Annotated in this window: 54 protein-coding genes, 1 other RNA gene, 1 pseudogene, 1 riboswitch and 1 other annotated feature (1 of these 58 running past the window's edge); of the genes and pseudogenes, 46 read left to right on the top strand and 10 right to left on the bottom strand. The window is 29.6% G+C overall.

All coding sequences use genetic code 11. The annotated features are described in order from the left end of the window. Positions 1-200: 200 nt before the first annotated feature. From dnaA to EYR00_RS00035, 7 genes are all read left to right on the top strand, one after another. A complete protein-coding gene (gene dnaA / locus EYR00_RS00005) occupies positions 201-1,547 on the top strand; it encodes a chromosomal replication initiator protein DnaA (protein ID WP_003535522.1) in 1,347 nt (448 codons plus the stop codon). Between the two features lie 155 nt (positions 1,548-1,702). Next, positions 1,703-2,812, top strand: coding sequence for a DNA polymerase III subunit beta (dnaN, locus tag EYR00_RS00010; protein ID WP_003535521.1), 1,110 nt, complete (start codon positions 1,703-1,705; stop codon positions 2,810-2,812). Positions 2,813-3,021: 209 nt separating this feature from the next. Continuing rightward, positions 3,022-3,228 (top strand): S4 domain-containing protein YaaA, encoded by a 207-nt coding sequence (yaaA, locus tag EYR00_RS00015; RefSeq protein WP_003535520.1) that lies wholly within the window; start codon positions 3,022-3,024, stop codon positions 3,226-3,228. Beyond that, the gene (recF, locus tag EYR00_RS00020; protein ID WP_003535519.1) at positions 3,228-4,325 is read left to right on the top strand and encodes a DNA replication/repair protein RecF; all 1,098 of its coding nucleotides are present in this window, start codon (positions 3,228-3,230) and stop codon (positions 4,323-4,325) included. Before yaaA ends, recF begins: the two co-directional genes overlap by 1 nt. Beyond that, entirely contained in the window at positions 4,325-6,250 is a 1,926-nt protein-coding gene (gene gyrB, locus EYR00_RS00025; RefSeq protein ID WP_003535518.1) for a DNA topoisomerase (ATP-hydrolyzing) subunit B, read from the top strand. The genes recF and gyrB overlap by 1 nt, the downstream gene beginning before the upstream one ends. Before the next feature lie 17 nt (positions 6,251-6,267). After that, complete coding sequence (gene gyrA, locus EYR00_RS00030) at positions 6,268-8,727, top strand: DNA gyrase subunit A (protein WP_003535517.1); 2,460 nt, start codon at positions 6,268-6,270, stop codon at positions 8,725-8,727. Positions 8,728-8,780: 53 nt separating this feature from the next. Beyond that, positions 8,781-9,290, top strand: a complete 510-nt coding sequence (locus EYR00_RS00035) for a GNAT family N-acetyltransferase (protein ID WP_003535516.1) — start codon at positions 8,781-8,783, stop codon at positions 9,288-9,290. 25 nt (positions 9,291-9,315) lie between these two features. On the opposite strand, the gene EYR00_RS00040 is transcribed toward EYR00_RS00035, so the two are convergent. Genes EYR00_RS00040 through EYR00_RS00055 form a run of 4 tightly spaced genes read right to left on the bottom strand, consistent with a single transcriptional unit; the run spans position 9,316 to position 10,666 of the window. Beyond that, the gene (locus tag EYR00_RS00040) at positions 9,316-9,750 is read right to left on the bottom strand and encodes an HAD hydrolase family protein (protein WP_335755770.1); all 435 of its coding nucleotides are present in this window, start codon (positions 9,748-9,750) and stop codon (positions 9,316-9,318) included. Continuing rightward, on the bottom strand, positions 9,741-9,959 hold the full coding sequence (locus tag EYR00_RS00045) for an HAD family hydrolase (protein WP_003535514.1): 219 nt from the start codon (positions 9,957-9,959) through the stop codon (positions 9,741-9,743). Before EYR00_RS00045 ends, EYR00_RS00040 begins: the two co-directional genes overlap by 10 nt. Next, complete coding sequence (locus EYR00_RS00050) at positions 9,956-10,279, bottom strand: hypothetical protein (RefSeq protein WP_117792143.1); 324 nt, start codon at positions 10,277-10,279, stop codon at positions 9,956-9,958. Before EYR00_RS00050 ends, EYR00_RS00045 begins: the two co-directional genes overlap by 4 nt. A gap of 42 nt (positions 10,280-10,321) precedes the next feature. Then, entirely contained in the window at positions 10,322-10,666 is a 345-nt protein-coding gene (locus EYR00_RS00055; protein WP_003535509.1) for a class I SAM-dependent methyltransferase, read from the bottom strand. Positions 10,667-10,802: 136 nt separating this feature from the next. After that, positions 10,803-10,970: riboswitch (Lysine riboswitch) on the top strand. Between the two features lie 51 nt (positions 10,971-11,021). Between EYR00_RS00055 and EYR00_RS00060 the strand changes: the two genes are divergently transcribed. From EYR00_RS00060 to EYR00_RS00090, 7 genes are all read left to right on the top strand, one after another. Continuing rightward, positions 11,022-12,527, top strand: coding sequence for a Na+/H+ antiporter NhaC family protein (locus tag EYR00_RS00060; protein WP_008792541.1), 1,506 nt, complete (start codon positions 11,022-11,024; stop codon positions 12,525-12,527). Positions 12,528-12,624: 97 nt separating this feature from the next. After that, positions 12,625-15,531: an EAL domain-containing protein gene (locus EYR00_RS00065; RefSeq protein WP_008792540.1), complete on the top strand. Its 2,907-nt coding sequence runs from the start codon at positions 12,625-12,627 to the stop codon at positions 15,529-15,531. Between the two features lie 131 nt (positions 15,532-15,662). Beyond that, positions 15,663-16,250 (top strand): TetR/AcrR family transcriptional regulator, encoded by a 588-nt coding sequence (locus EYR00_RS00070; protein ID WP_008792539.1) that lies wholly within the window; start codon positions 15,663-15,665, stop codon positions 16,248-16,250. Positions 16,251-16,315: 65 nt separating this feature from the next. Next, complete coding sequence (locus EYR00_RS00075) at positions 16,316-17,011, top strand: ABC transporter ATP-binding protein (protein WP_009009591.1); 696 nt, start codon at positions 16,316-16,318, stop codon at positions 17,009-17,011. Further along, entirely contained in the window at positions 17,012-19,255 is a 2,244-nt protein-coding gene (locus tag EYR00_RS00080; protein ID WP_003535499.1) for an ABC transporter permease, read from the top strand. It begins immediately after the preceding gene. 85 nt (positions 19,256-19,340) lie between these two features. Further along, on the top strand, positions 19,341-20,621 hold the full coding sequence (gene serS / locus EYR00_RS00085) for a serine--tRNA ligase (RefSeq protein ID WP_003535496.1): 1,281 nt from the start codon (positions 19,341-19,343) through the stop codon (positions 20,619-20,621). A 16-nt stretch (positions 20,622-20,637) separates the two neighbouring features. Next, positions 20,638-21,465 carry a Cof-type HAD-IIB family hydrolase gene (locus tag EYR00_RS00090; protein ID WP_003535488.1) on the top strand — a complete coding sequence of 276 codons (828 nt, stop codon included), beginning with the start codon at positions 20,638-20,640 and terminating at the stop codon, positions 21,463-21,465. Between the two features lies 1 nt (position 21,466). On the opposite strand, the gene EYR00_RS00095 is transcribed toward EYR00_RS00090, so the two are convergent. The 3 genes from EYR00_RS00095 to EYR00_RS15680 form a co-directional block, all read right to left on the bottom strand. Further along, positions 21,467-22,039, bottom strand: a complete 573-nt coding sequence (locus tag EYR00_RS00095) for a substrate-binding domain-containing protein (protein WP_226828658.1) — start codon at positions 22,037-22,039, stop codon at positions 21,467-21,469. An 80-nt stretch (positions 22,040-22,119) separates the two neighbouring features. After that, the gene (locus EYR00_RS16005; RefSeq protein WP_366250535.1) at positions 22,120-22,245 is read right to left on the bottom strand and encodes a LysR family transcriptional regulator; all 126 of its coding nucleotides are present in this window, start codon (positions 22,243-22,245) and stop codon (positions 22,120-22,122) included. Then, a complete protein-coding gene (locus EYR00_RS15680; protein WP_003535485.1) occupies positions 22,190-22,312 on the bottom strand; it encodes a LysR family transcriptional regulator in 123 nt (40 codons plus the stop codon). Before EYR00_RS15680 ends, EYR00_RS16005 begins: the two co-directional genes overlap by 56 nt. Before the next feature lie 203 nt (positions 22,313-22,515). On the opposite strand from EYR00_RS15680, the pseudogene EYR00_RS00105 reads away from it, so the two are divergent. From EYR00_RS00105 to EYR00_RS00165, 13 genes and pseudogenes are all read left to right on the top strand, one after another. Beyond that, positions 22,516-23,052 (top strand): annotated as a pseudogene (locus EYR00_RS00105) (DUF6198 family protein); the annotation flags it as partial. A 113-nt stretch (positions 23,053-23,165) separates the two neighbouring features. Then, positions 23,166-23,597: a LytTR family DNA-binding domain-containing protein gene (locus EYR00_RS00110; protein WP_003535483.1), complete on the top strand. Its 432-nt coding sequence runs from the start codon at positions 23,166-23,168 to the stop codon at positions 23,595-23,597. 8 nt (positions 23,598-23,605) lie between these two features. Further along, positions 23,606-24,025, top strand: coding sequence for a DUF3021 family protein (locus EYR00_RS00115; protein WP_003535482.1), 420 nt, complete (start codon positions 23,606-23,608; stop codon positions 24,023-24,025). Between the two features lie 90 nt (positions 24,026-24,115). After that, complete coding sequence (locus EYR00_RS00120; RefSeq protein ID WP_003535481.1) at positions 24,116-25,054, top strand: ABC transporter ATP-binding protein; 939 nt, start codon at positions 24,116-24,118, stop codon at positions 25,052-25,054. Further along, positions 25,054-26,184 carry an ABC transporter permease gene (locus EYR00_RS00125; protein ID WP_003535480.1) on the top strand — a complete coding sequence of 377 codons (1,131 nt, stop codon included), beginning with the start codon at positions 25,054-25,056 and terminating at the stop codon, positions 26,182-26,184. Before EYR00_RS00120 ends, EYR00_RS00125 begins: the two co-directional genes overlap by 1 nt. After that, positions 26,171-27,319, top strand: coding sequence for an ABC transporter permease (locus tag EYR00_RS00130; protein ID WP_003535477.1), 1,149 nt, complete (start codon positions 26,171-26,173; stop codon positions 27,317-27,319). Before EYR00_RS00125 ends, EYR00_RS00130 begins: the two co-directional genes overlap by 14 nt. Before the next feature lie 34 nt (positions 27,320-27,353). Continuing rightward, positions 27,354-27,857: a GNAT family N-acetyltransferase gene (locus EYR00_RS00135; protein ID WP_003535476.1), complete on the top strand. Its 504-nt coding sequence runs from the start codon at positions 27,354-27,356 to the stop codon at positions 27,855-27,857. Positions 27,858-28,074: 217 nt separating this feature from the next. Continuing rightward, entirely contained in the window at positions 28,075-28,569 is a 495-nt protein-coding gene (gene tnpA / locus EYR00_RS00140) for an IS200/IS605 family transposase (RefSeq protein WP_003535475.1), read from the top strand. A gap of 854 nt (positions 28,570-29,423) precedes the next feature. Continuing rightward, an RNA gene (ffs, locus tag EYR00_RS00145) (signal recognition particle sRNA small type) lies at positions 29,424-29,509 on the top strand. Between the two features lie 17 nt (positions 29,510-29,526). Beyond that, positions 29,527-29,985, top strand: a complete 459-nt coding sequence (locus EYR00_RS00150) for a nucleoside deaminase (RefSeq protein WP_009009600.1) — start codon at positions 29,527-29,529, stop codon at positions 29,983-29,985. Between the two features lie 61 nt (positions 29,986-30,046). Then, a complete protein-coding gene (gene dnaX, locus EYR00_RS00155; protein ID WP_003535471.1) occupies positions 30,047-31,969 on the top strand; it encodes a DNA polymerase III subunit gamma/tau in 1,923 nt (640 codons plus the stop codon). Positions 31,970-31,981: 12 nt separating this feature from the next. Further along, positions 31,982-32,575, top strand: a complete 594-nt coding sequence (recR, locus tag EYR00_RS00160) for a recombination mediator RecR (protein WP_003535470.1) — start codon at positions 31,982-31,984, stop codon at positions 32,573-32,575. 32 nt (positions 32,576-32,607) lie between these two features. Then, on the top strand, positions 32,608-32,769 hold the full coding sequence (locus tag EYR00_RS00165) for a hypothetical protein (RefSeq protein ID WP_003535469.1): 162 nt from the start codon (positions 32,608-32,610) through the stop codon (positions 32,767-32,769). A gap of 21 nt (positions 32,770-32,790) precedes the next feature. Here the strand turns inward: EYR00_RS00165 and EYR00_RS00170 are convergent, their stop codons facing one another. Then, positions 32,791-33,207 carry an Hsp20/alpha crystallin family protein gene (locus EYR00_RS00170; RefSeq protein ID WP_003535468.1) on the bottom strand — a complete coding sequence of 139 codons (417 nt, stop codon included), beginning with the start codon at positions 33,205-33,207 and terminating at the stop codon, positions 32,791-32,793. A gap of 204 nt (positions 33,208-33,411) precedes the next feature. Between EYR00_RS00170 and tmk the strand changes: the two genes are divergently transcribed. The 10 genes from tmk to EYR00_RS00215 all read left to right on the top strand — a co-directional run bounded on the left by tmk (position 33,412) and on the right by EYR00_RS00215 (position 43,538). Next, complete coding sequence (gene tmk, locus EYR00_RS00175) at positions 33,412-34,032, top strand: dTMP kinase (protein ID WP_003535467.1); 621 nt, start codon at positions 33,412-33,414, stop codon at positions 34,030-34,032. Then, positions 34,029-34,970 carry a hypothetical protein gene (locus EYR00_RS00180; protein ID WP_003535466.1) on the top strand — a complete coding sequence of 314 codons (942 nt, stop codon included), beginning with the start codon at positions 34,029-34,031 and terminating at the stop codon, positions 34,968-34,970. Before tmk ends, EYR00_RS00180 begins: the two co-directional genes overlap by 4 nt. 12 nt (positions 34,971-34,982) lie before the next feature. Continuing rightward, entirely contained in the window at positions 34,983-35,795 is an 813-nt protein-coding gene (gene ricT / locus EYR00_RS00185) for a PSP1 domain-containing protein (RefSeq protein WP_003535465.1), read from the top strand. Then, on the top strand, positions 35,795-36,532 hold the full coding sequence (locus EYR00_RS00190; protein WP_003535464.1) for a tRNA1(Val) (adenine(37)-N6)-methyltransferase: 738 nt from the start codon (positions 35,795-35,797) through the stop codon (positions 36,530-36,532). The genes ricT and EYR00_RS00190 overlap by 1 nt, the downstream gene beginning before the upstream one ends. Beyond that, on the top strand, positions 36,525-37,379 hold the full coding sequence (gene rsmI / locus EYR00_RS00195) for a 16S rRNA (cytidine(1402)-2'-O)-methyltransferase (protein WP_003535454.1): 855 nt from the start codon (positions 36,525-36,527) through the stop codon (positions 37,377-37,379). Before EYR00_RS00190 ends, rsmI begins: the two co-directional genes overlap by 8 nt. A 137-nt stretch (positions 37,380-37,516) precedes the next feature. Further along, the gene (locus EYR00_RS00200) at positions 37,517-38,833 is read left to right on the top strand and encodes a polysaccharide deacetylase family protein (RefSeq protein ID WP_003535453.1); all 1,317 of its coding nucleotides are present in this window, start codon (positions 37,517-37,519) and stop codon (positions 38,831-38,833) included. 91 nt (positions 38,834-38,924) lie between these two features. Beyond that, the gene (locus tag EYR00_RS00205; RefSeq protein WP_003535452.1) at positions 38,925-39,575 is read left to right on the top strand and encodes a GTP pyrophosphokinase; all 651 of its coding nucleotides are present in this window, start codon (positions 38,925-38,927) and stop codon (positions 39,573-39,575) included. An 867-nt stretch (positions 39,576-40,442) separates the two neighbouring features. Next, positions 40,443-40,577 carry a hypothetical protein gene (locus EYR00_RS15685; RefSeq protein WP_003535451.1) on the top strand — a complete coding sequence of 45 codons (135 nt, stop codon included), beginning with the start codon at positions 40,443-40,445 and terminating at the stop codon, positions 40,575-40,577. A gap of 89 nt (positions 40,578-40,666) precedes the next feature. Further along, positions 40,667-40,865, top strand: a binding site (T-box leader). A gap of 40 nt (positions 40,866-40,905) precedes the next feature. After that, the gene (metG, locus tag EYR00_RS00210) at positions 40,906-42,837 is read left to right on the top strand and encodes a methionine--tRNA ligase (protein WP_003535449.1); all 1,932 of its coding nucleotides are present in this window, start codon (positions 40,906-40,908) and stop codon (positions 42,835-42,837) included. Continuing rightward, positions 42,837-43,538 carry a GntR family transcriptional regulator gene (locus EYR00_RS00215; protein WP_003535448.1) on the top strand — a complete coding sequence of 234 codons (702 nt, stop codon included), beginning with the start codon at positions 42,837-42,839 and terminating at the stop codon, positions 43,536-43,538. Before metG ends, EYR00_RS00215 begins: the two co-directional genes overlap by 1 nt. A 341-nt stretch (positions 43,539-43,879) precedes the next feature. Here EYR00_RS00215 and EYR00_RS00220 read toward each other — a convergent pair whose 3' ends face one another. Then, on the bottom strand, positions 43,880-46,096 hold the full coding sequence (locus tag EYR00_RS00220; protein ID WP_003535442.1) for a GGDEF domain-containing protein: 2,217 nt from the start codon (positions 46,094-46,096) through the stop codon (positions 43,880-43,882). A gap of 189 nt (positions 46,097-46,285) precedes the next feature. Between EYR00_RS00220 and EYR00_RS00225 the strand changes: the two genes are divergently transcribed. The 7 genes from EYR00_RS00225 to EYR00_RS00255 all read left to right on the top strand — a co-directional run bounded on the left by EYR00_RS00225 (position 46,286) and on the right by EYR00_RS00255 (position 53,681). After that, positions 46,286-47,737, top strand: coding sequence for a GntR family transcriptional regulator (locus EYR00_RS00225; protein WP_003535440.1), 1,452 nt, complete (start codon positions 46,286-46,288; stop codon positions 47,735-47,737). A 91-nt stretch (positions 47,738-47,828) separates the two neighbouring features. After that, positions 47,829-48,839, top strand: coding sequence for a uroporphyrinogen decarboxylase family protein (locus tag EYR00_RS00230; protein ID WP_226910356.1), 1,011 nt, complete (start codon positions 47,829-47,831; stop codon positions 48,837-48,839). Next, positions 48,823-50,250, top strand: coding sequence for an ASKHA domain-containing protein (locus EYR00_RS00235; RefSeq protein WP_227158406.1), 1,428 nt, complete (start codon positions 48,823-48,825; stop codon positions 50,248-50,250). The genes EYR00_RS00230 and EYR00_RS00235 overlap by 17 nt, the downstream gene beginning before the upstream one ends. Next, positions 50,247-50,888, top strand: a complete 642-nt coding sequence (locus EYR00_RS00240; RefSeq protein ID WP_003535433.1) for a DUF1638 domain-containing protein — start codon at positions 50,247-50,249, stop codon at positions 50,886-50,888. The genes EYR00_RS00235 and EYR00_RS00240 overlap by 4 nt, the downstream gene beginning before the upstream one ends. Positions 50,889-50,890: 2 nt before the next feature. Further along, entirely contained in the window at positions 50,891-51,523 is a 633-nt protein-coding gene (locus EYR00_RS00245; RefSeq protein ID WP_003535432.1) for a corrinoid protein, read from the top strand. After that, positions 51,517-52,614 (top strand): SNF7 family protein, encoded by a 1,098-nt coding sequence (locus tag EYR00_RS00250; protein ID WP_003535431.1) that lies wholly within the window; start codon positions 51,517-51,519, stop codon positions 52,612-52,614. Before EYR00_RS00245 ends, EYR00_RS00250 begins: the two co-directional genes overlap by 7 nt. 89 nt (positions 52,615-52,703) lie before the next feature. After that, the gene (locus EYR00_RS00255; RefSeq protein ID WP_003535429.1) at positions 52,704-53,681 is read left to right on the top strand and encodes a D-cysteine desulfhydrase family protein; all 978 of its coding nucleotides are present in this window, start codon (positions 52,704-52,706) and stop codon (positions 53,679-53,681) included. Between the two features lie 87 nt (positions 53,682-53,768). Here EYR00_RS00255 and EYR00_RS00260 read toward each other — a convergent pair whose 3' ends face one another. After that, a complete protein-coding gene (locus tag EYR00_RS00260; RefSeq protein WP_003535428.1) occupies positions 53,769-54,359 on the bottom strand; it encodes an ECF transporter S component in 591 nt (196 codons plus the stop codon). Positions 54,360-54,525: 166 nt separating this feature from the next. Here EYR00_RS00260 and EYR00_RS00265 point away from each other — a divergent pair, with 166 nt between their 5' ends. Then, complete coding sequence (locus EYR00_RS00265; RefSeq protein ID WP_003535427.1) at positions 54,526-57,132, top strand: sensor domain-containing diguanylate cyclase; 2,607 nt, start codon at positions 54,526-54,528, stop codon at positions 57,130-57,132. 42 nt (positions 57,133-57,174) lie between these two features. Further along, on the top strand, positions 57,175-57,671 hold the 5' end (the start) of the coding sequence (locus tag EYR00_RS00270) for an amidohydrolase (RefSeq protein ID WP_003535426.1). 1,063 nt of this gene lie beyond the right edge of the window; only the first 497 of its 1,560 coding nucleotides appear in the window; its start codon is at positions 57,175-57,177; its stop codon lies beyond the right edge, outside the window.

Consider the following 57,671-nt stretch of genomic DNA (forward strand, 5'->3'; position numbering starts at 1 on the left):
GATAACTAGATAGCCACATTTTTCACATTCACATAAATCTTTATGCACAAGTAAAGTTGTGAATATTGTGAATTTCTAATAAAAACCTACGGAAATGTAACAATTATTGTGAATAACTTTGTGAACACTCTTTTTTAACTGTTTTTATCCTTTAAATTTACATTTTATTAACTTATAATGAGGTTTGCGGAGGTTAAAAAATGAGCGATAATAGTAAGATTTGGCAATTATGCCTCGACACTTTAGAAAAACAAAATTTGCCAGAAGAACGTAAAATCGATAAAGTAATCATGGAATCTGTTTTTCGAAGTGCAAAAATAGCATCCATTAACAATAACAAAGTTATTATTACAACCCCATTTTCATTTAATGTTGAAACAATTAAAAATAACCAAAAAGACATTGAAGATATTCTTTCTGGGATGTTAGCTTCATCAATTAATCTTGAAATCGTTGGTGAAGAAGACTTTAAAAAATCTGTTGCCGTTAAACAAGAAACGCCATTTAGAGATAATCTGAATCGTACCTTGACATTTGATAACTTTGTTGTAGGAAGTTCTAATCGCATGGCACAAAATGCAGCTCTATTAGTATCTACTAATCCGGGTTCTAATTTTAATCCACTGTTTATTTATAGTAATCCTGGATTAGGTAAGACCCATCTATTAAATGCAATTGGAAATTATGCAAAAGAAGTAAATCCAGCGCTTAGAATTCGTTATATTACAAGTAAAGATTTTGTTGATGAAGTTATTGGGGCAATGAAAGGCCGTGATGGTGATGAAATCTATGATAAGTATAAAAATCTCGATATTTTATTAATTGATGATATTCAATTTTTATTCAATAAAGAAAAAAGCAGCGAGATATTTTTCCACATTTTTAATGAATTAATTAATAATAATAAACAAATTGTTATTACAAGTGATAAGATGCCTGAAGAATTACAAGGAATTGAATCACGTTTAATCAGCCGTTTCAATTCAGGATTAAGTTTCGGAATTGATCCGCCAGAATTTGAAACAGCTCGCGCTATCTTAGAAAAAAAGATAGAAAATCTTGATAATCCTTCTTTAATTATTCAAGATGATGTTGTTGATTTTATGGCTAATCATTATTGTAAAGATATTCGTAGTCTTGAAGGGGCTTTAAAACGTCTTTTCTTCTGTAGCATTATGAATCATACTAATAATATTGATATGGCTTTTGCATTAGAATCTTTTAAAGATGATAAAATTGTTCAAAATCCAAAGAGTTCCCTAACTAAAGAAAGTATTTTAAAAACAACTGCAGAATTCTATTATCTGACAATCAGTCAGCTAATTTCAAAAAACAAGACACGTAAATTAACAACCCCAAGAGAAATGTGTATGTATTTAATGCGGGAATTATTAGATATTACTTTTGCTGAAATTGGGGCTACTTTTAGCAATCGAGATCATTCAACAGTAATGAAAGCATGTGCTCGCGTAGAAACTAAAATCAAGAAAGATCCTGACTACAAATTAGCAATAAATAAGTTAAAAGACAAATTAGGTATCGTTTAGACACAAAACTACCACAAATTGCACACATAGTTATACACATAAAAAACACTGATTATATCAGCTTATTTAATGCTTATGCACAATATTCACACTATAATAATATTAATAGCATTATTTTAAATAATTATATATAATTAGTCACAAGGAGGAAATTTATGAATTTTAAAATAAAACGACTTAAATTATTAAATGCTCTTGCTAAAGCAACTAAAGCAGTTTCAATTCGAAGTCCCTTACCAGTATTGACTGGAATTAAGTTTGATTTACAAGACGATTGTTTAATTCTAACTGGTAGTGATTCTGACATTACAATTCAAACTAAAATTGAAAAAGATGAAGATTTAACGATTTATCAAACTGGTGGGGTAGTTTTAAATTCTCGTTACATCTTAGATATTGTTCGTAAGATTGATAGTGATGAAATTAAAATTGAGATTTTAGATGGTGCTTTAACTAGAATTTCGGGAGCAACTTCTAAATTTGACTTAAATGGTACTGATGTTTTAGATTATCCACGAATTGATTTATCAAAAACTGGAACAAAAGTATTATTAAATGCACTATCTTTAAAAGATATTATTTCACAGACCAAATTTGCTGCTAGTGATAAAGAGCACAAACCAATTTTAACAGGAATCAACTTTAAAGCAGGAAATCGTCAATTAGAATGTACAGCAACGGATAGCTATCGTCTAGCTAAGAAAATTGTATCTTTAGATGAAGACGTTACTTTCAATATTACAATTCCTCAAAAATCTTTAGATGAAATTTCAAAAATTATTGAACGTGATGAAATGATTGAAATGTATGTTTCTGATCGTAAAGTCCTTTATGTGTTTGATAATAATATTATTCAAACACGATTAATTGATGGAACTTTCCCAGATACTAATCGTTTAATTCCTGATGCTTTTGATTATGAACTAGATTTAGATGCTCATTATCTATTAAATGCTATTGATCGTGTTTCATTACTAACAAATGAACAAAATAATATTATTAAATTAGATATGTCTGATGAAAAAGTCGTCCTATCATCATATATGCAAGAAATCGGTTCTGTAGAAGAAATTTTAGATAAATCTTTTTATAAAGGAACACCAATAAGTATCTCATTTAGTTCAAAATATGCAACTGATGCAATTAGAGCTTTTAATGAACCAAAAATTAAAATTTTATTTACTGGAGAAATGAAACCTTTTATTATTAAAGATTTTGAAAAAGATGATGTAATTCAATTAGTTTTACCAGTAAGAACTTTCTAAGCTACATTATGTAGCTTTTTTTTTCGTGAAAGTATTTTTTTACTAGTTGTTTTATTTATATGTGGATAAATTTTAAATATGAGCGAATTTTAATAAAAAATAAGATTTTATTCATTTTTATAAAAAATGCGTTAAAATGCTTATTTTTTTGATTTTAACAACAATTTATGTTATAATAACTCTAGATTTTATAAAAAAAGAGGATAGTCATGAAAAAAATTCAAATAAGAGATGAATATATTACCCTAGGACAGTTTTTAAAGTATGCAGGATGTGTTTCTAGTGGAATCGAAGCTAAGATGGTTATTAAAGATGAATTAGTGATGGTTAATGGTGAAGTGGAAACAAGAAGAGGCAAGAAACTTCGAACTGGTGACCAGATAGAATTTAATGGAGAGTCTTTTGTTATTGATTAATGAAAGTTAATTCATTATGTCTAGACAATTTTCGTAATTATAATCATTTTTTTATTGAGTTTGATCGTGATATCAATATTTTAATTGGCAGTAATGGACAAGGTAAAACTAATCTGATCGAAGCGATTTATTTATTGTCAGTAGGAAAATCTTTTAAAACTCATATAAATAAGCAGATGATTATGTTTGATTGCGAATTTGCGAAAGTAAAAGGTGAAGTCACTTCCAATAATAAGCTCCGTAGTTTAGAAATGATTCTTGGGAGTGATTTTAAACGTGCGAAAATAGATGACCAGGATATTTATAAAATTAGTGAATATGTTGGTCTTTTAAATGTCGTAGTTTTTGTTCCTGATGATCTTTATTTAATTAAGGGCAGTCCAAATAATCGCCGACGTTTTATTGATTTAGAATTATCAAAAATCTCACCTATCTATGTTTTTAATTTAAGTAAATACAATAATTTACTTAAGGAGAGAAATAAGTATTTAAAAATTTTAAATCAAAAGAATCGTGATGGTGATGAATATTTAGAAGTACTTGACGAACAGATGGCACGATTGCAAGTAGAGTTGATTAAAAAAAGAATTGATTTTATTAAGAATTTAAATCAAAAAGTAACTTCTATTTATAATTTAATTGCTAAAAATGATAATGAGAAAATTAGCTTACGATACAGTTGTTTCCTTAAACAAGAGTTAACGTATGAAAATATTTTAGCATTATATAAAAAAAATCATCAGCGAGATATTCGATATATGCAAAGTCATTTAGGAATTCATAAAGATGATTTGAAAATCTTTATGAATGGCAATGCTGCAGATTTATTTGCTTCACAGGGGCAACAAAGAACGATTGTATTAAGTCTAAAGATTGCGTTGATTGAATTGATTAAAGATGAAATAGGAGAATATCCTGTTTTACTATTAGACGATGTTTTATCTGAGTTAGATGAAGCGCGTAAAAATATGTTATTAGATATTTTGAATCAGAAAATTCAAACTTTTATTACAACAACTTCAATTGATGGAATTAATCATCAAATTGTTGAAAAGGCAAAAAAAATCTATATTAAGGGTGGCAAGGAGGCTACATAATGTCAGAAGAAAAAGTAGAACATAGTTATGATGAATCCGATATTCAAGTCTTAGAAGGACTTGAAGCGGTTCGTAAAAGACCAGGAATGTATATTGGGACAACTTCAATTAGGGGATTACATCATTTAGTTTGGGAAATTGTTGATAACTCGATTGACGAGGCATTAGCTGGATATGCTAGTCATATTCGCGTAATTTTAAAGGATGATGATGTTGTTCAAGTAATTGATGACGGTCGAGGAATGCCAACCGGTACTCATGCTAAGACTGGAATCTCAACAGTTGAAACAATTTTTACAGTATTACATGCTGGTGGAAAATTTGGTGGTGGCGGATACAAAGTATCTGGTGGACTTCATGGGGTTGGAGCCTCAGTTGTAAATGCGCTTTCAGAATGGTTAGAAGTAAATGTTCATCGTGATGGACATGAATATTATCAGCGTTTTGAAAATGGTGGGAAACCAGCAGGTGAATTAAAGATTATTGGTGACTCTGATATAACAGGAACAATTGTTACTTTTAAGGCTGATAAAATAATTTTTAAAGAGGGTACTGTTTATGATTATGATACACTCAGACAAAGAATTAGAGAGTTAGCATTTTTAAATAAGGGATTACGTTTATCGTTAGAAGATCAACGTAACGGTGTGGATCGAAAACATGAATATTATTATGAGGGCGGAATTAAAGAATATGTTGCCTATATTAATAAAAATAAAACACCGATTCATGAAGAAATAATCTATGTTGAAGATATGCAGCAAGAAATTACAATTGAAGTAGGAATGCAATATAATGATGGTTATCAATCAAATATTTATTCCTTCTGTAATAATATCAATACTCATGAAGGGGGAACTCATGAAGAAGGTTTCCGTTTAGCTTTAACACGAGTTATTAATAATTATGCTAAAAGTAAAGGACTGCTAAAGAAAGATGAAGAAGCTTTATCTGGTGACGATGTTCGTGAAGGTTTAACAGCGATTATTTCGGTTAAACATCCTGATCCCCAATATGAAGGACAAACTAAAACAAAATTAGGTAACGCTGAAGTTCGAAAAATTGCCAGCAATATTATTAGCGCATCATTAGATAAATTTTTATTAGAAAATCCTGATACAGCTAAGATTATTGTTGATAAAGCTATTGTTGCAGCAAGAGCAAGAATGGCAGCTAAAAAAGCTCGAGAAATGACAAGAAGAAAAAATGTTCTTGAAGTTTCAAACTTGCCAGGTAAATTAGCTGACTGTTCAAGTAAAGATGCTAGTGAATGTGAAATCTTTATTGTCGAAGGGGATTCCGCTGGGGGGAGTGCCAAAATGGGACGTGACCGTCGAATTCAGGCAATTCTACCATTACGTGGAAAAATTTTAAACGTTGAAAAATCGAGATTAGAAAAAATCCTTGGAAATGCTGAAATTCGTTCTATGATTACAGCGTTTGGTACAGGAATCGGAGAAGAGTTTAATCTAGATAAATTAAGATATCATAAAATTGTAATTATGACCGATGCCGATGTTGATGGTGGGCACATCAGAATCTTAATGTTAACATTCTTGTATCGTTATTTAAGACCGTTAGTTGAAGGTGGCTTTGTTTATGCGGCTCAACCACCACTTTATTTATTGAAACATGGTAAAGATGAATATTATTGTTATAGTGATGAAGAACTAGATGATTTGAAAACTAAGATTGGTGAAGGTGCTAAATATAGTATTCAACGTTATAAAGGTCTTGGAGAAATGAATGCAGAACAACTTTGGGAAACAACGATGGATCCTGAAAAACGAATTTTAAATCAAATTGATTTAGACGAAGCAATGGAAGCGGATATGATTTTTGATATGTTAATGGGTGAAAAAGTTGAACCAAGACGTGAATTTATTCAAGAAAACGCTAAATACGTTACTGATTTAGATATTTAAGATAAAGGAGATAAATAATGGAAGAACGGGGAATTAGAAAAGTAAAACTAACATCTGAAATGAAAAACTCTTTTATGCAGTATGCGATGTCAGTTATCGTATCAAGAGCTTTACCTGATGTTCGAGATGGGTTAAAACCAGTTCAAAGAAGAATTATTTACGGGATGAGTGATTTGGGATGTACTCCAGGTACACCATATAAGAAATCTGCCCGTATTGTCGGAGAAGTTATGGGGAAATATCATCCTCATGGTGACTCTTCAATATATGAAGCTTTAGTTAGAATGGCTCAAGATTTCTCATATCGTTATATGTTAGTTGATGGTCATGGGAATTTTGGCTCAATCGATGGTGATGGAGCAGCAGCACAACGTTATACTGAGGCAAGAATGTCAAAAATATCTAGTGAGCTGGTTCGTGATTTAAAGGAAGATACAATTGATTTTATTCCAAACTATGATGGTGAAGAACAGGAACCGGCGGTTTTACCGGCTCGTATTCCCAACTTACTAATTAATGGTTCAACGGGGATTGCAGTTGGGATGGCTACTAATATTCCACCTCATAACTTAGTAGAAGTGATTGAAGCAATTTTAGCAGTTGCAAAAGATCCGGATATCACAATCATGGAATTAATGGAAAATTATATTCAAGGTCCTGATTTTCCAACTGGTGGTTATATTTTAGGTAAAACAGCAATTAAAAAAGCCTATGAGACAGGAAATGGTCTAATTGTCATGCGAGCAAAAACGGAAATTGAAGAAAAAGGAAGTAAAAAAGTTATTGTTGTTACTGAAATTCCTTATATGGTCAATAAAGCTCGGATGATTGAAAAAATGTCACAGTTAGTTCGGGAAAAGAAAATTGAAGGAATTACAGAAATACGTGATGAATCAAATCGCGATGGTATTCGAGTTGTAATTGAATTACGTCGGGATATTCAACCAGAAGTAATTTTGAATCAATTATATAAATTAACATCATTGCAGACAACCTTCGGGGCTAACTGCATTGCCTTGGTCAATAATGAACCAAAAACATTAAATCTAAAGGAAATGATTACTTTATACCTTGATCATCAAGAAGAAGTAATTAAACGACGTACTAAATTCAGATTAACTAAAGCTGAAGACCGAGCTCATATTTTAGAAGGATTAAAAAGAGCTCTTGATCAAATTGATGCTATTATTGATTTAATTAGATCAAGTCGTACTACTGAAATCATTCAAACTAGATTGATGGAAGAATTTAATATGTCTGATAAACAAGCTAAAGCAATTCGAGAAATGCAATTACAACGTCTAGCTGGTTTGGAAAGACAAAAAATTGAAGATGATTTAAATAAATTATTAGAAATTATTGCTGATTTAAAAGATATCCTAGAAAATAGAGAACGTTTATTATCGATCATTCATGATGAATTAGAAGAAATTAAAGATAAATATGGTGATAAACGCCGTACGGAAATTATTCAAGGAACATTTGATTTAGAAGACGAAGATTTAATTCCAGTAGAAGACGTTATTATTTCTTTAACTAATAATGGATATGTTAAGAGAATGCCAGTAGATACATACAAAACACAAAACCGTGGTGGACGAGGAATCAAGGGAATGGCAACTAATAGCGATGATATTGTAAGTTCGTTAATTAATATGTCGACTCATGATGATCTATTATTCTTTACAAATTTTGGTAAAGTATATCGTTTAAAAGGATATAATATTCCAGAGTTTGGACGTTCGGCTAAAGGTTTACCTGTTGTAAATTTATTAAATCTTGATAAAGAAGAACAAGTTAAATCGATGATTAGTATTAATCGTAAGCAAATTGAAGAAAATAATGATTATTATTTATTCTTTGTAACTGCTAGCGGTTTAGTAAAACGAGTTCACATCAATGAATTTGAACGAATTCGTCAATCTGGAAAGATTGCGATAAGCTTAAGAGATGATGATCAATTAGTTTCGGTTAAATTAACAGGTGGTAATGATCAAATCTTAATCGCCGCCTCTAACGGTAAATTAGTTCGTTTTGAAGAAACTAATGTTCGGCCAATGGGACGAAGTGCTAGTGGGGTTAAAGGAATCAATGTTGATGGTAGCGAAGTTATCGGAATGACAACTGATAAAGAAGGTAAATATATCATGGTTGTGACAGAACGTGGTTATGGTAAGATGTCGCCATTAGAAGAGTATCGTTTGTCAAATCGTGGTGGTAAAGGGGTTAAAACTATTAATGCAACAGAGCGAAATGGTCAAATCGTTGCATTGCGTGCTGTTAATGGCGATGAAGATTTATTAATCATTACTGACGATGGAATCATGATTCGTTTACCAATGGAACAAGTTAAAACAGCCGGTCGAGCTACACAAGGAGTACGTTTAATTAAAGTAAATGCAGAAAACAAGGTATCTTCAGTAGAGGTAGTTGAAAAAGCTGCTGAAACAGAAGAAGATAAATCTGAAGAAGAATAGAATTAAAAGTATCGCTTAGCGATACTTTTAATTCTTTGAAAAAGGAAAATAAAATGATTATAAGACCAGAAGAAAAACAAGATTTTAATGAAATATATACTGTAGTAAAAGCCGCTTTTGCAACAGCTGAACATAGTGATGGAAATGAACAAGATTTAGTTATAGCTTTAAGGACTGGTAATAATTATATTCAAAAATTATCATTAGTTGCTAAAATTGATAATCAGCTCGTTGGTTATATTATGTTTACAACAGCAAAAGTTGGAAATGATACAGTATTAGTTTTAGCACCATTAGCTATTTTACCAGCATTTCAAAAACAAGGGATTGGTAGTACTTTAATTAACAAAGGCCATCAAATTGCTAAAGAATTAGGATATGAATATTGTTTAGTTTTAGGTAGTGAGCACTATTATCCACGATTTGGATATTTACCAGCTGAACAGTTTGGAATCAAAGTGCCTAAGGGAATTCCTTCAATTAATTTTATGGCAAAAAAACTGATATTTAGAGCTGGTAAAATTAGTGGCGAAGTTAAATATGCAAAAGAATTTGGAATATAAAATAACTCTCACTTAATTGTGAGAGTTAATTTTGATTAATAAAAGCTAATATTTGTTCTATTATATCAAAATGATACTGTGCACTATTTTTAATAACTGTTTCAACATGATTAAAAGTAAAACTGTTATCAGTACATTGCAGCATACAAATATCATTTTCACCATCTCCAATTGTATAAAGTTGCTCAGCTTTTAATTGATAGAAAAGTTTTAATAATTCAGATGCTTTAGAAATATCTTTAGCTAAAATATCAGTATAGCGGGAATTATGAAAGACATTAATATTTTCAATTTGGTCAAATGTATACTGCTTTCTTTGGGCAATAGAATCAAATTCTAAGGCAAACGAAATAATTTCATTTCTTATATTTTCTAAATCTTCTAGGTTATTGATTACAATACTCTGGGACATCGTATTTGCGGTTATTATTTTATTATTACTTTTAGTTGTTAATCTAATGTAACAGCTCCATTAGCACAAATGACATAATCAAAGAAATCAATATCATATTTCTTAATACCATCTTTGAATTTCTGAGGACTTCTTTCGGTTACGATAATAAAGATGTTACCAGCATCTCTAAATTGTTTAATTTGTTTTCTAGTTTCAGGTAGAATTACTTTATTTGTAGTAATTGTACCGTCAAAATCACTACCAATTATCTTCATTTTTTCCTCTTTCTTGCAACAAACATTCCGGCATGGGTAGTCAAATAAAAAAGATTATTTTTATTTAAATATTTTTGCATATATTCATATGGTTGTTTTTTCTTTTTATATAGTGGCTCAAGATTAAGACTTAGACCTTTACCACTTAAAATAAATTGATAATAAAGATCCAAGTCAGTTATTTCATAAACCTCTTTTCGATCATATAATTTTATATCTTGAAAATATTTTTCTAATTTTGTTTTACCATTTTCATAACCAAAGAGTTGATATAAAATTTCTTGATTAAATGAGATTTTTGAATCAAAATCTTTTAACATAACATCTCTTTCTTTCATCATATCTTTAGCAATAGTTGAACATTAGAGAATTCCATCATCTTTTAAAATACGATTGATTTCTTGTAATGCTTTTGGTAAGTCGTCAAAATACATGAAAACATGATTTGCTATAACGACATCAAAACTTTTATCAAGATATGGTAAATAATAACAATCAGCTTCTTCAATTGTTTTAATTTGGGGTAAATGTTGAGTATTGTTTTGACATTCTTCAAGCATTTTCAGAGAAATATCAGCTAAAGTAATCGAAATATTATTAGAAATTTTATTTTGATTATTTAACCAAATAGTTCCATCACCACACCCAATATCTAGTATCTTGGCATTGGGACAAAATTGATTATATGTGTATTCGATAAATAACACCTCCCTTGCTTTTTCATTCTAGCAAGTGACGTTACGTTCCTGTCAATAGTTAAATAAATATAAAATGTTCTCACTTTAGAACAATTTTATTGACAAGAACAAATTGCTTTGATAAACTCATGGAGGATAAAATTAAATAATTGGTAGAGGTGCAATGATCAATAGTAGCAAAATGTAATGTTTGGTGACAGCATTTGCGAAAGGGTGATTTGCCGAAGGAAATAGTAACACCAATTACTATTTACCTGGGGGATTATAGAAGATATAATTTCCTGTCACATTCATGTGGAGCGCTATCTTAGTATATAAGTACTTTGATTGTTGCCAATTAAAGTATTTTTTTATGGAGGAAAAGATGGATTTTGTACAAACAGGGTGGGCGTTATTGCCACCGGTCATTGCAATTTTAATTGCATTAAAAACTAAAGAAGTTTATTTATCATTATTTTTTGGAATTGTTTCGGGGGCTTTACTGTTAAGTAACTTTCATATTATTGATACTGTTAATGTTATGTTTGATACAATGATTGGAAGTTTAAGTGATACATGGAATATCGGTATTTTAATATTCTTAATATTTTTAGGAATTATAGTTACATTGATGACTAAAGCGGGTGGAAGTAGAGCATATGGACTTTGGGCAAAAGAAAAAATAAAATCAAGACAAGGCTCACTATTTTCAACCTTCTTGTTAGGAATTTTAATCTTTGTAGATGATTATTTTAATTGTTTAACAGTTGGAAGTGTAATGCGTGAAGTAACAGATGAATTTAGTGTTTCAAGAGCAAAATTAGCTTATATTATTGATAGTACTGCGGCTCCAATCTGTATTATTGCTCCAATTTCTAGTTGGGCGGCTGCTGTAAGTGGTTATACAAGTGGTGATGGTTTTAGTTTATTCTTACAAACAATTCCCTTTAACTTGTATGCTTTATTAACAATCGTAATGGTGACTTATGTTATTAAGAAAGATTTTCATATTGGAACAATGAAACATCATGAAATAGCTGCTCAAAATGGTGATGTGCATAATGGTGTAAATGATTATGAAGAAGGAGAAGAAATGGAAGTTTCTGATCAAGGGCGGGTTTATGATCTATTATTGCCAGTTTTTTTCTTAATCATTAGTTGTATTGTGGGAATGTTATACACAGGTGGTTTCTTTGAAGGAGTATCATTCATTACGGCTTTTACTAACTGCGATGCTTCAAGAGGACTGGTCTTGGGATCATTTTTTACACTAGTATTTATCTTTATTTTGTATCTTCCTAGAAAGATTATTAGTTATGAAGATTTTGCTAAATGTATACCAATGGGATTCAAAACGATGGTTCCAGCGATGATTATACTTACTTTAGCATGGACTTTAGGGGATTTAGTGTCAGATAAATTACAAGCTGGGGTCTTTGTTTATAATTTAATGCAGGGAGCTAGTATCTCTACAGCAATTTTACCGGTTTGTTTATTTTTAGTTGGAACAGGTCTAGCATTTGCAACGGGGACTTCATGGGGAACTTTTGGAATTTTAATTCCTATCGCGACTTCGATTTTCCCCGAAGGTTCACAAATGCTTGTAATTGCGATTGCATCTATTTTAGCAGGGGCAGTCTGTGGCGATCATATTTCACCAATTTCTGATACGACGATCATGGCTTCGGCCGGAGCTCAATGTAATCATGTTAATCACGTCACTTCTCAGATACCTTACGCAATGTTAGTTGCTGGAGCTTGTGTTGTTGGATATTTAGTTGCTGGTTTTACTACAAATGTTGTATTGACATTTGTGATTGCAATAATTGCCTTATTCATATTTATTTTTATAACCAAATATTTTTATAATTTTAAAGCAAAGAAGGACTAAGTGTCCTTTTTCTTTATACTTTATTTTATAATTATATTAAATAACGGTTATATTTGATATAATGAAAATAGAGTGTGACCAGAAAGGTGGTGTTAAAATGGAAGAAAGTCATAATTTTTATTTAAACGATTATACTGAATTTGTTAAACAGGCGACTGATATTATCGAAAGTAATAAGAATAGTAAAAATTATGTAATTATGTACGCTGATTTAACTAATTTTCAATTAGTTAATGACTTTTATGGTTTTATTGAAGGGGATCGTTTTCTTTTAGAATTTGCTAAATTTTTAAGTATGTCTCCACGGACAATTTTATGTGGACGTGTTTTTTCAGATCATTTTTTAAGACTATCTTTATTTGAAGATAATTGTGATATTGAATCTGTAACAAGGAATTATGAACAAAAATTAGAAACTTTTATTTCATCGCAAGAAGAACATCACCCGGATTCAAAGATTGCTGTAGCAGCAGGATTGTGTCCAGTTAAATTAGAAGAAAAAGCTATCATTAAAGCAATTGATCAAGCTAATATAGCACGAAAAGAAGCTAAAAAAGATAATCATTGTAAACTAGTTTGGTTTAATGAAGATATGCAGAAATTTATTAATAAACGTAAAATATTAGAAATTGAGATTCAAAATGCTTTACGTAATAAATTATTTACATTCTATCTTCAACCTAAAGTTAATATTAATACGGGAAAAATTGTTGGAAGTGAAGCATTAGCCCGCCTTATTAAAGATAATAAAGTTATTTATCCTGATCAATTTATTGAAATAATGGAGAAAAACGAAACAATAATTGACTTAGATTTTCTTATTTGTCAGCAAGTATGCAGGTATCTTCGAGAAAGAATTGATCAAGGCAAAAAACTAATTCCTGTATCAATGAATATGTCAAGAATGCATGTTTATGAAACTGGTTTTGTTGCTAGGGTTAATAAAATTGTTAATAAATATAATATTCCTCCATATTTATTGGAATTTGAATTAACAGAAACGGTTATTTTGAAGAATTTAACCAAGGTGAGAGAAGTAGCTGATGAATTACGAAGTTTTGGTTATCGTGTTTCGATTGATGATTATGGAACAGGTTACTCAGGGATGAATATTTGGCAAGATCTAAATTTTGATATTGTTAAATTGGATCGTTCATATATAACTAAAAGAGAGTCAAATAATAATCGCAATAATATTATTATTCCTGCAATCGTTGATATTTGTAATAAGTTACAGACAACAATTATTTGTGAAGGAGTTGAAACATTGGATCAATGTTTATATATGAAACGTTTTGGATGTAATGTAGTTCAAGGTTATTATTTTTCAAAGCCAGTTAGCACAGTAGAATTTGAAAAAATGATTGATGAAACGGACGGTAAATTTAATTTACCATGGAATAAAGATGATTTTAAATATACTTCTGTTGACAATATTTCTCAAAGTGAAATCAAAGCTATTACTAATTCTATCTTTAATTTTATTCCTGGTGGGGTGGCTGGATTCAGTTATGAATTAGAACTACTATTTGTAAGTGATAGTTTGGTTGAATTAAGTGGTTATAGTCGAGAAGAATTGCTAAGTGGAGGAATTGAATGGCCTAAAAAGTTGTTTTATAGCGAAGAAGAATTTAAACATGTTTTCTATCATAATGGATTAGCTGATCGTTCTTCTAAAAATTTAGTTGAGTTTAAAATTAAAGCTAAAAATGGTAAAACCGTGTATATTAATATGTATGGGGGATTAGTTGATAGTCCAGAGTGGGGTTCATATTATTTATGTTGTTTTTATGATGTTACAAATGAAAAAGTGAATGAATTAAAATCACATGAATTACAAGAAAATATAAATAGTTTATTAAAAAATATTAACGGTGGAATTGGTAAAATGACACTTGATGGCAAAGGAACAATTTTATTTGCATCAGATGGTTTTTATAAAACGATTGGGTATACTCGTACTGATTTTAATCAACCGCCAATCAATAATGATTTAAGTCAGATAGTTAGTAAAGAAGCTTATTTTTTATGTAATCATGTAATTGAACAGATTAAAGCTGGTAAAATCGATTATTTTGAAGTTGAAGTAAATTCCAAAACTGCACAAAAGATTTGGCTAACGATCTATTTTTCTAATATTCACAGAGAAAATGGAAAATTAGTAGCTGATGTTTTTTGTATCGATAGCACTGTTGATCATCAACAAATGATGCTAGAACAACACTGTAATGAGATGGAAGATAATTTAAATATTGTTATTGAAAATACCCCAGGGGATATTGTCGTTATTAAAATAAAAGATGATCATATTACCACTAAATTCCTTAGTCATGGATTATCTAAAATATTTGATTTTGAACAATCTGAGTTAACAGATATACTGAAACATAATAAAGGATTTGATTTAGTTTATGAAGATGATCGAGAAGTTTTAGCTAAACAATTTATAGAATTATCTAAACAAAAAAGTTGTGTAAATTTTGATTATCGCTCATATTATAAAAATGGTAAAGTCAGTTGGCATAATATCAATGCAAACTTTTATCGTCAAGAAGAAGATGGAACAATCATTTATCATGGAATTATCACTAATATTAATACTCTTAAAGAACAACAAGAACGTGCGGAAAAATTAAAAGATCGTTATAATTTTATTTTATCAGTGTTGGCTGTTGATGTTTGGAATTTTGATGTTAGAAATAATCGGATGGATAGTTTATATATGGATGATAAATTTAGTATTGATTTACCTAAAGGAGCAAAAATAGTTCCTGAAAAATTATTAGAAGATGCGCTTATTTTACCTGAAGATCAGAATAAATATTTAAATATGCTCACTTCAATAAGAGCGGGACAGAAAACAGCCCATGATAAATTACATTGTCGAATTAAAACGGGTGAATATAATTTATTTGATCTTATGATAAGAGTAAAGGATACTAATTCAGATATGGCTATAATTATGGCTAAAAATTTTGATCAATTTTTTAATAAAAAAGAATAGGAAAAAATAAGGGCTAAATTATTTAGGCCCTTATTTTAATAATGAACGGTTGTTAACTAATGATTTTTAATGAGCTTTGATGATTGTTTTAGCTATTAATATCACGTATGATGTTGTTGTGGGGTGAGAAGATGCAGATAAAAAAAGAAGATTTAAAGAATGATATTATTGAAGCTGCTAAAGTGGAATTTTTGCATCATGGCTACGAAGGGGCTTCAATGAGAATAATTGCTAGTAAATCACATACCACCTTGGGAAATTTATATAATTATTTTACTAATAAAGAAGAATTATTAGGAGCTGTATTAGAGCCATCAATTAAGTCATTAAATAAGTTAGTTGAGGTTCATCTAAATGAAGAAATTCAAGTTCATTCACTAGAAGAGGTTGATGAAGCACTTGATCAATTTGGAGATTTTTTTGAAGAAAGTGATTTTCGATATATAATGGATGAACGATTAATTATCCTTTTTGAATTAAAAACGACGGAATATAAAGAAAAAAGGGATTGGTTTCTTTTAAAATTTAAGCAACATATGGCATGGCATCTTAATATTGAAGATATCAATTCGCCGTATATTGATATTATTACAAATATGTTTATTGATTGTATTAAGCATGTATTAGTAAGTCATGATAATCTTGAAATGCAAAAACAAGAATTTTTAAAAGTTTTCAAAATGTTGTGTACAGGCATTGTTGTTAACGAAGAAAAATAAAAACTTGCAGTGATGATTCATTGTCTTTTGAATACATGTTTTTATTATGCAAAAAAGGAGAAAATATGATTAAATTTGAAGAAGTATCAAAGATTTATCAAAATGGAAATAAAAAAATTTATGCTTTAAATAAGGTTTCTTTTACGATTAATAAAGGTGAATTTGTCATTATCTTAGGACCGAGTGGGGCAGGGAAAAGTACTTTATTAAATATTTTAGGGGGAATTGATCGTCTTGATGAAGGAAAAATAATTATTGATAATGAAGTAATTTCGAATAAAAATGAAAATGAATTATCAGATTATCGAGCTCATCAAGTAGGATTTATATTTCAATTTTATAATTTAATTCCAACACTGACGGTTTATGAAAATGTAGCCTTGATGAAGGAACTAAAAAAAGATATTATGCCAGTTGATAACGTTTTAGATCAAGTAGGACTATTAGTGCATAAGAAAAAATTTCCTCATCAGTTATCTGGGGGAGAACAACAGCGAGTTTCAATTGCTCGAGCAGTGGTCAAAAATCCAGAGATTCTTTTATGTGATGAGCCGACGGGAGCTTTAGATAGTGATACGGGAGCAAAAGTATTGAAGTTATTACATGATATGTGTAAAGAATATCATAAAACAACTATCATTGTTACCCACAATACTAATTTGCAAGCTATCGCTGACAAAGTAATTCGAGTAAAAAATGGTCAAATCAATACAATTACAACAAATTCTCATCCTCTTGATGTGATGGAGGTGGAATGGTAAATGTTGTTTAAAAAAATGATTCGAGATTTATGGAAAAATAAGGTTCAGTTTGGAGCTATATTTATTATGATGTTTTTAGGTGTTTTTATCTTTTCAGGTATATCTAGTGAATATCATGGACTTGAAGTAGCTTTAAATAACTATATTAAAGAGAATAATTTAGCTGATGCTTGGCTTTACCAAAAGGAATTTAGTGATTCGACTCTTAATGAACTAAAAAAACAGACTGATTATGAACAAAGAATGTATGTCTCTACAAGCAATAAAGCGGTTGATAATAGTAATATTGATCTCTATATTACTGATAGTAATAAAATTTCAACTCTTAAAGTCGTTAATGGTAAATCATTTAATAATCAAGATGATGGTATCTGGCTTGATGCAATGTATGCTAAGAAAAATGGTTATCAGTTAAATGACCAAATAACTTTAAAATATCAGAATTTTGAATTAAGTAAGAAAATTATTGGTTTAGTTTATTCCCCTGAAAATATCTATCTGGCTAAAGAAGAGCAACTGACACCAAATCGTCAAAAATATGGTTTTGCATATGTAAATAATAATAGTTTTCCTAACACTTTATACCATCCGAATCAACTAGTCCTTTCCTCAAAAAAAGACATTAGTAAAATAGTTGATCAATTATTAGCTGGTAATGAATACAAGCTAATTCTCCAAAAAGATCATCCTAGTGTAAATATGTTGACTGGAGAGATTGCCCAGCATCGCTCGATAGGTTTGGTTTTTTCATTAGCTTTTTTATTTATTGCTGTTTTAATTACGATTACAACAATGCATCGGGTTTTGCAAAGTCAACGAATGCAGTTAGGAATTTTAAAAGCATTAGGTTTTAAGAAAAGAAAGCTACTGATCCATTATTTATCACATTCAACATTTATTTGTTTAGTTGGTTCAATATTAGGTTACTGGCTTGGTTTAATAATAATGCCAGCTTTGATTTATCCAATGTTTGAAGAAATGTATGTTTTACCGGTTTTAACTAGCCAACCAATAGTTTTAGGATATTTATTACCAATTGGCTGTACTATATTATGCATGTTAATTAGTTTTTCTGTCTGTTTCAAATATTTAAAAATGAATGGTGCAACAATTCTTTACAGCAATAATTTAATTAGTAATTCAAGTTATTCACTAGCATGGAGCAGTAATCTACCATTTCGATTTCAATGGAATATTCGTGATATTATTCGAAATAAATTACGGAGTCTTATGACTATTTTTGGAGTTTTGGGCTGCACTGCATTATTATTTAGTGCTTGTGGCCTATATGATACAATGACTAATTTGACCGATTGGAATTATACTAAATTACAAAATTATAAATATAAACTTAATTTAAATGATAATCTTAATGAAGAGCAAATTGATTATCTTTTAAACCAGACTAAAGGACAGACATTATTAGAGAGTACAGCTAAAATAGTAATTGATGAACAAAATTTAGATGTTTCGTTAACAGTCTTGGAAAATAATGATTATATCAAACTTGCTCAAGATTTAAGTAATTTTAAATCTTTAAAAGAAGGAATTGCATTATCAAAAAAAATAGCCGATAAGCTTGATTTAAAGGTAGGAGATATAATTAAGTGGAAAGGAAATTTAGATCATCAAGAATATCAATCTAAAATATCTTTAATTATTAGAACCCCGAATATCCAAGGAATTACGATTATGAAAGAAGAATATTTGCAAACTGGTCATCAATACTATCCCACTGCAATCATTGGGAGTAAAAATCAAGATTGCTTGACCAATCTAACAAATATTTCTTCAATCCAGTATCAGCAGGACTTATTAGAAAGTTTTGATGTTTTATTAGAGGCAATGATCCTAATTATTATTATTCTAGTTTTAGGTGCAATTATTTTAGGTGGAGTTATTTTATATAATTTAGGAGTACTGTCTTACTTAGAACGTTATTATGAATTTTCTACATTAAAAGTATTAGGATTTAAAGATACTCAGATTCAAAAAATCTTGGTTCAACAAAATATATGGTTATCAATGATAGGAATTTTATTAGGTTTGCCTGTAGGATATTTATTGATTGAATACATGATATCAACGATTCAAGATACAATGGATGTAATTAATTTCATTGCTTTACCTTCTTACTTATATGCAATTTTAGGCACTTTAGTTATTTCCTGGGTAATAAGTAAAATTATTTCATTAAGGATAAAACATATCGACATGGTTTCTAGTCTAAAAGCAAATGATTAAAAGAGAAACATCTTGATAATAATTGAATAAGGTGCATAATTATTGTATAATTTTAAAGAATATATATAAGCAAGGGAGAATTAAAATGATTGATATTGCGATATTAAGAGAAAATCCAACCTTAGTTAAAGAAAACATGAAAAAGAAATTTCAAGATGACAAGATTGGATTAGTAGATGAGGCTTACAAATTAGATAAAGATTATCGAGAAGTTTTAACTAAAGCTAGTGAATTGAGAAGTAAACGTAATAAATTATCTAAAGAAATTGGTCAATTTATGCGTGAAGGAAATAAAGATGCGGCTGAAAATAATAAGAAACAAGTAAGTGCAATGGCAGATGAATTAGCTAAATTAGAAGACTTAGAAACTCAATATGGTAGTGAGTTAAAAGCAATTATGATGAAAATTCCTAATTTTATCGATGAATCCGTTCCATTAGGAAAAGATGATAGTGAGAATGTTGAAATTACTAAATATGGGGAACCAGTCGTACCAGATTTTGAAATACCTTATCATACTGAAATAATGGAAAATTTTGATGGTATTGATATGGATGCAGCTGGGAGAGTTGCTGGACAAGGTTTTTATTATTTAATGGGTGATATTGCTCGTTTACATTCTGCAATTTTATCATATGCTCGTGATTTTATGATTGATCGTGGCTTTACATATGTTATTCCGCCATATATGATTCGTAGTAATGTAGTTACTGGTGTTATGAGTTTTGAAGAAATGGATAGCATGATGTATAAAATTGAAGGGGAAGATTTATATTTGATTGGTACTTCTGAACACTCAATGATTGGTAAATTTATTGATAACATTTTAGAAGAAGATAAATTACCATATACGTATACTTCATATTCACCATGTTTTAGAAAAGAAAAAGGGGCTCATGGAATAGAGGAGCGTGGAGTATATCGAATTCACCAATTTGAAAAACAAGAAATGATTGTTGTATGTAAACCTGAAGACAGTAAGATGTGGTTTGAAAAACTATGGAATAATACTGTTGATTTATTTAGATCATTAGATATACCAGTAAGAACTTTAGAATGTTGTTCTGGAGATCTAGCTGATTTGAAATCTAAAAGTATTGATGTTGAAGCTTGGTCACCAAGACAAAAGAAATATTTTGAAGTTGGTTCATGTTCAAATCTAACTGACGCTCAAGCAAGAAGATTAAATATTAGAATTAATGGTGAAAATGGAAAATATTTTGCTCACACTTTAAATAATACAGTAGTTGCACCACCAAGAATGTTGATTGCTTTCCTTGAAAATAACTTAAATGAAGATGGCAGTGTAAATATTCCTAAAGCACTACAACCATATATGGGAGGTAAGGAAAAGATAACTAAATAGTTATCTTTTTATCTATATGAAAACTCTTTATATAAGTGATTTAGATGGAACGCTATTGAATAGCCAAGGAAAAATTAGTGATTACAGTATTAAAACAATTAATAACTTAATTAATGAGGGAATGATTTTTACATATGCTACTGCTCGTTCTCTAGTTTCCGCTTCACCAGTAACAAGAGGATTAATCAAAAATCTTCCTTTGATAATCTATAATGGTACATTTATTGTCAATGGCGAAACTGGAAAACTGCTTCATAAGAATATTTTTAATTCAAAACAAGTAGCGCATATAAAAGCAATAATGGAAAAAAACCAATTAAAACCTATGGTATATGCACTAGTAAATGAAAAAGAACGAGTAACGATAATAAATGAAAGCCTTCATGAAGGGGTAAAATATTATCTTAGTAAGCGTAAAACCGATTATCGAATTAATTTAACATTAGATTACTTATCTTTGTATGAGGGTGAAGTTTTCTATTTTACCATAATTGGAGATTATGATAATCTTCGACCAGCTTATGAAAGTTTAAAGGATGATTTAGATTATAATATTACTTTTCAACAAGAAATATATCGTAAAGAATACTGGCTAGAAATTATGCCTAAAAGTGCCTCTAAAGCAAGTGCTATTTTAAAGTTGAAAGAACTTTTAAACTGTGACAAGATAGTTAGTTTTGGTGATGCAATCAACGATTTGCCAATGTTTGCAATATCTGATCAAAGTTATGCAATGGCTAATGCAGTAACCTCTTTAAAACAACAAGCTACAGCAGTTATCAAAAGTAATGATGAAGATGGTGTTGCTCACTGGCTTAAGGAGCATGTTATAAACACTAAATAAATCAGTAAGATAAAAAATAGTTTTTATGATTTAATATCGAAGTAGTTTTTAAATAATTAATAAAATTACTGATCAGTGGATTATAATTATCTTGATCATAGATTAGATAAACACTTTTTTCACTTAATGGTGTTAAGGGAATAGCTTTAAGATAATCGTTATAGCAATTATCTTTTGTAAAGGCATGCAAAATTGCGCAACCTTGATTACAGGCAATCTTCAATAAATTCCCTTCAAACTCAGGATAATTGTCTTGATAGTATAATTTTCTAACATCAAATAAAATATTTGGAAGCTCCTCTTGGCTAACAGTTTTTTGATTAGCTAAGGGGTTATTTTTATTTATTAATACTATTAAAGAATATTTTTTTATTAATATTTTTTGATAGTCAGGATATTTAGGAAATGATAATCCTAGGGCTATATCTATCATCCTTTGTTCAAGCGCATGATATAATTGATAATTTGCATAGCTTGTTAATTCTATTTTTATATTAGGAAATTCGTTTATAAAATCAGAAAATATAGTAACCAATAATTGAGGATCTAAATTTTTAAGAAAACCAATTTTAATTGTACCTTATTGTCCTTTTAAGAAAGAATCAATATTTAATTTTGAATGATTAAATTGATTAATTATTTTTTTAGCTTCAATTAAAAAAATCTACCAGCTTCGGTCAGTTCTATTTGTTTATTATTGCGATTAAATAATTTAGTTCCTAATTCAGTTTCTAATAATTGTATCTGTTTTGTAACTGCAGTTTGCGATATATAGATTATGTGCTGCTTTAGTAAAATTCATTGTCTTACAAATTGCTAAAAAATAATTTATTTGATTAAGATTCATTTCATATTCCCCTTTAATAACTTTTAATTATTATATAATATCTTTTTAATATTAGAAAGTTATTGATTAATATATTACTATCTTGGTGATGGAGGAATATAAATGAATAAAAATGTTAATCGTTGGATCATCTACATACTATCAATCAATATTTTGGCTTTGGGAATAATTTTGAATACCCGCACTGATTTGGGGGTGCTGCGTTCACTAGTCTTTTTTATGCTTTTAGTAAGGTCAACAATATTTCATTAGGAACTGCTTCAATTATTTTATATTTGATTTTAATTATTGTTCAGATTTGTTTAGTTAGAAAATTAACTATTACAATTTTTTTAGAAATTCCATTTTCATTAATCTTTGGATATATTATCGATTTTTATGATTCTTTAATTAAAATTAGGTGTTCAAATTTATTATCTGCTTATCTATTATTACTGATTGCAATTATTTTTGTTTCACTTGGAGTATACTTTTCAGTTAGCTGTAATCTTATTGCAACACCAGTTGAATCAACGGTTAAGACTATCTCGCAAGTATATAATCTAAAATTTTCGTTAGTAAAAAATGTATTTGATATTACTATGATTATTATGATGCTCTTGCTTTGTTTAGTCTTACAGATACCAGTTTATGGAATTGGTATGGGAACAGTGTTATCTGCTCTGCTGGTTGGTAGATTTATTTCGGGCTATCAATATCTTTTTGATGAAAAAATTCAGATATATCAATTATCTAGATAAAAGAATGTTTTAGCATTCTTTTTTTGCATCTTAGCTAATCTATGTGCATCTTACCAAAATTAGATAGGTAAAAAAGATATTATATGATAAGGTGTTAATAAAGGAGGGATTCGATGAAGGTGCTCATTGAATGTGAGGAAGATAATGAATTAGAAGTAGTAATTCGTTGTAATAAAATTGATGATGAAGTAAGGCGAATTATTTCTTTATTTGAAGATAAACATTTTATTATTGGAAAATTAGACAATCGTAGTTATCAAATTAAAATAGATGATATTTATTATTTAGAAGCAAATGAAGATCGTGCTTTTATTTATTGTGAAGATAAAGTCTATGAAACAAGCCTAAGATTATATGAATTAGAAGATCAATTAGATCCCCGATTGTTTGTAAGAATCAGTAAATCAATATTGCTAAATTTAAACAAATTAGATAATGTAAGAGCTCTATTAAATGGGCGTTATGAAGCGCTATTAATTAATCGTGAAAGGTTAATTATTACACGTCATTATGTAAGCAGTTTTAAGGAAAAATTTGGAATGTAGGTGATAAGATGAATAAATTAAAAATGTTTAAATTTTATATGTTGACGACTTGTGTATCATATACGTTTGTAATTTTATTGCAAACATTATTATTTCATTTCAATCATCAAAATATGTCTAATGAATTAGTTGTGATGATTTTTATCGTTTGTGTAATCGTAAACTTATTGATAAATGTAACTCATTATTTAGAATTACAGGAGTGGTTAACCAATTTACTTTCAATTATCGAAATAGCTTTTGTAGTCTGTACTGCTAATTATTTATGTGGATATACAAACAGTATTATTGAATTAGATAATTTTATAGGTGTTACATTTATGTCAGTAACTGTTTATTTTTTTGTAAAAGCAGTCGTTTTTATGAAAAATAATGAAGATGCTAAAAAAATAAATGAAAAATTAAAAAGAAACCGCCATCGCAACTAATAGTTGCTTAAAAGAAACCATGCTGCAATCTAAAATTGGTGGTTTGAAATAAAAGTTTTACGTATAGTGATGATGTAAGGAGGAGTAAAGATGAATAAAGTTATTGAGATAAAGAATTTGACTAAATGTTATGGTGATTTAATTGCTTTAGATGACTTTAGTTTAGATGTTTATGAAGGGGAAATATTAGGGTTATTAGGACCTAATGGCAGTGGTAAATCGACAACTATCAATACGATCTTATCATTATTAAAGTATGATTCTGGTTCAATCAAGATTTTTAATAAAGAGATGAGTCCTACTGCTTATGATATAAAAAGTAAAATTGGTGTTGTTTTTCAAGATGTAGCTGTATTTGATGAATTAAGCGTTATTGAAAATATTGATTATTTTTGTGGTTTATATATTAAAGATAAAAAAATTCGTGCCAACTATGTTCAAGATGCAATTAATCTTGTTAGTCTAAACGAATTTACTAAATTTAAACCAAAGCAATTAAGTGGGGGATTATTACGAAGATTAAATATTGCATGTGGAATAGCGCATAAGCCAAAATTAATTTTTTTAGATGAGCCAACAGTTGCAGTTGATCCACAAAGTAGAAATAATATTTTAGAGGGAATTAAACGATTAAATGAATTAGGAGCAACAATAGTTTATACAACCCATTACATGGAAGAAGTTGAGCAGCTATGTAATCAAATTATTATTATTGATAAGGGGAGAGTAATTGCATCTGGAACTAAAGATGAATTAAAAAATATGATTACTCTTGGGGAGAGAATTACGATTGAATTAAAATCAATGAATCAAACATTTATTGAGCAGCTTAAAAATAGTGATCGTGTAATGAATATTGAGATTGAAAATAATACTATTCATATATCTTATAATACGAAAGAAGATAATTTAAGTAAGTTAATTGATTATGTTCGAGAAAACAATGTTAATTATACTAGTTTATTTAGTGAACGTCCGACATTAAATGATGTATTCTTAGAATTAACAGGAAAAGAGTTGAGAGATTAATGTTCTATCATTTCTTTAAATATCAATTTAAAACATTGCTTAGGAACAAGATGGTAATATTTTGGACGTTAGTATTTCCACTTGCTCTAGCGACTTTCTTTAACCTAGCATTTGCTAATTTAACAGCAAGTGAAGAATTTGAAACAGTTAAAGTTGCACTTGTTGAAGAGCAGGCTAATTCACAATTTAAAGAAACATTGCAGGAATTGGAAAAAGGTGATGATAAGTTAATTGATTTACAAATCACAAGTTTAGATAAAGCCCAGCAGTTATTAAAAGATGAAAAAATTACGGGTTATTATGTTGTTAGTAATGAAATAAAGTTAGTGGTAAATAATACAGGAATTGATGAAACAATTTTGGAAAGTATTGTTAATGAGTATAACAGTACAATGAGCACTGTTGAAAATATAGCAACATTAAATCCAAGTGCATTACAATCTAATATTTTAAATACAGTCAATTTATCTAAAAATAATTTTGAAAATCAGAATATTGGTGGAAACACGGATTTAACAGTAGTATATTTTTATACTTTAATTGGGATGAACTGTTTAAATGCTAGTTTCTGTGGACTTAGAACAACTAGTCAAATTGAAGCAAATCTATCTAGACAAGGAACTCGAATTACTATATCACCGATTTCAAAACTCGTTACGGTTTTATCGGGAATCTTATCTGCCTTTATTATTCAATTTTCAATAATGATGGTATTAATGGCTTACCTGATCTTTGGATTAGGTGTTGGTTTTGGTGAACAGACGGGTTATATTATTCTTTTGATTGCAATCGGATGTTTTACTGGAGTAGGATTAGGAAATTTTGCTGGAAATGTTCTTAAGTTTAAAAAAGAAGATACTAAAATATCATTTTTATCAAGCTTTTCACTAGTTTTATCATTCTTTTCAGGAATGATGATCATTGATATTAAATACTGGATGCAAACAAATCTTCCTATTTTAACTTATATTAATCCAGTAAGTTTAATTACTGATGGGTTATATGCTTTATACTATTATGATAATTTAAGTCGTTATACTACTAATATGATCTGCTTATTTGTAATCGGAGTTCTTCTAATCTTAGGATCACTATTCTTTACAAGGAGGAAGCAATATGACAGTATTTAAAAAATATCTAAAAATTGCTAATACTTATACACTTATGATTTTGGCATATACTGCTATCTTCCTTGGGTTAGCAATTTTTACGGGAACTTATAATTCTACTTCTACTGACTATAAAAGTATGGATGTTAAAGTCGCTATTATAAATCGGGATAAAAATACGGAATTAATTAATGGTTTTAAAGATTATATTAAAGATCATGGCGAATTAATTAGTTTAGAAGATGATAATGAATCTTTACGTGATGCGTTATTTTATCGTACAGTTGATTATATTATGATCATTCCAGATAATTACACTACTGATTTTATTAATGGTAAAGATGTAACTATTGAAACAATGGAATTGCCAGATGCATATAGTAGTATTTATAGTAAGAATCTTTTGAATAAATATTTAAATACAGCTAATTTATATTTAAAAGCAGGAATTAGTGATACTGAGTTAAGTAAGTTAATTAAAGAAGATTTAAATAAAAAAGTTGAAGTGGGGATGTTAGATAAACAAAATGAGGTTGATTTTACAATGCCGGCAACTTATTATAATTTCTCTAATTATATGTTAATAACAATAACAATGGTAATTGTGACAATGATCATGGTTTCTTTCAATGAAGAAAAGATCAAACGGCGTAATTTAGTTTCACCAGTTAGTTATAAAAGTATGAATCGTCAGCTAATGTTAGGTAATTATACAGTTGGATTAGCTATCTGGCTATTATATGTGGGATTCAGTTTTATTCTTTATAAAGATGCGATGTTGACAATGAATGGATTATTTTTAGTACTTAATTCACTAGTTCTAATGATATTTATTCAAGCGTTTAGTTTTATGATTGCTAAATTTACAAGTAATCGAGAAATTTTAAGTGGTGTAGGAAATCTCTTTGGTATGGGTTCGAGTTTTATTTGTGGAGCATTTGTACCACAAAGTATGTTAAGTCCTTTTGTTTTAAGTTTAGCAAAATTTTTACCATCATATTGGTTTATTAAAGCAAATAATGAAATTATTAAATTAACTGATTTTAGTTTTGGATCAATTAAACCTATTTTAATTGATATGCTAATTATCTTCGGCTTTACTTTATTGGTATATCTTGCTACACAAATTGTCACAAAGATACGTTTAAAGAAGTAAATATGCTATAATCATCTTACAAGAAGGTGATTGAATGGAAATTGAATATTTAGAAGCAGTACCTAGTGATGCATTGAAAATAATTAATTATTTGAATGTGGTAGCTGGCCAAAGTGATAACTTAACTTTTGGTTTGAATGAATGTATTTTGAATGAAGTACAGGAGATGCAGTTAATCAAGGAAATTCACGAAGATCCTAATTCCGTAATGATAGTTGCCAAAGATGGCGATGAAATTGTTGGAATTGCCACACTAAGTGGTAATCAAAAGACACGATTAAGCCATCGAGCGCAAATGGGTGTAAGTGTTTTAAAAAGTTATTGGCATCAAGGAATAGGTAGTAAGTTAGTCGCTATTATAATTGGATATGCTGCTGAAGCAAGTATTGAAATTATCGAATTAGAAGTTGTTACGAGTAATGAAAATGCTATTGCTTTATATCAAAAGTATGGTTTTGAGGTAATCGGAACATATGAAAATTTTATGAAAATCGATGATCATTATGTGGATGCTTATCTTATGAATTTATATTTATAAGAAACAAATAGGGCAATAACTCTATTTGTTTTTTATTACCTGTTCAAATTGAAAATTTGAACATATAGACTTAAGTCAGTTGAGCATACGAAGTATGCGAAATAAAAAACCACCTGCTATGCGGGTGGAGCAATAAAGAAGTTATACAAAGATATCACCTTTCCGATATAATGGAGTTGTTCAAGCTGTCATTATAAGAAAGGAAAGGTGATTAAGTATGGCACAAAAAACAAATTCATTGGCACATACGAAGTGGATGTGTAAATATCACATCGTCTTCACACCAAAGTATAGACGAAAAGTGATATATAATCAACTTAGAAATGATATAAGAGAAATAATAATAAGATTATGTCAATATAAAGGGGTGGAAATTATAGAGGGGCATTTGATGTCAGATCATGTACACATGTTGGTAATGATACCACCAAAGTTAAGTGTATCATCATTTATGGGGTATTTGAAAGGTAAGTCAGCATTAATGATATTTGATCGACATGCAAATTTGAAATATAAATATGGAAATAGACATTTTTGGTCAGAAGGATATTATGTGAGTACAGTAGGACTAAATGATCAAACAGTCGCAAAATATATAAGGGAACAAGAGGGACATGATATAGCAATGGATAAATTGAGTGTAAAAGAATATCAAAATCCATTTGAAGATAAAGAAATGAAGAAAGAAAACAAAAAAGAGAGAAGAAGATAACAAAAGGAGAAAGGAGGAAATAAATCCCTTTGAGGGATGGCGAGAGTCAAAAGCGATAGCTTGAACGAAGAGAAAGCAGCGCCTTGAGACGCGAGCAAGCAATATAGGCTTATAGCCTCAGAGAAAACCACGTCTTTTAGGCGTGGTTTTTATTTACTCTAATTGTCATAGCGAGAGTAAACATGTAAATTTTGTAATTGTTGAGTTTGATTTTAATGAAACAGATAAAATTGAAAAAATTATTTGAATTCATTAATATTACTTGTTGAAGACGATAGTAAAATAATTGGTGATCATTCACTTGAAGGAATGAAAGTATTATCAGTGTTAAAGGATTATTGGTATTAAGTAATTAACAATGATAAAGCGGTACGATTATCTAATAAATTAGACTTTGAAATCATCAGAACATATGACAAATATATGTGTATTTAAAATATTATGATACTTATTTAATGAATTTATATTTAAAATAAAAACAAGTAGAGGGAAAGCTACTTGTTTCTATCATTCAGATAGAGGGAAAACTATCTGTTTTTATATTGATATCAGGGAAAGGATATCATGAAGAGTAGTCAATTAGAGAAAGGATTGAAAAAACTATTTAAAACTATCCTGACTACAGTTGTTAGTATAGAAAATAACTATCGTTAGAATTAGTTATAATTGTACCAAAATAAATTTTATTTATGGTTAATTATGGTTTAGAAAAAATAGTGATTAAAATGTAGTGAGAAATTTATAATTTATATTAGTGATCAATATTTTTAAGGTATGTTGTAAATTGAAAATAATTTTATAGATTCAATATTAAAAATGATTGAATTTATTATATAGATACGGTATAATCATACTTGCCATTACAATAGGCGGCTTCGAACCATGTCAGGACCGGAAGGTAGCAGCATTAAGAATCCCCGTCTATGTGTAGTGGTTTTTTGTATAAAGGAGAAAGTCATGGATCAAGATCTTGAATTTATGGAAATTGCATATCAAGAGGCTTTAAAATGTTTAGATATGGATGAAGTGCCAGTAGGAGCAGTGATAGTTAAAGATGGAAAGATTATTGCATGTGGACGCAATCTTCGTGAAACCAGTAAAAGAGCAACGGCACATGCTGAGATAATAGCAATTGAAGAAGCCTGTCGAACATTAAACTCATGGTATCTTGATGAGTGTACATTATATGTGACTCTTGAACCTTGTGTAATGTGCTCTGGTGCTATAATTAATAGTCGAATTCAGCGAGTTGTATTTGGTGCTTTTGAATCACGCTGGTTAGCCCTAACTACGATTTATCAATCGGATATTCCTGTTAATCATCAGCCCGTGATTGTCTCCGGGGTATTAGGAGATAAATGCTCAAAAGTGATAAAGGATTATTTTAAAAACAAACGTAAGCGGGATAAAAGTTAATTCTTTTATCCTTTTTATTAGATAATATAGTATAATAAATAAGAATGAGGAGTGATTAGTGATGTCATATAAAGCTTTATATCGGTCATATCGGCCCCAAACATTTGGAGAAGTTGCCGGTCAAGAACATATTGTAACAACTTTGAAAAATGCTATTAAAGAAAATAGAATTTCACATGCTTATTTATTTGCCGGACCACGTGGAACAGGGAAAACAACAGTAGCTAAACTTTTAGCCAAAGCATTAAATTGTACTGGTGAAAATCCTCCATGTGATCAATGTCCTAATTGTAAGGCTATTACTGTTGGGGAACATCCTGATGTTATTGAAATTGATGCTGCGAGCAATAATGGGGTTGATGAAGTTCGAGACTTGATTGATAAAGTAAAATATGCACCAATTAATGGTAAATACAAAGTATATATTATTGATGAGGTTCATATGATGTCAACTGGTGCTTTTAATGCGCTATTAAAAACTTTAGAAGAACCACCAGCTCATATTGTTTTTGTTTTAGCAACTACAGAACCGCATAAAATCTTGCCAACAATTATTTCTAGATGTCAACGATTTGATTTTAAGAAAGTAGAAAACCATGATATTATTTCAAGATTGGAATATGTCTTAAAATCTGAAAATAAAAAATATGAATTATCTGCACTTGAAAGTGTTGCTAAATTAGCTGAAGGTGGAATGCGGGATGCTTTAAGTATACTTGAACAATGTTTGGCGTATAATAATGAGTTGACGGTTGAAAGTGTTAATATGGTATATGGCTTGCTATCAATGGATAATAAAATTTCATTTATTAAACAATTATTATCTAAAGATATAAAAGGGGTTTTGACTTCCCTTGATAATATGTTAAGTGGCAGTATCGATATTAAGCGGCTTACTTTTGATTTAGTTGATGTATTAAAGGATATTATCATTTATAAAAATACTCAAGATGTTTCAATTTTATTCGTTTTAACACAGCAAGATGTTGATAATTTGGCACCGTATATTTTGGTAGAAGAAGCTTTTGAAATTATTGATATATTAATTGAAGCTAGCAGTCATTACAGTCAATCTTTAGATGCTAATACATATTTTGAATTGGCTATGCTTAAAATATGTAATCGTATTAAAGAAGAAAATAAATTAGCAATTGATAATTCTAAAGCAATTGAACAGGTAAATATTTTACCTGTAAAAGATACTGCTAAAGCGATACCTGTGGTTGAGGAAACAGATTCACTTCCAGAAGAAGTAATTGAAGATGAGATTATCGAGGAAGAGTTAAATAAAGGGGTTATTGAATATGATCCGGAAATTGAAGAAAGTATTCCTGAAGAATTAAAAGCTAAGGCTGATGATATTACAGAAACGGTGGTTCCTGAAGAAGTTGCTGAGGGAACTCTGGAAACAGTTATAAGTAATAGTGATGTTTCTTTGCCTGTTGGGGAAGATATTTCCCAGGAAATTGATGAGAATATTATTGTAAATAAATCACCAGAAAATATTGAGGTGTCTTTTAGTGATATTTTAAATATTTTAGTTCAAGCTGATCGCCGGGTTTTAAATGATATTAAAGAAAAATGGACAGTTATTGCTAGATATCGATTCAATTTAAATACTGCTAAATTTGCCTCAATGTTATGTGATGGTAAGCCAGTTGCTGCTGCCCCAGGAGGAATAATTGTAGCTTTTGAGCATCAACCAAATGTTAATGAGGTGAATGAAACTCAAAATTATTATCAGTTAAAGAATTTTTTAAAAGAGGTTCTTGGTGAAAATTATGATTTTATTGCAATTAAAAATTCACTTTGGCCAGATATGCGCTCAAAGTATATTGATATGAATCGGGCGGGAACATTACCCGCACCTGAGCCAATTGTTTTACATCATATTGGTGAATTTAAAGAAAAGAGAGCTGAACTAAATGATGCTCAAGCTATGGCGGTTGAGTTATTTGGTGATTTGGTTGAGTTTGAAGAATAAAAGGAGGTTACGATGAATTATCCCCAAGCATTCCAAGATTTAGTTGATTGTTTTAAGCGTTTGCCAGGTATTGGTGGAAAAAGTGCAGAACGATTAGCATATCATGTTTTATCAATGGATAAAAAATATGTAGATGAATTTTCTGCAGCAATTGGCAGTATTCAAACCAAAATTCATTATTGCAAAAAATGTGGTCATATATGTGAAGGTGAAATTTGTGATATTTGTCAAGATCCAGACCGTGATCAGACGACTATTTGTATTGTTGAGGATCCTAAGGATGTTTTTGCGATGGAAAAAGTAAAAGAATATCATGGCTTATATCATGTCTTACATGGCGCTATGTCAATAATGGATGGTAAAACAATGGATGATTTAAATATTGCAAGTTTATTTGAGCGTTTAGACGACTCGATTAAAGAAGTAATTATTGCGACCAATCCAACTCGTGATGGAGAAACTACAGCTTTATATTTAGCTAAATTATTATCAAAAAAGAATATTAATACTAGTAGAATCGCTAACGGATTACCAATAGGAAGTAATATTGACTATGCTGATGAATTAACATTGTTAAAATCGTTAGAAGGAAGAAAGAAAATATAAACGCCTCATATATTTATATGAGGTGTCTTTTTATGCGTAGAGTTTTATTTGTAATTACTCGAGCTTTTGTAATTTTATTGATTTTAAATATTTTAACAAATAATTATTTTAGCTATAACTTTATTAATATATTTGTACTCTCAATGTTATCCTTACCAGGAATTATTGTAATTTATATCATCTCATTATTATAAAAAATCCGGGAACCGGATTTTTTATTCAATAGGAATATATGTGTTTGTTGTAATTTCTTTTGGAGCTTTTTTAGGTAATGTAATCTTTAACTCACCATTATCATAACTAGCTCGGATATCTTCTTGTTTAACTTCATCCCCAATGTAGAAACTTCTTGAACAAGTACCAGTAAAACGTTCTTGACGAATGATATTTCCTTGATTATCAGTTTCCTTTCCATCAGTAGATTTATTAGCTGTAATATTTAAATAACCATCTTTTAGTTCGATGGAGATATCTTTTTTATCAAAACCAGGTAACTCCATATCAAGTACATAATTATCGTCTACTTCTTTTACATCTGTTCGCATATGAGTACTTGTTCCTTTGAAAAAAGGATCACTAAACATATTTTCAAAAACATCATCAAAAGTAGCAAAACCAGGTAGTAATTTCATATAAACCATCTCCTTTGTTAATAATACAAAATTGAAATTACTTCATGTAATCGATACTTCCTTTGGATTACACTTATATTATAATACATTTTTTAGCACTGTCAAGTATAGAGTGCTAAAAAACTATTAAATTGTAACAAAACCACACATATGGTATAATTTAGTGTGAATTGTTTTTGATTTAAAGATTGAAAGGAAGATAAAATGAAGGGTAAATTCATTACGTTAGAAGGACCAGATGGTAGTGGAAAAACAACTGTGTCAAAAATAGTTGTTGAACAGCTCCAAATGGAAGGATATAAAGTATTATTAACTAGAGAGCCTGGTGGAATTGATATAGCTGAACAAATAAGGAAGATTATTTTAGATACTAATAATATTACAATGGACGCACGAACAGAGGCATTATTATATGCAGCAGCTCGACGTCAACACTTAGTTGAAAAAGTAGCTCCGGCTTTGAACGATGGATATATTGTAATTTGTGATCGCTTTGTTGATAGTTCATTGGTCTATCAAGGTGTAGGGAGAAAAATAGGAATAGAGGAAGTTTATCAGATAAATCAGTTTGCAATTGGTAATATTAAACCTGATGCTACTATTTTCTTTGACTTGCCATATGAAGTAGGACTAGCTCGGATCAATAACGGTGAGCGAGTGGCAGATCGCTTAGATTTAGAATCTGATGATTTTCATAAAGATGTTTATAATGGTTATATGACGATTTGTGAAAAGTATGCTGAGCGAATTACTAAAATTGATGCAAGTAAGACAATCGATGAAGTTGTTGCGCAAGTGATAAATGTAATTAAGAGTAAATTATGAAAGAGTACATAGAAAAGAATCAACCGATTTTTTATAATTTAATAAAAAATGAATTTTCACAACAACGGATTCCGCATGCTTTTTTATTAATTGGAAATAATACTAACATTCCTTTGACTTATCTTGCAATGTCATTGATTTGTGATGAAACATTAGCTTGCGAAAATTGTAATGATTGTCGTAAAGTTAAAGAAAATAAATATAGTGATATTATTCGATTTAATGGTAAAGATAATTCTATAAAAAAGGGTAATATTGAACTGATTCAAGATACCTTTAAAAAGTCTTCTTTAGAAGGAAAAGCTAAGATATATATAATTGAGAATATTGAATATGCTACAAAAGAAGCGATGAATACGTTACTTAAGATGCTTGAAGAGCCAACCGAGGGGATTTATGCAATTTTTACTGCTAATAATGCTAGTCGGGTATTACCAACTATTTTATCTAGATGTCAGGTAATTGATATCAAGCCTGATAGCAAAGAGGTTATAATTGGTGCTTTGTGCCAAGATGGCATTACTAAGGAATCTGCTCATATTTTAGCTTATTTGGCCCCTAGTATAGAAGAAGCTAAGACTTTATACGATGAACGCTTTGAATATATGCAATTGCAAGTAATAAATTTTATTGAGGATTTATTTTTAAAGAGAGCTAATTTGATTATTAATACTCAGACTAATTTATTAAAAAAATATAAAGAGCGTGATGATATAAAATTGTTTTTAAATATGTTAGTATTAGCGATGAAAGATATGTTTCACGTGAAACATACTGATGATATTGTATATTGTGAACATCAAGAATTTTTGAGAAATATAAAAATTGATGAGAGTCAATTGATTAAACAAATAGAAATTATTTTAGAAACTATTTATACTATCGAAAGCAATGCTAATGTACCGATGCTGATGGATAGTATGATGTATAGACTATAGAAGGGAGATATTATGGAAAAAATTAAATTGGCAAGTGTTAAATTTAAAAGTGCTGGTAAAGTTTATTATTTTTCAACAGATATCGAATTAGATAAAGGTGATAAAGTAGTAGTTGAAACAGCACGTGGAGTAGAACTTGGTGAGATTTCACAGTCATTAAAATCAATAAGTGAATTTAATTTAGATACAGAATTAAAAAAAATCACAAGAAAAGCGACACAACGTGATATTGAAGCCTATAAGAAAAATATAATTGATGCCCAAGAAGCTCTAGTTACTTGCCGTGATATTATTTCACGTTATGATGTAGACATGCAATTAACTAATTGCGAATTTACACTAGATAAGGCAAAAGTGATTTTTATGTATACATCAGATGTACGGGTAGATTTTAGAGAATTATTAAAAGAATTAGCTACGGTATTTAGATGTCGTATTGAATTACGACAAATAGGACCAAGAGATAAAGCAAAAGTAATAGGTGGGATGGGAACTTGTGGATTACCACTTTGCTGCACATCATTACTTGGTGAATTTAATGGAGTATCAATTAATATGGCAAAAAATCAAATGCTAGCTATTAATATTGAGAAAATATCTGGAGCTTGTGGTCGTTTGATGTGCTGTCTTAAGTATGAAGATGAAGTTTATACAATTGAGAAACAACGTTTTCCTAAAATTGGCAGTCGAGTAAAATATGAAGGAAAAGATGTTAAAGTATTAGGACTTAATGTTATTAATGATCTTGTTAAGATCGATAATGGTGGTGCAATTATCTTTGTTAATCTTGATGAAATTAAGTTTAAACAAAAAGATAATAAATAATGTCTGATCAAGAAGTATTAAATTATTTATTAGCTTATAATAATATGAAAATTATCCAAAGAAAAGATATGTTTAATTTTTCTTTGGATACTGTTTTATTAGCTAATTTTTGCACCATAACTAAAGATGTTAAACAAATTATTGATTTTGGTACTAATAATGCGGCAATTCCGTTACTATTATCACAGCGAACCAATCGTCCGATTACTGGGATAGAAATCCAAAAAGAAGCAGTTGATTTAGCAATTAAGAATATTGAATTAAATAATTTAGAAACACAGATTAATATTGTTCACGCTGATATTGCAGAATATGTTAAAGATGCTAAAAAAGTTGGCCTAGTTATTTGTAATCCACCTTTTTTCAAAGTAGATGAGGATAGTAATTTAAATGAAAATGAATATTTAACAATTGCGCGCCATGAAATTAAGATTAATCTAGAAGGAATTATAAAGAGTGCTGCTCGAATACTTGATAATAAGGGAAAGTTTGCCATGGTTCATCGTCCCGATCGGATGATTGATATTTTGAATTTAATGCAAAAGTATGATATTGAACCAAAAAGAATTCGTTTTGTTTATCCTAAGATTGATCGCGACAGTCATGTTTTATTAGTTGAAGGAATGTATAAAGGAAAAAAAGGATTAAAAATTGAACCACCTTTATATGCACATAATGCAGATGGTAGTTATAGTAATGAGGTAAGAAAAATGTTTGGAGAAAATATTGATGAATAGACAAAAAAGTTTTCAAAATGACCAGCCATGTTTATATTTAGTTGCCACACCAATTGGTAATTTAGAAGAAATGACTTATCGGGCAATTAGAACTTTACAGGAAGTTGATTATATTGGTGCTGAGGATACCAGAAATACTGTTAAAATATTAAATCATTATAATATTAGAACTAAATTAATTTCCCATCATGAGCATAATTTAGGGCAATCGATTCCTAAATTGATTAATTTGTTGCTTGATGGTAATAATATTGCATTAGTTAGTGATGCTGGTTATCCAGCTATTTCTGATCCAGGTTATGAATTAGTAAAAGCTGCAATCGATAATGAGATAAATGTAATTCCAATTAGTGGGGCTAATGCTTGTTTAGATGCATTAGTAGTTTCTGGAATTGCTCCGCAACCATTTTTATTTTATGGCTTCTTAGATCATCAAGATAAGAAGAAGAAAAAAGAGTTGCAGGTATTAAAGAATTATCAAGAAACGATTGTTTTTTACGAATCTCCGCATCGTATTACTAAGACACTTAAATTAATGGAAGATATTCTTGGAGATCGACCAATTGCACTTTGTCGGGAAATAACTAAAAAACATGAGGAAATTTTACGTGGATCTATAAGTGAAATTACTAAAGTTGCTGGTGATTTAAAGGGAGAAATGGTTATTGTTGTTTCTGGCAATAATAATGTTATAGAAGAGACAGTTTTTGAGCAAACTATTGTTGAACATGTTGATGAATATGTTAGCAAAGGAATGACTGTTAAGGATGCAATTAAAGAGGTTGCTAAATTAAGAAATATTAAGAAAAATGAAGTATATGCTACATATCATCAAAAGGACGAGTAATTCGTCTTTTTCAATTAAATAAAATTCTTAAAAGTTTCACGTGAAACATTAAAAAAGATGTTTTATTAGCAATACAATAAATTTGATTTAATTCGACAAATATCGTATTATATGTATGGCGAAAGGATGGGAAAGTTATGGAGTATAGGCACGCAATAAATAATAGAAGAAAATTAAAGAAAAAACCAACAATTGCCCTAGTAGTAATTGTTGTTATAGCAATTTTATTAGGAGGAATATTTTGGTTTATTAACCGCGAGGGACCGTATGATAAGTATAAAGTATATAATAAAGATAACAAGAAATTTGGAACAGTAGAACACTATGAAAAAGACGATGATAGTTTCTTTATTTCATTATATTATCCAAAGACAAAAAACAGTAATTTAGATAAAATTGTTAAAGATTATCAAGAAAATTATGTAAAAGAACAAAAGATTAATAAAAATAGTAAAGATATATTATACATGGACTACTCAATCAATGAAGTATATAATCAGTTTATTAACTTAAAATTTAAAACTACTCGTTATGATGAAGATGACAAAGTAGTAGAAACAAAAGAAAAATTATTTACTTATGATACAAAAAAAGAAAAGATTCTAACTGTTGGAGACAGTTTAAGAAATACTTTTAAAACAGTGTTAGCTAGTAGTCAAGGAATTGATAAAGTAGATGCTAAAAGTAACAATTTAACAGTAGAAAAAGATAAATTAATTATTTACACTACTGAAGATTTGAAAAACAAGATTGAAGTTAATTATAAAGATAATAAAGAATTAATCAAATTAGCGAATAAGAATATACCTTCAGATGCACCTTTAGATGTTGCAGGACCTGCTGCTCAGCCTGAAGTTGATCCAAACAAGAAAATGATTGCTTTCACTCTTGATGATGGACCACACAAAACAAATACTTTAAAAGTAGTTGAAATGTTTGAAAAATATAATGGTCGTGCAACTTTCTTTGAATTAGGGAAAAATATTACTTTATATCCTGATGTGGTAAAAACAGTCTATGAACATGGTTTTGAGATTGCTAGTCACTCTTGGGATCATCCAGATTTAAGAAAGTTGGATGCTGAAGGACTTAATAAACAAATTGTTGATACACAAAATGCAATTTATAAGATTACTGGTGCTGAACCTACATTAATTAGACCACCATATGGTGCTTTCAATGATAATGTAAAATCAGTAGTCAAAAATAATGGAATGGAAATTGCTCTATGGAGTGTTGATACATTGGATTGGAAGTTAAAAGATGCTAATAAAATAAAAGAGACTATTATTAATAATTCATATGATGGTGCAGTAGTTTTATTACATGATATTCATAATTTCTCTGTTGAGGGATTAGAAATGGCTTTGGGAGAACTTTATAACCGTGGTTATCAATTTGTTACTCTTGATACGCTTAAACAATATAAAGATTTGAAAACAGTTTTTCGCTAGTATATGCTAGCGAATTTTTTTACACAAAAAACCATATTTTTAATGTATCTATTATGCAATTGTTTAATATAATCATGATTGGGGTGATTAAATGAATCAAGAAATGATTAATGCTTTTCAAGAACAGAGGCATTTTGAAAAATTGATGCAACCTTATCGGGCAGCTATTATGATTGTAAAGACTAAACTAGAAATCATAGATCAAGAATTGAAATTTAAATGTGAACATAGTCCAATTCATAATATTCAGAGTCGAATTAAATCTCCACAAAGTATTTTAGATAAATTAGAAAGAAAGGGGATTAGTAAGAACTTTAATAATATTAAAGAGTTAAATGATATAGCTGGCCTGCGAGTGATTTGCCAGTATATCAATGATATTCAATACATTGCACAATTACTAGTTTTACAAGATGATGTAATACAAATAAAACACAATAATTATATTCAATATCCTAAAGAGAATGGTTATCGTAGTTTGCATTTGATTGTGAGTGTACCTGTTTATCAAAGAGAAGGGATGATGCAAGTACCGGTAGAAATCCAAATTAGAACTATTGCAATGGACTGTTGGGCATCGTTGGAGCATGAATTAGCTTATAAAACTAATTTTGTTGCTAATAATGATATTAAACAGCGTTTAAAATGGTGCGCCGATATGATGGCTAAGACTGATGAAGAAATGCAAAAAGTTTATTTAGAGTTTAACCAGCCTTGGAGTAACAAAAAATGTTTCACGTGAAACATTTTTTGTTTAATATACTTTTCTAAGTAGAGTTGTTAGTATAAAAATATAAATACATAGTATAATATATACTTTTTAAGAGGTGATTACTATGATATATATAGGTACTATATAGTAGTAAGTAAAAAAATAACCTGTAAGCATATATAAAATGATAAGTAGTTATTTGAATTATAATATTGAGCATATTGTAAAGGTAAACAAAGTATATATGCTTATTTTGTCTATAAAACAGAGTAGCAAAAATATTGTAAGATATTTTTTGTGAAGATAGGTTAAGTAATTATTATTGAGAAATCACATTAGTTTATTTGAAACATAGCTAATATGAAGAAAAAGTAATGTATTTTGTGTAGTGGAAGAAAGTAAACTATTTTTAAATCCATATGATAATGTTGTAAGAGTAGTTATTTTAATAATTGGTATTAATAAAATAATAATGAATAATTTATTTCTAATAGATTTTTAACTTAGATATTAAATCATTGTATATTCATAAAGAAAATAATAACTGTGGTTAAGCTAAAATAAAAATTATATTTATACATTAATTAGTTTTGATTCTTTTAAAGAAGTCAATGATAGTATGGCACAACTTGCTATCTATAAATATTACTGGGCAAAGTAGTATATGTTAGCAATAAGATATTTGTGAGTGCTTAGATAGTAATGGATATATTATTTTCTATAAGATATACGCTATTAATAAAAAAATATTAAAGAGAGTTAATGCTTGATTCAAAATGTTTCACGTGAAACGTTTTGAATCAAAGAAAGGATTAAGTATGTGAGCAAAGAAATAATTAAAAATTAAAGAAGTACTTATTAAAATTGCTACATACTATTGTTCCCACCCAAGAGAAGATGGGATTTTTAAAAGCTGATGATACAATACTAGTTTTATTACAAAATTTTTTAACAGCTAATAATGTTAAAGCTAGTGAATATAGTATGGAACAACGGGCAACATATGTTTATCATTTAATAAATGAAAAATAGATATTTATAATAGATAATTCATATGGAAGAACATTATTAGTCTAAATTTAATTTGACTTTAGGCTTAGAGTTTGCTAAAGTTAAGAGTGGAAAAAGCGAAGATGGGAAGATGTTAAAGTGGCGCATATAGAGACTTAGTGGCAGGTGGAAACTAAGAGTTAAACTTTAAGTGATGGCCCCGGAGCTGTTATCTTGAATAGTTAAAGATAATCGTTTGACTTGCGTTAAAAGTATTGAGTGACACAGCAATGTGTAAAAAAGGTGGTACCGCGATTATTCGTCCTTTTATTAGGGCGTTTTTTTATTTAAAAATAAAGGAGAAATATATATGAAGAATGAAAAAGATTATTATTTAACAACTGCAATTACATATACTTCAGGAAAACCTCATATTGGAAATACTTATGAAATTATTTTAGCAGATGCAATTGCTCGATTTAAAAGACAAGAAGGATATAATGTTTATTTCCAAACTGGGACAGATGAACATGGTCAAAAAATTGAGTTAAAAGCTAAAGAAGCAGGAATCCCGCCAAAGCAGTTTGTTGATGAAAAAGCTGGTGAAGTAAAAAGAATTTGGGATTTAATGGATACTACATATGATCGATTTATGAGAACGACTGATGATTATCATAAGTCACAAGTACAAAAAATCTTCAAAAAATTATATGATCAAGGGGATATTTACTTAGGTCATTATGAAGGTAAATATTGTACGGCTTGTGAATCATTTTTTACAGAATCACAACTAGTAGATGGAAAATGTCCAGACTGTGGAGGTGAAGTCCATGATGCTAAGGAAGAAGCATATTTCTTTAAATTATCAAAATATGCTGATCGTTTAATTGAACATATTGAAACACACCCTGAATTTATTCAACCAGTATCACGAAAGAATGAAATGATGAATAATTTTTTAAAACCAGGATTACAAGATTTATGCGTATCAAGAACCTCATTTACTTGGTCGATTCCCGTAGATTTTGATCCTAAACATGTTGTTTATGTATGGATTGATGCATTAAGTAACTATATTACAGGATTAGGGTATGATGTCGATGGTAATCATGGCGAATTATATCAAAAGTATTGGCCTGCAGATCTACATTTAATTGGTAAAGATATTGTGCGTTTCCATACTATTTATTGGCCAATTATGCTAATGGCTTTAGATATTCCTTTACCTAAACAAGTATTTGGACATCCATGGTTATTACAAGGTGAAAGTAAAATGTCAAAATCAAAAGGAAATGTAATCTATGCAGATGATTTAGTAGACATTTTTGGTGTAGATGCAGTTAGATATTATGTTTTACATGAAATTCCATATGATAATGATGGAAGCATCACCTGGGATCTTTTAGTAGAAAGAATTAATTCTGATTTAGCTAATGTCTTAGGAAATTTAGTAAATCGTACTATTGCTATGTCAAATAAATACTTTGGCGGAATTGTTAATAACCCAAAAGTTACAGAAGCAGTTGATGATGAGTTAATTGAAATAGCATTAGCAATGCCTAAAAAAGTAATTGGTAAGATGGATGAATTTAAGTCATCTGATGCCCTTGATGCCATCTTTACATTATTAAGAAGAACTAATAAATATATTGATGAAACAATGCCATGGGCGCTTGCTAAAGATGAAACAAAAAGGGATCGTTTAGCGACAGTTCTTTATAACTTAATTGAAAGTATTCGTTTTGCAGCGATTGCGTTAATTCCATATATGCCATCTACTGCTAATAAGATTTTAGATCAAATTAATACTGATCAAAGAGATTTATTAGCTTTAGATACTTTTGGAACATATAAAGAAGGTACCAAAGTAGCTGAAAAACCAGAAATGTTATTTGCTCGTTTGGATCCAAAAGAAATTCAAAAGAAAGTAGAAGCATTGCAACCGGCAAAACCAGAAGTAAAAGAAGAACCAAAAGAAGATAATACAATTACTATTGATGACTTTAAGAAAATTGAATTAATTGTTGGAACAGTAGAAGAATGCAAAAAACATCCGGATGCTGATAAATTATTAGTATCACAAATTAATTTAGGAAAAGAAACAAGACAAATTGTTAGTGGTATCGCTGATCATTATACTCCGGAAGAATTCGTTGGTAAAAAAGTAATTGTTGTAGCAAACTTAAAACCAGCTAAACTACGAGGGATTGAGTCACAAGGAATGATTTTAGCTGGAGATAAAAAGGGATTATTAGAAGTAATTAGCGTTGAAAATTTACCAAACGGGACAAAAATACATTAATGGCTTCTTTATATCCATTTATTAAAGAGGATATTCTTAAAGATATCCAAAGTGGAGTTTATCAAGAAGATAAAATGCTTCCACCTGAACGAGAATTCACTGAAAAATATCGAGTATCAAGAATGACAATTCGTCGAGCTTTAGATGAATTGATTCAAGATGGAGTTTTAATTAGAAAGTCTGGCAGTGGTGTTTTTATTGCTAAAAATAAAAAGTCACGTAGTATTTCTAAAGTATCAATCCAAACTGATGAAGAAATTGTTAAAACTTATGGTAAAGTTATAATTAAGGTAGTCTCTATAAAAACAGTTGTAAATCATCCTTTAGCACTTAGATATCTTGATGTTAAAACTGATGAGGAAGTATATCAGTTAAAGAGAGTTCAATATGGTGGTAAAACTCCAATTGTCTATGAAAATATTTTCTTACCCAAACGCTATTTTAATTCACTAGATAAGATTGATTGCACAAGATCAATGAGCCAAATTGTTCATGAAACAATAAAAGTTAAAGAGGCAACCAATCGTTCAATTGAGGTTGAGGCACGGTTAGCATCTAAAAAACTTGCAACATATTTAGAAGTTGCTAAGAATGCTCCAATCTTGCAAACAACAATTATTGAAAAGAATGCTGAAAATAATCCTTTATATTGTGGTGTCAATAGTTTTGATGCTACCGAATTTAAATATACATCTGAGTAGTTAAAATGAAGTAAGCCCAGAATCGATTGGATTTGATTCTGGGCCTTGTTTATCTATTAAAACTTTATTGATAATTTCTAGTTTTAGTTTTTGAAGAATAATGATTATTCTTATCTTTTTGCAAAATATCATATATGTGTTTATTAATGATTTTTATCAAATACAGGATACCGTTCTTATTTATTTTATATTTTTGATAATAAACTTATAGCAAGCTCTGCTTTCACTTATTATATATTTCTATATATGTTCTTTTGTTAGCCTTGCCATAATAAAACCCCTTCCAGCTGGTTGTGCCCAACTGAAGAGGGGACTTCATTATAGTTGTTTTTAAATAACTATTATTTGATTGTTTTTAACCATAAAATAAATTCATCAACAGGTAGTGGTTTTGAATAAATATAGCCTTGAACCATATTACAATGGACAGATTTTAGAAATTCTAACTGTTCTAAAGTTTCAATTCCTTCAGCTACAAGCGATATATTCAGTTTATCTGCTAGTTCAATGAAGTTGGCAATAATATCCTTACTTTTTTGACTACTTATATCATCAAAGAACTTTTTATCCATTTTTATGCCATCTACTTTAAAGTCTTTTAATAATCCTAAAGATGAGAATCCAGCACCAAAATCATCTAGAGAACATAGGAAACCATATTGATGAATTTGATGAATTGTATCTTTAATACTTTCAATTTGCTGATTATCAAAGAAAATGGATTCAGTAAGTTCTAATTCAATCAAATTATTTGGAATTCTATATTGTTCTTTAATTCTTGCAAATGCTTTTAAGAAATCATTATCTTTAAAATGAACTCGAGAGACATTGACTGAAATAACAAATGGTTTTTCACCACGAGCAATCATATCCTGTAAAAAGATACATACTTCTTCGAATATATATAGGTCGAGTTTAATAATATTATCATTTCTTTCGAAAAGTGGAATAAAATCAGATGGATATATAGTTCCTCGCTCAGGATGGAACCAGCGAACTAAAGCTTCAGCTCCACCGATTTTATTATTAGAAATAATAATTTTTGGTTGTAAAAACATATGAAAATCTTTGTTTTTTATTGAATTCTCAAATAAATCATTTAATTCCTGTTCTTTTTTCATGGTATCCAAAATTTCTTTATCATAGTAAGTACATCTTGATTTCTTACTATTAAGGCGGCAGGCCAAACGAGCATAATCTTGAATAATATTAATTTCTGAATTAGGATTTTCAATTAAACAAGCGCCTTGCAAAATAGTTAATTGTGATGCTTTGTTCTTTGCAAATGAATTAATTTCAGCAATTATCATATCAAGTCGTGTTTGAATAATTTGTTTATTAGATTCATTTAGACAAATAAAGAAATGATCATTTTCACTTCGAGCAACAAGTTCATTAGAGCTAATGTTATTGTAAATAACATTATAAATATGTTTTAAAACATCATTCCCTTTATTAAAGCCATAATTCTGATTGATCAACTTAAATTGTTTAATATCTAAAAAAATAACCGTATAATTAGATGGGGGCGCGGTATTTACTAATTTTTGCGCATCTAATTGAAAACCAGCATTATTCAATCCTGCAGTCAATGGATCAGTAAAGGCAATTTTCTCTAACCAGTTCTTGTGTTTTTTGTAAGATAGAAAAATTAAATATAAAAGAACTGAGAAAACACAAATGACACAAGCAACTAAAATAAAGTTATAGAAAATATATTGATTTGTACCACTTGAAATCAGTTCGCCAGGAACTAAGGTTAATAATGTCCAATCATTATGGTCAAGATAATGATAAGATATTATTAAAGAAGTATCATCACTAGCAGTAAACTCAAAAACACCAGATTTACCATTAATGATATTTTTACGCATTTTTTTAATATGATTTACAGCATCAGTATCTGTTCCATCTTTAAAGATATTATCTAACTGCATAAATGGTTTAAGATCAGTGGGGGAAATGACAACATTACCATTCTGATCAATAATGCAAGATAGACCTTGGCCATTAAAACTTTTAGGTTTAATTAAATTTTGGATATTTTCTTTATCACGAATACCAATAAGTACTTTTGATATTCCTTTCTCATCATAGATCGGTGTAGAAAAAAGAAGACTCTGACCATCAAGATAGATTAGGTTATTTTCACCTTTAAATGATGAACTTACTAGTGATAAATCAAATGTTTCAGATTGCTCGGGAATTGTATTGCCTTTATCATCAATAACAAACAAATCAGTAAATTCTAAACTTTTACATTTTTTTTGAAGAAAAGAAGAAATCTCTTGATTATCAGGCAAAATATTTATTGAATCAGATAATAGTCTTAACGAAGATTTTATAGCTTCGATTCGCATAGAAATATCATCTGCTAATTGTGAAGTAACATCGTTTACATAAGTATTGGTACTTGAGCCCAAAGTATTATTTAAATTAATTGTATTAAAAATCATCAAGACAATTATGACGATTAAAATTATATAAATATATATTAATTTACCAACAGGGTAGATAGAAGGTTTTTTATTAACTATATTTTTACCAATTTTTTTCATTATAAAAAACTCCCAACTATAAAATTATATCAATTTAATTTTATCATTACCGTAAAAATAAACAATTAAATAATTGGGTACATAAGCATATAGTAGAAAGATTTTTTTTGTGATAAAATTATATTTATATAAATAAATCTAAGTAATTTAATATTATGTGCCTATTTAACGATAAAGGAGTTGATCGTAGTGAAGCAAAAACAAACGTTATTTAATTATTTATACAACAATCTTCATGATTTGATTGTAAGTGGACGTCTTCCTTATGGCTCGAAGCTACCATCAATTTCTGAGTTGTGCGAATTTTACAATATTGGAATTCGAACGGTTAAAGATGTATTGCACGTATTAAAAGAAGAGGGCTATATTTCGACCCATGAACGTAAAGCGACAACCGTTGTGTATAACATTCATAGTAAATTCAAAGAAGATGGCCTTGAATATGTATTAGAGCATCGTCAGGAAATAATCGATGTGTATAAAACGATTGGTTTAATTATGCCGGTAATTTTTTCTTTTGCAGCACAGATATGGGATGAAGAAGACTTACAATTATGCTCTCAAAGATTAAAAGAATCAGAAGATAAGAGTGCAGAGGAACGTGAACGGATATGTACTCGAATATTTTTTGAACTGTTAGATAAATCACATAATCCTTTATTACGAGATATTTTCTCCAGCTTAGAAATATATGCAAGACCAGTATTCTTTGTTAATTATGAAAAATATATTAATTATTTTAATTTAGAATATACTTTTAAAAGTATTACATGGGTTGCAAGTTCGTTATTAACTAGGGATAAAAGTGAAATTGAATATCGTTTTGGTTTAATGTACGATACAGTTATCAATGTTATTGAAAAAACATTAACGGACCTAGCTCTTAAATATCCTGAAATAAAAGAAATGACACCCAACTATACCTGGTCTGCAGAATTAGGCAGAGATCATTGTTATACACAAATAGCTCGTGATTTAATTAATAAGATCTCATTAGGTATTTATCCAGTGGGAAGCTTTTTACCGCCAGAAGCAAAATTAGCTAAAATGTATAAAGTTAGCGTTTCTACAATTAGAAAAAGTCTACATATGTTGAATGAATTAGGTTTTGGTGAAACAATGAATGTTAAAGGTACTAGGGTAGTGATACAAGATGAGCAGACTGCAATTAAATGTATGCAAAATAAACAATACCGGCAAGATACTTTATTATATTTAAACGGTGTTCAGGCAATGGTAATTTTAATCAAAAAAGCTGCAACCTTAGCTTTTCCAAATATTACGCAAGAAAAGATCAAAAATCTTCAGGGTGAAATAGAAGATTCAAAGAATCTTATGTTGGAATGTTTGCTTAATTGTATAGTTGACAATTTACCACTGTTACCGTTTAAAACAATTATACAAGAAACTAATAAAATTATTTATTGGGGTTATTATTTTGCTTTTTACCCAAGTGAAAAGCAAAGTATTAATATAATTAACATTAAAAGTAAAAAGGCATTAGAATATCTTTGCTTAGGTGAAGCAGAATGTTTTGCTGACGAAATATCATCGAGTTATAATCATTCACTTAATGTTGTTCGTGATTATTTAATTGAATATGGTTTAGGAGAGGCTAAAAATATTATTTCACCGGAATAAAGTTATATTTATAGAAATATAACTTTTTTATTTCAGAAAATTGTATAGACAATAATATATTTATGATATGATATATATAGAGGTGAATATGATGGAAATAGAAAAATGGCTAAATGATGTATTAGAGAAGAAAAATAAACGAGCAATGCCAATAATTACCTTTCCAGCAGCAACAAAGTTAAACATCAGTGTCAAAAAATTAATTAATGATACCGATCAACAAGTTGCAGCTCTTAAGATAATTAAAGAGGAGTGTAATCCATTAGCAATTTTAGGTTTTATGGATTTATCGGTTGAAGCAGAATGTTTTGGTGCAGAAATAAAGGTTACTGATAACGAAGTACCGACAGTAGTTGGTCAATTAATTGAAGATGAAGATGATGCTCAGGCATTAAAGGTTCCTGCAGTGGGAAGCGGTCGAAGTCAATTATATATTGATGCAATCAAAAAAACTAAAGCAGAAATTAAAGATATCCCTATTTTGGGAGGTTGTATTGGTCCGTTTAGTTTGGCTGGTCGTTTAATGGATGTAAGTGAAGCAATGATCAATTGTTATGAAGAGCCAGAAATGGTACATATTGTATTAAAAAAGGCTACAAAATTTTTGATCGACTATATTTCAGCGTATAAAGAAGCTGGAGCTGATGGAATTTTAATGGCAGAACCACTAGCTGGGGTGCTATCGCCAGTTTTGGCGACTGAATTTTCTAGTACCTATGTAAAAAAGATAGTTACAGCAGTTCAAGATGAAAATTTTATGGTCGTATACCATAATTGTGGTAATAATACTTTAAAAATGATTGATGATTTTAAAGAAATTAAAGCACGAGCATATCATTTTGGTAATGCTATTAACATAAAAAAAATGCTAGAACTAATGCCAAAGGATTGTCTTGTTATGGGAAATATAGACCCAGTGGAAATAATTAGTAACGGAACCCCAGAAACAATCAAAGAAATTACACTAAATTTATTAAAAGAGTGTAAAGATTATCGTAATTTTATTATTTCGAGTGGTTGTGATATCCCTCCATTAGCCCCATGGAAAAATATTAAAGCTTTTATGGAAGTTTGTGAAAATTATTATGAAAACGATTCTTGAATATTTACAGGAACAAGATTGTAATTTTATCGCCCCTTGTAATGGTCAAAAAAAATGTGGAAAATGTAAAGTAAAAGCTACCAATCGAATCATCGAGGTTAATCATGATGATCTAAAACTGCTTACTAAAAAAGAGCTGGATCAAGGATATCGTTTAGCCTGCAGCCATTTATATCATCAGGGTGACCGATTTATTTTGCCACAAGCAGACGGAGTTATTGAGGATAGTATATATTTAAATGATACCGTAGTAATTACCGAACCTGTTGAGAAAGTTGGAATTATCATTGATATTGGAACAACAACAGTAGCAATGAAATGGCTCAATTTAAAAAGCGGAATGATTATTGAAAGTCAGTCTTTCTTTAATCCTCAAGGCAAATTTGGAAGTGATGTGATTGCTCGAATTGATTTTGATAATCGTGATAATGATCATAAATTAGGTGAACTAATAATTAAAGAAATATTTAGTCGAATCAATGTGTCTACAAAAATCAAAGAAATATTAGTTTGTGGTAATGCAACAATGATTAATTTGTTTTTAAAAGAAAAGGTAAAAACAATTGGAGTATCACCATTTGATGTACCAATCTTAACAATGACTGAATATCCTTTAAATTATTTTATAAAGAGTTCAGTAAAGATTGAAGTTATGACTATGAATCATATTTCTGCTTATGTGGGGAGTGATATTGTCATGGGAATTTATGCTACTAATATGGATAAAAACAAGGAAAATGTATTACTGATGGATTTGGGAACTAATGGTGAGATGGTGATAGGAAATAAGCATCGGCTATTAGCGACATCTTGTCCTGCTGGGCCTGCCTTTGAAGGGGTAAATATTGAATGTGGTGGTCCAAGTATTGCTGGCGCTGTTTGTGCGACTAAAGTCGAAAATAATAAGCTTGTCTATAAAACAATTGATAATCAAGATGCTAATAGTATCTGTGGTAGTGGTTTAATTTCTTTAATCGCTAATTTGCTACGTTTAGGAATTATTGATGATACAGGTAATTTTTTAAATAAGCAAAAAAAATACTATTTAAATGATGAAGTATATTTATCAATTAAAGATATAAAAGCTTTTATGTTAGCAAAAGCAGCAATTCAAGCGGGAAAAGAAGTATTATTGAAGGAATTGAATGATGAAGTAACAACTATTTATATTGCGGGTGGCTTCGGAAATTATTTGGAGAAAGCGGATCTTGTTACCTTGAATATTATTAGTTCAGAAGAAGCTAACAAAGTTCAATATATTAAAAATAGTGCTATCAGTGGTCTTTATAAACTAATATTGACACGAGATTTTCAGCGAGTTCAACATATTAGTAATCAAACAAAAGTTATCTATTTAGAAAAAGATCCTGATTTTAATGATTATTGGATAGATGCGATGGTGTTTTCATGATAAAAGTTATTGCTTGCAAAATATACGAATATTATATTTCACAACTAGACTTATCACTTGATAATTATGAATTTGTATATCTAGATATACAACAACATAATCAACCACATACTTTAGCAAAAAATATCCAAAAAGAAATTGATAAGAGCAGGGGGGATGAAAAAATAATTGTTTTATACGGACTTTGCGGTAATGCTTTAGTTGAAATACAAGCACGCAATATTCCTGTATATCTAGTTAGAGTGCATGATTGTTTAACTGTTTTATTGGGGAGCAAACAGCGATTTAAACAATTATTTTCAAATCGCTTGTCTTCTTCATGGAGCTGTTATAGTTTAAAAGTTAATGGCTGTAATGTTTATGAAGATGAACAATATTTAAAGTGGTGTCAGCGATACGATCAAGAAACAGCAGACTATTTGAAATCCCAATTACAAACGCAGGATAATGTATACCTAATTTATAATTATTGTGACGATGTTCCTTTTCTTAAAAATCAGGAACAAATTAAAATAGATTTAAAATTTTTAAAACAAATATTATTACAAACTAGCAATGAATTAGTAATTTTAGAAAAAAATCAAAAAGTTGTAATTAGTAGTGATATCGATCAAGTATTTGAGATAATGGAGGAGTAGAAATGATTGAAGAAATTAGTGAATTAATTCAAAAAGGACAAGCTAAAAAGGTTGTCAAATTGGTAAATGAAGCTTTAGAAGCTGGCTTTCCAGCAACGGATATTCTTAATCAGGGGTTGTTGAAAGGTATGGATGCCATTGGTGTAAAATTTAAAAATGAAGAAGTTTTTGTTCCCGAAGTATTAGTTGCAGCTCGGGCGATGAATAAGGGAATCGAGATTTTAAAGCCATATTTACAAGATACGGAACATCAAAGTAAGGGAACCGTTATTCTCGGTACTGTAAAAGGTGATCTTCACGATATTGGAAAAAATTTAGTTAAGATCATGTTGGAAGGAAAAGGTTTAGAAGTAGTTGATTTAGGTGTCGATGTAGATGCACAAAAATTTGTTGAAGAAGCAAAAATACATCAAGCACAAATTATCTGCTGTAGTGCTCTTCTAACAACGACAATGCCAGAAATGAAAAAAGTAGTTGATTTAGTTGCTCAAGAACATTTAAATGTTAAAGTTATGATTGGTGGAGCACCTGTTAATCAAGATTATTGTAATGAAATAGGCGCTGATTATTATACAGATGATGCCACTAGTGCAAGTGAAGTTGCTTATGCAATCGTGGGAGGTACGTTATGTTAACTAAAGCAAAAAAAGAACAGTTAGTTGAAGATTTTGAAAAATGGTGGGAGCATAAATTAGAACGGCCAATTATTCAAGTAACTTTATTTGATGAAGATTATCAACCTCAAAAACACCGATATAATCGAGGGGAATTATTAGAAATGCTATATGATTTAGATAAGCCGGTTAATGAGGTAGTTCAAGCATATCAAGAAACATTTTTTTCGAATATTTATTTGGGTGATGCTTTTCCTATCTTTTATATGCGCTCAACCGGAGTTTTAGGAGCCTATTTAGGTCAAACTTATCATATTGATGTAAAACAAGGGACAATTTGGTTTCAAGAAATGAAAGGATGTGAGTTAGAAGATATTCATCCTCGCCTAGAGGAAACATATCCCTTATATCAAAGATCATTAGAACTAATCAAAGCATTTAATCAGTTTTATGGAGATGATATTGCAATGGGAATTGCTAATCTTGGAGGAATGATGGATATCGTTGAATCAATGAGAGGGGCAAATAACTCACTAATTGATTTATATGATGATCCTGATGAAGTTCAACGTTTAAATGATGACATTTACAAAGCATTTGAACAAGCCTATGAAGAGATGATTGCTAGTATTGATTTAAATAATACTTTGGGTTATACCGGATGGATCAGTCTATTATCACAAAAACCATATTTTATTTCTCAATGCGATTTTTGTTGTATGATTGGTCCAGAGCAATTTGATGAGTTTGTTTTTGAAACCTTAAAGAAAGAGGCATCCTTGATTGAGCGTTCATTCTATCATTTAGATGGTCCTGGTGCAGTACGTCATCTTGATAAGATCATTGAATGTGGTTTTAAAGGAATTCAATGGATCAATGGTGCTGGAGCAAAACCATTAAATGATCCTTGCTGGAATGAAATTTATCAAAAAGTACATGATGCGGGCTTACTACTACAAGTTAATATAAGTGGCAAAGAAGAATTAGAATATATTGATTATATTGTTGATTATCTTGGAAGTCCTAAAGGTATTGCTTTTATTTGTACTGGCAGCAGTAAAGATAAAGAAGCCTTTGAAGCTTATTTAGAAAAATATCATATTCCTAATTAAGTACCATAATCGTGGTACTTTTTTTAAAAGCTTCACGTGAAACTATTCAATTATGATATAATAAAAAATAAGGATAAGGGGGATAAATTATGCAGTTACCAGAAAAAGTAGAACTGGCTTTTTTACCAACACCAATATATAAACTAGAGAAGTTATCTAAACAATTCCAAAAAAATATTTATATAAAAAGAGATGATTTAACTGGAATAGAAACATCGGGTAATAAAATTAGAAAGTTAGAATATTCATTGAGAGAAGCATTTGAACAAGGTTGTGATTTAGTCATTACTTGTGGGGGGATGCAGTCAAATCATGCTCGTGCAACAGCCTATGCCGCAGCTAAGTTATCAATGAAAAGCTGCTTATTACTTCGTGGCAATGGAAGTAGTGAGCCAGTCGAAGGAAACTATTTTTTAGACCGCTTAGTTGGTGCAGATATTGTTATCAAAGAACCTGAAATTTTTAATCGTGATAAGGATAAGATCATGCTGAAATTAAAAACTGCCTATGAAGCTAAAGGATATAAACCATATATTATTCCAATGGGAGCAAGTAATGGAATTGGTACTTTAGGTTATGTTGAAGCTTTTACAGAAATCTTAAAACAAGAAGAAGCTATGAAAGTAGAATTTGATACAATTATTGATGCTGTTGGCAGTGGGGGGACTTATGCAGGTTTATATATTGGAAATGAGCTTAATCGTACTAAAAAACAAATTATTGGATTTAATATTTGCGATGATAAGGAATACTTTATTAAGGAGATAACAAAAATTATTAAAGAGGCGCAAGTATATTTTGATCAGGAAATAAAAACAGAGCGGATCAAGATAATTGATGGTTATGTTGGTCAGGGATATGCTTTAAGTCGAAGTGAAGAACTTGATGCTATTGCATCTTTAGCTAAATTAGAAGCAGTAGTATTAGATCCTGTATATACTGGTAAGGCATACTATGGTTTGATCAATGAATTAGAAAAAGGAACGTTTGTTGATAGTGAAAATATTTTATTTATGCATACTGGTGGAATCTTTGGGCTATTCCCGAAACAAAGTCAATTTAAATAAAAAAAGGTAGTATTATGAAATGGACACTGTTATTTGGACAACCAAATAATGGAGGTTCTTTTTATAATATTACCTTTTAATAAAAGCTTATTTATGAGGTGCTAATTTTACCAGGATACCACTGCCAGCTAATCGAGGTCGGATGACTAAATAGATAGTAGAAGCTAAGGCGACAGTAATAACAGCATTAACTGAAGTTGTAATAGCGTTCCAGCTTGCTAAGGTGGCAGCAGCCTTTTCTGGAGCACCTAAAATCATCGAATTATAAAAATAGCCAAAGATTGGCTCTCCAACCACATTAAAAAACATTCCAGCCATACAAGAAATGACAACATAAATTATTAAATGAGAATCATTATCATGTTTTTCAATTTTGAAAATTTTATGTGCAACTAATCCAGTAACGATTCCAATCATTAATTTAAGGATAATTGTTTTAGGTGCATAGGTAACATAAACAGGATCAAGTAGATCACCAATTCCCATTCCAATCGCTCCTGCAATTCCTCCAGGAAGTCCCCCTAGCAATAATGCAGCTAAGACACAAAAGGTATTTCCTAAATGAAATGATGTAGTTCCCCCTGGCGTTGGTATTTTGATTTGTAGAAAAGTAAAAGAGACATAGGCTAATGCAGCCATCAAACCAATTGTCGCTATTTTAAGTGTTTTATTATTCATAAAAATCCCCCTATTTATTAAATCTATAAGTATCTTAACATTACACTGGATATTAAAAAAGATACAGTTTTTAATAAATTTATAAGGACAGTAAGAAAATTTGCAAGTTTTAGGATTGTACAATTATTAATGGTTAAGTTACAATATAATTATAGTAGTCTAGGAGGTGTCAGGATTGAAATTCAAAAATATCGAAGAGTTAATGGATAAACTAAATAATGAATATAAAGTCCTTCTAGATGTTATTGATAATGTTATTCTCGTAATTGATAATGAAATGAAGATACTTTTTGTGAACCGGAAAGGTCGTAAGCTGATAGGTGAAAATGTATTAATGCAGCCTTGTAAAGCTCTTAAAATGGATAATTGTAGTACGGAAAAGTGCTGTATTATGCGTTACCTTCACGGTTTACAACCATTAGATAATCTTCATAAAGATGGAAGTGTAGAAAAAGTAACAGTTTCAAGATTTTATGATAACCAAAACAATCCGCAAGGTTTTATTATCGTAGCTACCGATATAACCGAATTATCAAATATGAAAAAGGAGCTTCTAATAGGTGAAGAAATTTATAAGCTTGCTTTAAAACAAGCAAATACAACATTGTGGCAATATGATGTGTTAAATCATACAATTGAGCAGCTATTTTGTCCTGATGAAGTTGCATTAGGAATTTTAGATATTAATAAAACTTATTATAATATCCCAGAAAGTTTGGTTGAAGCAAAGATCATCAGTCAAGAGGATGGTTTACGAGTAAGAAAATTATGCCAAGAGATTGAAAAAGGCAGGCCTGAAACTTCAATTGAATTAAAGATGAAGCGTGGAGATGGAGAAGAACGCTGGATCAGTCTAAAATGTTCAACAATCTTTGATGAGCAGGGACGTGCAGTTAAATCAATTGGAATCGGTAAAGATATTACGGATTTTGTTGAACTAAAGAGCAAGTATGAAATTGAACGAGAATATCGTGAGGCTTTAGGTAAAGATGCACTGAGTTATATTGAAGTTAATTTAACGATGAATGAAGTTATTGATCGGAAAATAGCAAAAAATAATTTTATTGATTTTTATGATGGTAAAAACTATGAAAAATCAATTTTAAAACTAAGTGAAAATTCAATTCCTAGTGAGTATGGCAAAGTGCTTCGTGAATTAAATCGGCAAAATTTATTAAATAATTATCGTGATGGAAAACGTAAATTAGATTTAGAATATCAATTCTATAATAAGTTTAAAGATAATTATAATTTTATTCAAATTACACTATATTTGATTGAATTTAATAAAGATATTTATGCTTGTGGTTATATCAAGGATATTAATGAAAATAAAGTACATGATCTTGTACTAAAGAAGAAAATTGAATTAGATCCACTAACAGGGCTATATAATCGAGAAGCTATTGAAATTAAAACAAATGAAATTATTCAAAATTTTCCTGAAAATAATCATGCGATTATGATCTTAGACATTGATAATTTTAAGCAGGTTAATGATAATTTCGGTCATTTATACGGTGATGCATTTTTGTGTGAAATATCTCGAAAAATAAAATCTAAATTTCGAAATGATGACTTAGTTGCTCGTCTTGGTGGTGATGAGTATTTAGTTTTAATGAAGAATATTTCAAACAGTGAACTAGCTATTGATAAGGCTAATGATCTATGTAAACTGATTGAAGGTGCTTATGGAACTGGAGGAACAAAAGTTAAAGTAACGGTATCTGTAGGGGTAGTTTTATACCCTAATCATGGAAAAACATTTGATGAGTTATATCACCATGGTGATCAGGCTTTATACAAAATTAAAAAGAATAATAAAAATGGTGTTTGTTTGTATGATGAGAGTTTAGAGATTAGTGATGGTCAATTGGATAAAGTGAATAATATTGTTGATCGGGCTACCAAAAAGTTTTCTGATAATGTTGGTGAGTATATTTTTAGAATTTTATATAAATGTCAAGATTTAAATGAAACAATTACAGCAGTCCTAGAATTATTGGGAATGCATTATTATATGAGCCAAAATTTAATTATTGTACGAGATTTGGATATTGGGAAATACAAAGTAAATAATTATTGGAGTTCAAAGAATGAAGATTTAACAAAAGTTATTGATGTTACTTATCATGATTATTGGCCTGAGTATGTACGGCAATTTGATGATGAGGGGATTCTTTGGGTCAATGATATCAAGGCTTCAGATGTTTCTCCAGCAATTAAAACACTTTATGCTAATAGTAAGACCCGTATGGTAATTAGTGGTCTTATTAAAAATGGCGATGATATTATTGGTATCATAAGCATGGAACATGAAAAACCCTACGCTTATAAAGCGGAAGAAAAAGAAATGTTATTAACTTCGATTGCTATCATTAGTACTTTTCTTGTTAAAAAATATCAGGAAAAAGAAAAGAATCAGTATTTAAATGCAATTCAAATGATTTTAGATTTCCAAGAAAATGGGATTTACGTTATTGATCCCAACACTTATAAACTTGTGTATTATAATCATAAAATCAAACATATTTTTAATCAGGTAAAAGTTGGTGATTATTGCTATAAGTCTTTTAGAGGCTATGATGAACCATGCGCTGACTGCCCAATTAAAGATATGAAGGATAGCGATTTATCGTATACTAAATTGATTTATAATTGTAACATTAGTGCTCAGTTGGAGACAACGGTAAAACGTGTTCGGTGGATCAATGGTCAAGATGTTGCTGCAGTTACTAGTATCGATATAACAAAATATTATAATGAAAAGTAGGATCAAAGTATCCTACTTTCTAAATAAAGGGGGATTTTTTTTATGAGAATTTATTTCCGGGGAAATTTATACGGTTGTAATCAGGCAACTGCTTTTGTAGAAGATAAGGGAAAAATTATCTTTATCGGAAGTGATAAGGAAGCATTAAAATATTCTGGTGAACAAATTGATTTAAATAATAAATATGTATATCCAGGTTTTAATGATTCGCATATGCATTTAGTTAATTATGGTCAAAGTTTAAAAAATGTTCTATTAGAAAAGCATACTAATTCGCTTAAAGCACTTTTAGAAGAATTAAAGAAACATTTAGTAAAGGGGCAGTGGCTGATTGGGCGGGGCTGGAATCATGATTATTTTACAGATGAACAGCGTTTTCCTACCCGAAAAGATCTTGATATGATTAGTGAAGAGGAACCGATTGTAATTACGCGGACTTGTGGACATATCTTAGTTGCTAATAGCAAAGCAATTGAATTAGCAAATATTACCAGTGAAGCAGTCGAGGGCGGCTATTTTGATTTAGATGCAGGATTATT

Origin of the sequence: Thomasclavelia ramosa DSM 1402 (genome assembly GCF_014131695.1) — a bacterium.
GTDB classification, from domain to species: domain Bacteria; phylum Bacillota_I; class Bacilli_A; order Erysipelotrichales; family Coprobacillaceae; genus Thomasclavelia; species Thomasclavelia ramosa.

What these genes read in the sequence shown, in the direction of transcription:
- EYR00_RS00255 (WP_003535429.1), top strand. Translation starts at nt 52,704, where the DNA reads ATGCAGTTACCAGAAAAAGTAGAACTGGCTTTTTTACCAACACCAATA.
- dnaX (WP_003535471.1), top strand. Translation starts at nt 30,047, where the DNA reads ATGTCATATAAAGCTTTATATCGGTCATATCGGCCCCAAACATTTGGA.
- EYR00_RS00060 (WP_008792541.1), top strand. Translation starts at nt 11,022, where the DNA reads ATGGATTTTGTACAAACAGGGTGGGCGTTATTGCCACCGGTCATTGCA.
- EYR00_RS00120 (WP_003535481.1), top strand. Translation starts at nt 24,116, where the DNA reads ATGAATAAAGTTATTGAGATAAAGAATTTGACTAAATGTTATGGTGAT.
- EYR00_RS00075 (WP_009009591.1), top strand. Translation starts at nt 16,316, where the DNA reads ATGATTAAATTTGAAGAAGTATCAAAGATTTATCAAAATGGAAATAAA.
- EYR00_RS00090 (WP_003535488.1), top strand. Translation starts at nt 20,638, where the DNA reads ATGAAAACTCTTTATATAAGTGATTTAGATGGAACGCTATTGAATAGC.
- EYR00_RS15680 (WP_003535485.1), bottom strand. Translation starts at nt 22,312, where the DNA reads ATGAATCTTAATCAAATAAATTATTTTTTAGCAATTTGTAAGACAATG.
- EYR00_RS00240 (WP_003535433.1), top strand. Translation starts at nt 50,247, where the DNA reads ATGATAAAAGTTATTGCTTGCAAAATATACGAATATTATATTTCACAA.
- dnaA (WP_003535522.1), top strand. Translation starts at nt 201, where the DNA reads ATGAGCGATAATAGTAAGATTTGGCAATTATGCCTCGACACTTTAGAA.
- tnpA (WP_003535475.1), top strand. Translation starts at nt 28,075, where the DNA reads ATGGCACAAAAAACAAATTCATTGGCACATACGAAGTGGATGTGTAAA.
- yaaA (WP_003535520.1), top strand. Translation starts at nt 3,022, where the DNA reads ATGAAAAAAATTCAAATAAGAGATGAATATATTACCCTAGGACAGTTT.
- gyrB (WP_003535518.1), top strand. Translation starts at nt 4,325, where the DNA reads ATGTCAGAAGAAAAAGTAGAACATAGTTATGATGAATCCGATATTCAA.
- EYR00_RS15685 (WP_003535451.1), top strand. Translation starts at nt 40,443, where the DNA reads ATGGGATTTTTAAAAGCTGATGATACAATACTAGTTTTATTACAAAAT.
- EYR00_RS00215 (WP_003535448.1), top strand. Translation starts at nt 42,837, where the DNA reads ATGGCTTCTTTATATCCATTTATTAAAGAGGATATTCTTAAAGATATC.
- EYR00_RS00050 (WP_117792143.1), bottom strand. Translation starts at nt 10,279, where the DNA reads ATGTTAAAAGATTTTGATTCAAAAATCTCATTTAATCAAGAAATTTTA.
- EYR00_RS00065 (WP_008792540.1), top strand. Translation starts at nt 12,625, where the DNA reads ATGGAAGAAAGTCATAATTTTTATTTAAACGATTATACTGAATTTGTT.
- metG (WP_003535449.1), top strand. Translation starts at nt 40,906, where the DNA reads ATGAAGAATGAAAAAGATTATTATTTAACAACTGCAATTACATATACT.
- EYR00_RS00190 (WP_003535464.1), top strand. Translation starts at nt 35,795, where the DNA reads ATGTCTGATCAAGAAGTATTAAATTATTTATTAGCTTATAATAATATG.
- EYR00_RS00235 (WP_227158406.1), top strand. Translation starts at nt 48,823, where the DNA reads ATGAAAACGATTCTTGAATATTTACAGGAACAAGATTGTAATTTTATC.
- recF (WP_003535519.1), top strand. Translation starts at nt 3,228, where the DNA reads ATGAAAGTTAATTCATTATGTCTAGACAATTTTCGTAATTATAATCAT.
- EYR00_RS00180 (WP_003535466.1), top strand. Translation starts at nt 34,029, where the DNA reads ATGAAAGAGTACATAGAAAAGAATCAACCGATTTTTTATAATTTAATA.
- EYR00_RS00245 (WP_003535432.1), top strand. Translation starts at nt 50,891, where the DNA reads ATGATTGAAGAAATTAGTGAATTAATTCAAAAAGGACAAGCTAAAAAG.
- EYR00_RS00165 (WP_003535469.1), top strand. Translation starts at nt 32,608, where the DNA reads ATGCGTAGAGTTTTATTTGTAATTACTCGAGCTTTTGTAATTTTATTG.
- ricT (WP_003535465.1), top strand. Translation starts at nt 34,983, where the DNA reads ATGGAAAAAATTAAATTGGCAAGTGTTAAATTTAAAAGTGCTGGTAAA.
- EYR00_RS00045 (WP_003535514.1), bottom strand. Translation starts at nt 9,959, where the DNA reads ATGAAGATAATTGGTAGTGATTTTGACGGTACAATTACTACAAATAAA.
- EYR00_RS00200 (WP_003535453.1), top strand. Translation starts at nt 37,517, where the DNA reads ATGGAGTATAGGCACGCAATAAATAATAGAAGAAAATTAAAGAAAAAA.
- gyrA (WP_003535517.1), top strand. Translation starts at nt 6,268, where the DNA reads ATGGAAGAACGGGGAATTAGAAAAGTAAAACTAACATCTGAAATGAAA.
- rsmI (WP_003535454.1), top strand. Translation starts at nt 36,525, where the DNA reads ATGAATAGACAAAAAAGTTTTCAAAATGACCAGCCATGTTTATATTTA.
- dnaN (WP_003535521.1), top strand. Translation starts at nt 1,703, where the DNA reads ATGAATTTTAAAATAAAACGACTTAAATTATTAAATGCTCTTGCTAAA.
- EYR00_RS00080 (WP_003535499.1), top strand. Translation starts at nt 17,012, where the DNA reads ATGTTGTTTAAAAAAATGATTCGAGATTTATGGAAAAATAAGGTTCAG.
- EYR00_RS00250 (WP_003535431.1), top strand. Translation starts at nt 51,517, where the DNA reads ATGTTAACTAAAGCAAAAAAAGAACAGTTAGTTGAAGATTTTGAAAAA.
- EYR00_RS00135 (WP_003535476.1), top strand. Translation starts at nt 27,354, where the DNA reads ATGGAAATTGAATATTTAGAAGCAGTACCTAGTGATGCATTGAAAATA.
- EYR00_RS00230 (WP_226910356.1), top strand. Translation starts at nt 47,829, where the DNA reads ATGGAAATAGAAAAATGGCTAAATGATGTATTAGAGAAGAAAAATAAA.
- EYR00_RS00035 (WP_003535516.1), top strand. Translation starts at nt 8,781, where the DNA reads ATGATTATAAGACCAGAAGAAAAACAAGATTTTAATGAAATATATACT.
- EYR00_RS00150 (WP_009009600.1), top strand. Translation starts at nt 29,527, where the DNA reads ATGGATCAAGATCTTGAATTTATGGAAATTGCATATCAAGAGGCTTTA.
- EYR00_RS00115 (WP_003535482.1), top strand. Translation starts at nt 23,606, where the DNA reads ATGAATAAATTAAAAATGTTTAAATTTTATATGTTGACGACTTGTGTA.
- tmk (WP_003535467.1), top strand. Translation starts at nt 33,412, where the DNA reads ATGAAGGGTAAATTCATTACGTTAGAAGGACCAGATGGTAGTGGAAAA.
- EYR00_RS00125 (WP_003535480.1), top strand. Translation starts at nt 25,054, where the DNA reads ATGTTCTATCATTTCTTTAAATATCAATTTAAAACATTGCTTAGGAAC.
- EYR00_RS00070 (WP_008792539.1), top strand. Translation starts at nt 15,663, where the DNA reads ATGCAGATAAAAAAAGAAGATTTAAAGAATGATATTATTGAAGCTGCT.
- EYR00_RS00130 (WP_003535477.1), top strand. Translation starts at nt 26,171, where the DNA reads ATGACAGTATTTAAAAAATATCTAAAAATTGCTAATACTTATACACTT.
- recR (WP_003535470.1), top strand. Translation starts at nt 31,982, where the DNA reads ATGAATTATCCCCAAGCATTCCAAGATTTAGTTGATTGTTTTAAGCGT.
- EYR00_RS00260 (WP_003535428.1), bottom strand. Translation starts at nt 54,359, where the DNA reads ATGAATAATAAAACACTTAAAATAGCGACAATTGGTTTGATGGCTGCA.
- EYR00_RS00170 (WP_003535468.1), bottom strand. Translation starts at nt 33,207, where the DNA reads ATGAAATTACTACCTGGTTTTGCTACTTTTGATGATGTTTTTGAAAAT.
- EYR00_RS00205 (WP_003535452.1), top strand. Translation starts at nt 38,925, where the DNA reads ATGAATCAAGAAATGATTAATGCTTTTCAAGAACAGAGGCATTTTGAA.
- EYR00_RS00110 (WP_003535483.1), top strand. Translation starts at nt 23,166, where the DNA reads ATGAAGGTGCTCATTGAATGTGAGGAAGATAATGAATTAGAAGTAGTA.
- EYR00_RS00220 (WP_003535442.1), bottom strand. Translation starts at nt 46,096, where the DNA reads ATGAAAAAAATTGGTAAAAATATAGTTAATAAAAAACCTTCTATCTAC.
- serS (WP_003535496.1), top strand. Translation starts at nt 19,341, where the DNA reads ATGATTGATATTGCGATATTAAGAGAAAATCCAACCTTAGTTAAAGAA.